General features: G+C 61.2%; 62 protein-coding genes and 2 pseudogenes (1 of these 64 only partly in view). 34 read left to right on the forward strand and 30 right to left on the reverse strand.

The annotated features are described in order from the left end of the window. Together V1293_RS19525 and V1293_RS19530 are read left to right on the forward strand one after the other, a co-directional pair. A protein-coding gene (locus V1293_RS19525; protein WP_334511474.1) for an MBL fold metallo-hydrolase crosses the window boundary here: on the forward strand, nt 1-312 show its 3' portion. Its footprint begins 519 nt before the window's first position; 312 of the gene's 831 nt are visible here — the last part of the coding sequence; its start codon lies off the left edge, out of view; its stop codon occupies nt 310-312. 137 nt (nt 313-449) lie between these two features. After that, nucleotides 450-1,502: an amidohydrolase family protein gene (locus V1293_RS19530; protein ID WP_334511475.1), complete on the forward strand. Its 1,053-nt coding sequence runs from the start codon at nt 450-452 to the stop codon at nt 1,500-1,502. On the opposite strand, the gene V1293_RS19535 is transcribed toward V1293_RS19530, so the two are convergent. The 7 genes from V1293_RS19535 to V1293_RS19565 form a co-directional block, all read right to left on the reverse strand. After that, on the reverse strand, nt 1,503-2,759 hold the full coding sequence (locus V1293_RS19535) for an aminopeptidase (RefSeq protein WP_334511476.1): 1,257 nt from the start codon (nt 2,757-2,759) through the stop codon (nt 1,503-1,505). A 62-nt stretch (nt 2,760-2,821) separates the two neighbouring features. Then, complete coding sequence (locus V1293_RS19540; RefSeq protein WP_334511477.1) at nt 2,822-3,040, reverse strand: hypothetical protein; 219 nt, start codon at nt 3,038-3,040, stop codon at nt 2,822-2,824. 135 nt (nt 3,041-3,175) lie between these two features. Next, nucleotides 3,176-3,379 (reverse strand): hypothetical protein, encoded by a 204-nt coding sequence (locus tag V1293_RS19545; protein ID WP_334511478.1) that lies wholly within the window; start codon nt 3,377-3,379, stop codon nt 3,176-3,178. Then, complete coding sequence (locus V1293_RS19550) at nt 3,357-3,578, reverse strand: hypothetical protein (protein ID WP_334511479.1); 222 nt, start codon at nt 3,576-3,578, stop codon at nt 3,357-3,359. Before V1293_RS19550 ends, V1293_RS19545 begins: the two co-directional genes overlap by 23 nt. A gap of 304 nt (nt 3,579-3,882) precedes the next feature. Then, nucleotides 3,883-4,086, reverse strand: a complete 204-nt coding sequence (locus V1293_RS19555) for a DUF1330 domain-containing protein (protein WP_334511480.1) — start codon at nt 4,084-4,086, stop codon at nt 3,883-3,885. Further along, nucleotides 4,029-4,193 (reverse strand): hypothetical protein, encoded by a 165-nt coding sequence (locus V1293_RS19560; protein ID WP_334511481.1) that lies wholly within the window; start codon nt 4,191-4,193, stop codon nt 4,029-4,031. The genes V1293_RS19555 and V1293_RS19560 overlap by 58 nt, the downstream gene beginning before the upstream one ends. A gap of 59 nt (nt 4,194-4,252) precedes the next feature. Beyond that, the gene (locus tag V1293_RS19565; RefSeq protein ID WP_334511482.1) at nt 4,253-6,121 is read right to left on the reverse strand and encodes a DEAD/DEAH box helicase; all 1,869 of its coding nucleotides are present in this window, start codon (nt 6,119-6,121) and stop codon (nt 4,253-4,255) included. A 228-nt stretch (nt 6,122-6,349) separates the two neighbouring features. Between V1293_RS19565 and V1293_RS19570 the strand changes: the two genes are divergently transcribed. Continuing rightward, the gene (locus V1293_RS19570) at nt 6,350-7,066 is read left to right on the forward strand and encodes a DNA-3-methyladenine glycosylase I (protein ID WP_334511483.1); all 717 of its coding nucleotides are present in this window, start codon (nt 6,350-6,352) and stop codon (nt 7,064-7,066) included. 73 nt (nt 7,067-7,139) lie between these two features. Here V1293_RS19570 and V1293_RS19575 read toward each other — a convergent pair whose 3' ends face one another. Further along, nucleotides 7,140-8,372 carry a rhodanese-like domain-containing protein gene (locus tag V1293_RS19575; protein WP_334511484.1) on the reverse strand — a complete coding sequence of 411 codons (1,233 nt, stop codon included), beginning with the start codon at nt 8,370-8,372 and terminating at the stop codon, nt 7,140-7,142. A 169-nt stretch (nt 8,373-8,541) separates the two neighbouring features. Between V1293_RS19575 and V1293_RS19580 the strand changes: the two genes are divergently transcribed. Beyond that, entirely contained in the window at nt 8,542-9,465 is a 924-nt protein-coding gene (locus V1293_RS19580; RefSeq protein ID WP_334511485.1) for a LysR family transcriptional regulator, read from the forward strand. Between the two features lie 119 nt (nt 9,466-9,584). Here the strand turns inward: V1293_RS19580 and V1293_RS19585 are convergent, their stop codons facing one another. Together V1293_RS19585 and V1293_RS19590 are read right to left on the reverse strand one after the other, a co-directional pair. After that, a complete protein-coding gene (locus V1293_RS19585) occupies nt 9,585-10,184 on the reverse strand; it encodes a thiamine pyrophosphate-dependent enzyme (RefSeq protein ID WP_334511486.1) in 600 nt (199 codons plus the stop codon). Next, nucleotides 10,181-10,747, reverse strand: coding sequence for a thiamine pyrophosphate-binding protein (locus V1293_RS19590; protein ID WP_334511487.1), 567 nt, complete (start codon nt 10,745-10,747; stop codon nt 10,181-10,183). Before V1293_RS19590 ends, V1293_RS19585 begins: the two co-directional genes overlap by 4 nt. 213 nt (nt 10,748-10,960) lie before the next feature. On the opposite strand from V1293_RS19590, the gene V1293_RS19595 reads away from it, so the two are divergent. Next, nucleotides 10,961-11,920, forward strand: a complete 960-nt coding sequence (locus V1293_RS19595; protein WP_334511488.1) for a VOC family protein — start codon at nt 10,961-10,963, stop codon at nt 11,918-11,920. Nucleotides 11,921-12,098: 178 nt separating this feature from the next. Here the strand turns inward: V1293_RS19595 and V1293_RS19600 are convergent, their stop codons facing one another. Then, nucleotides 12,099-12,233, reverse strand: coding sequence for a hypothetical protein (locus V1293_RS19600; RefSeq protein ID WP_334511489.1), 135 nt, complete (start codon nt 12,231-12,233; stop codon nt 12,099-12,101). Between the two features lie 412 nt (nt 12,234-12,645). Between V1293_RS19600 and V1293_RS19605 the strand changes: the two genes are divergently transcribed. Then, nucleotides 12,646-12,873 carry a hypothetical protein gene (locus V1293_RS19605; protein ID WP_334511490.1) on the forward strand — a complete coding sequence of 76 codons (228 nt, stop codon included), beginning with the start codon at nt 12,646-12,648 and terminating at the stop codon, nt 12,871-12,873. Between the two features lie 53 nt (nt 12,874-12,926). Here the strand turns inward: V1293_RS19605 and V1293_RS19610 are convergent, their stop codons facing one another. Then, a complete protein-coding gene (locus V1293_RS19610; RefSeq protein WP_334511491.1) occupies nt 12,927-13,733 on the reverse strand; it encodes a transglutaminase-like domain-containing protein in 807 nt (268 codons plus the stop codon). Nucleotides 13,734-13,926: 193 nt separating this feature from the next. On the opposite strand from V1293_RS19610, the gene V1293_RS19615 reads away from it, so the two are divergent. The 9 genes from V1293_RS19615 (at nt 13,927) to V1293_RS19655 (ending at nt 19,443) form a co-directional block, all read left to right on the forward strand. After that, complete coding sequence (locus V1293_RS19615; RefSeq protein ID WP_334511492.1) at nt 13,927-14,196, forward strand: hypothetical protein; 270 nt, start codon at nt 13,927-13,929, stop codon at nt 14,194-14,196. Then, nucleotides 14,189-14,488, forward strand: a complete 300-nt coding sequence (locus V1293_RS19620; protein ID WP_334511493.1) for a hypothetical protein — start codon at nt 14,189-14,191, stop codon at nt 14,486-14,488. The genes V1293_RS19615 and V1293_RS19620 overlap by 8 nt, the downstream gene beginning before the upstream one ends. An 85-nt stretch (nt 14,489-14,573) precedes the next feature. Further along, a complete protein-coding gene (locus V1293_RS19625) occupies nt 14,574-14,753 on the forward strand; it encodes a hypothetical protein (protein WP_334486279.1) in 180 nt (59 codons plus the stop codon). Nucleotides 14,754-14,781: 28 nt separating this feature from the next. Then, nucleotides 14,782-15,060 carry a DUF1488 domain-containing protein gene (locus V1293_RS19630; protein ID WP_334511494.1) on the forward strand — a complete coding sequence of 93 codons (279 nt, stop codon included), beginning with the start codon at nt 14,782-14,784 and terminating at the stop codon, nt 15,058-15,060. A 181-nt stretch (nt 15,061-15,241) separates the two neighbouring features. Further along, the gene (locus V1293_RS19635) at nt 15,242-15,478 is read left to right on the forward strand and encodes an antitoxin (protein ID WP_334511495.1); all 237 of its coding nucleotides are present in this window, start codon (nt 15,242-15,244) and stop codon (nt 15,476-15,478) included. 8 nt (nt 15,479-15,486) lie between these two features. Further along, the gene (locus V1293_RS19640) at nt 15,487-15,876 is read left to right on the forward strand and encodes a type II toxin-antitoxin system VapC family toxin (RefSeq protein ID WP_442894360.1); all 390 of its coding nucleotides are present in this window, start codon (nt 15,487-15,489) and stop codon (nt 15,874-15,876) included. An 80-nt stretch (nt 15,877-15,956) separates the two neighbouring features. Next, nucleotides 15,957-17,444 (forward strand): amidase, encoded by a 1,488-nt coding sequence (locus tag V1293_RS19645; RefSeq protein WP_334511497.1) that lies wholly within the window; start codon nt 15,957-15,959, stop codon nt 17,442-17,444. A gap of 41 nt (nt 17,445-17,485) precedes the next feature. After that, nucleotides 17,486-17,938: a hypothetical protein gene (locus V1293_RS19650; protein ID WP_334511498.1), complete on the forward strand. Its 453-nt coding sequence runs from the start codon at nt 17,486-17,488 to the stop codon at nt 17,936-17,938. A gap of 440 nt (nt 17,939-18,378) precedes the next feature. Next, nucleotides 18,379-19,443, forward strand: coding sequence for a hypothetical protein (locus V1293_RS19655; protein WP_334511499.1), 1,065 nt, complete (start codon nt 18,379-18,381; stop codon nt 19,441-19,443). Between the two features lie 85 nt (nt 19,444-19,528). On the opposite strand, the gene V1293_RS19660 is transcribed toward V1293_RS19655, so the two are convergent. Together V1293_RS19660 and V1293_RS19665 are read right to left on the reverse strand one after the other, a co-directional pair. Next, nucleotides 19,529-19,702: a hypothetical protein gene (locus V1293_RS19660; RefSeq protein WP_334511500.1), complete on the reverse strand. Its 174-nt coding sequence runs from the start codon at nt 19,700-19,702 to the stop codon at nt 19,529-19,531. Nucleotides 19,703-19,917: 215 nt separating this feature from the next. Further along, entirely contained in the window at nt 19,918-21,165 is a 1,248-nt protein-coding gene (locus V1293_RS19665) for an NAD(P)/FAD-dependent oxidoreductase (RefSeq protein ID WP_334511501.1), read from the reverse strand. Nucleotides 21,166-21,360: 195 nt separating this feature from the next. On the opposite strand from V1293_RS19665, the gene V1293_RS19670 reads away from it, so the two are divergent. From V1293_RS19670 to V1293_RS19710, 9 genes and pseudogenes are all read left to right on the forward strand, one after another. Then, on the forward strand, nt 21,361-21,663 hold the full coding sequence (locus V1293_RS19670; RefSeq protein ID WP_334511503.1) for a hypothetical protein: 303 nt from the start codon (nt 21,361-21,363) through the stop codon (nt 21,661-21,663). 129 nt (nt 21,664-21,792) lie between these two features. Next, nucleotides 21,793-23,526 carry a type I secretion system permease/ATPase gene (locus tag V1293_RS19675; protein WP_334511504.1) on the forward strand — a complete coding sequence of 578 codons (1,734 nt, stop codon included), beginning with the start codon at nt 21,793-21,795 and terminating at the stop codon, nt 23,524-23,526. Further along, a complete protein-coding gene (locus V1293_RS19680; protein ID WP_334511505.1) occupies nt 23,523-24,851 on the forward strand; it encodes an HlyD family type I secretion periplasmic adaptor subunit in 1,329 nt (442 codons plus the stop codon). The genes V1293_RS19675 and V1293_RS19680 overlap by 4 nt, the downstream gene beginning before the upstream one ends. A 13-nt stretch (nt 24,852-24,864) precedes the next feature. Continuing rightward, nucleotides 24,865-25,785 (forward strand): hypothetical protein, encoded by a 921-nt coding sequence (locus tag V1293_RS19685; protein WP_334511506.1) that lies wholly within the window; start codon nt 24,865-24,867, stop codon nt 25,783-25,785. A 279-nt stretch (nt 25,786-26,064) separates the two neighbouring features. Further along, nucleotides 26,065-26,358, forward strand: a pseudogene (locus V1293_RS19690) (ArsR/SmtB family transcription factor); the annotation flags it as partial. A gap of 84 nt (nt 26,359-26,442) precedes the next feature. After that, a pseudogene (locus V1293_RS19695) lies at nt 26,443-26,865 on the forward strand (SRPBCC family protein); the annotation flags it as partial. Between the two features lie 263 nt (nt 26,866-27,128). Next, complete coding sequence (locus V1293_RS19700; protein WP_334511507.1) at nt 27,129-27,599, forward strand: methyltransferase family protein; 471 nt, start codon at nt 27,129-27,131, stop codon at nt 27,597-27,599. Between the two features lie 142 nt (nt 27,600-27,741). Further along, the gene (locus V1293_RS19705; protein ID WP_334511509.1) at nt 27,742-28,026 is read left to right on the forward strand and encodes a GYD domain-containing protein; all 285 of its coding nucleotides are present in this window, start codon (nt 27,742-27,744) and stop codon (nt 28,024-28,026) included. 111 nt (nt 28,027-28,137) lie between these two features. Next, nucleotides 28,138-28,716, forward strand: a complete 579-nt coding sequence (locus tag V1293_RS19710; protein WP_334511510.1) for a hypothetical protein — start codon at nt 28,138-28,140, stop codon at nt 28,714-28,716. Between the two features lie 141 nt (nt 28,717-28,857). Here V1293_RS19710 and V1293_RS19715 read toward each other — a convergent pair whose 3' ends face one another. Continuing rightward, nucleotides 28,858-29,124, reverse strand: coding sequence for a type II toxin-antitoxin system TacA family antitoxin (locus tag V1293_RS19715; RefSeq protein ID WP_334511511.1), 267 nt, complete (start codon nt 29,122-29,124; stop codon nt 28,858-28,860). 606 nt (nt 29,125-29,730) lie between these two features. Between V1293_RS19715 and V1293_RS19720 the strand changes: the two genes are divergently transcribed. Both V1293_RS19720 and V1293_RS19725 read left to right on the forward strand, forming a co-directional pair. After that, the gene (locus V1293_RS19720) at nt 29,731-30,222 is read left to right on the forward strand and encodes a hypothetical protein (RefSeq protein WP_334511512.1); all 492 of its coding nucleotides are present in this window, start codon (nt 29,731-29,733) and stop codon (nt 30,220-30,222) included. Nucleotides 30,223-31,277: 1,055 nt separating this feature from the next. Continuing rightward, a complete protein-coding gene (locus tag V1293_RS19725; protein WP_334511513.1) occupies nt 31,278-32,642 on the forward strand; it encodes an integrase family protein in 1,365 nt (454 codons plus the stop codon). Nucleotides 32,643-34,091: 1,449 nt separating this feature from the next. Here V1293_RS19725 and V1293_RS19730 read toward each other — a convergent pair. The 3 genes from V1293_RS19730 to V1293_RS19740 all read right to left on the reverse strand — a co-directional run bounded on the left by V1293_RS19730 (nt 34,092) and on the right by V1293_RS19740 (nt 35,683). Next, nucleotides 34,092-34,244, reverse strand: a complete 153-nt coding sequence (locus tag V1293_RS19730; RefSeq protein ID WP_334511514.1) for a hypothetical protein — start codon at nt 34,242-34,244, stop codon at nt 34,092-34,094. A 641-nt stretch (nt 34,245-34,885) separates the two neighbouring features. Further along, nucleotides 34,886-35,050, reverse strand: coding sequence for a hypothetical protein (locus tag V1293_RS19735; protein WP_334511515.1), 165 nt, complete (start codon nt 35,048-35,050; stop codon nt 34,886-34,888). Between the two features lie 90 nt (nt 35,051-35,140). Continuing rightward, the gene (locus tag V1293_RS19740; protein WP_334511516.1) at nt 35,141-35,683 is read right to left on the reverse strand and encodes a hypothetical protein; all 543 of its coding nucleotides are present in this window, start codon (nt 35,681-35,683) and stop codon (nt 35,141-35,143) included. Nucleotides 35,684-35,803: 120 nt separating this feature from the next. Between V1293_RS19740 and V1293_RS19745 the strand changes: the two genes are divergently transcribed. From V1293_RS19745 to V1293_RS19770, 6 genes are all read left to right on the forward strand, one after another. Continuing rightward, nucleotides 35,804-36,340 (forward strand): acyl dehydratase, encoded by a 537-nt coding sequence (locus V1293_RS19745; protein ID WP_334511517.1) that lies wholly within the window; start codon nt 35,804-35,806, stop codon nt 36,338-36,340. Nucleotides 36,341-36,596: 256 nt separating this feature from the next. Next, the gene (locus V1293_RS19750) at nt 36,597-37,244 is read left to right on the forward strand and encodes a cyclic nucleotide-binding domain-containing protein (protein ID WP_334511518.1); all 648 of its coding nucleotides are present in this window, start codon (nt 36,597-36,599) and stop codon (nt 37,242-37,244) included. A 363-nt stretch (nt 37,245-37,607) separates the two neighbouring features. Continuing rightward, entirely contained in the window at nt 37,608-38,453 is an 846-nt protein-coding gene (locus tag V1293_RS19755) for an HD domain-containing protein (protein WP_334511519.1), read from the forward strand. A 365-nt stretch (nt 38,454-38,818) separates the two neighbouring features. Then, nucleotides 38,819-39,739 (forward strand): tyrosine-type recombinase/integrase, encoded by a 921-nt coding sequence (locus V1293_RS19760; protein ID WP_334508877.1) that lies wholly within the window; start codon nt 38,819-38,821, stop codon nt 39,737-39,739. A 12-nt stretch (nt 39,740-39,751) separates the two neighbouring features. Then, the gene (locus tag V1293_RS19765; protein ID WP_334508880.1) at nt 39,752-40,972 is read left to right on the forward strand and encodes an IS91 family transposase; all 1,221 of its coding nucleotides are present in this window, start codon (nt 39,752-39,754) and stop codon (nt 40,970-40,972) included. Between the two features lie 432 nt (nt 40,973-41,404). Further along, entirely contained in the window at nt 41,405-43,201 is a 1,797-nt protein-coding gene (locus V1293_RS19770; RefSeq protein ID WP_334511520.1) for an adenylate/guanylate cyclase domain-containing protein, read from the forward strand. A gap of 227 nt (nt 43,202-43,428) precedes the next feature. Here V1293_RS19770 and V1293_RS19775 read toward each other — a convergent pair whose 3' ends face one another. From V1293_RS19775 to V1293_RS19825, 11 genes are all read right to left on the reverse strand, one after another. Beyond that, nucleotides 43,429-43,779, reverse strand: coding sequence for a hypothetical protein (locus V1293_RS19775; protein WP_334511521.1), 351 nt, complete (start codon nt 43,777-43,779; stop codon nt 43,429-43,431). Then, nucleotides 43,776-44,297 (reverse strand): hypothetical protein, encoded by a 522-nt coding sequence (locus V1293_RS19780; RefSeq protein ID WP_334511522.1) that lies wholly within the window; start codon nt 44,295-44,297, stop codon nt 43,776-43,778. Before V1293_RS19780 ends, V1293_RS19775 begins: the two co-directional genes overlap by 4 nt. Beyond that, a complete protein-coding gene (locus V1293_RS19785) occupies nt 44,258-44,515 on the reverse strand; it encodes a molybdopterin-dependent oxidoreductase (RefSeq protein WP_334511524.1) in 258 nt (85 codons plus the stop codon). Before V1293_RS19785 ends, V1293_RS19780 begins: the two co-directional genes overlap by 40 nt. A gap of 119 nt (nt 44,516-44,634) precedes the next feature. Continuing rightward, nucleotides 44,635-44,904 (reverse strand): hypothetical protein, encoded by a 270-nt coding sequence (locus V1293_RS19790; protein WP_334511525.1) that lies wholly within the window; start codon nt 44,902-44,904, stop codon nt 44,635-44,637. Nucleotides 44,905-45,439: 535 nt separating this feature from the next. Further along, the gene (locus V1293_RS19795; RefSeq protein ID WP_334511526.1) at nt 45,440-46,765 is read right to left on the reverse strand and encodes a TAXI family TRAP transporter solute-binding subunit; all 1,326 of its coding nucleotides are present in this window, start codon (nt 46,763-46,765) and stop codon (nt 45,440-45,442) included. Between the two features lie 82 nt (nt 46,766-46,847). Then, nucleotides 46,848-47,795 (reverse strand): hypothetical protein, encoded by a 948-nt coding sequence (locus tag V1293_RS19800; protein ID WP_334511527.1) that lies wholly within the window; start codon nt 47,793-47,795, stop codon nt 46,848-46,850. A gap of 289 nt (nt 47,796-48,084) precedes the next feature. Further along, nucleotides 48,085-48,402 carry a hypothetical protein gene (locus V1293_RS19805; protein WP_334511528.1) on the reverse strand — a complete coding sequence of 106 codons (318 nt, stop codon included), beginning with the start codon at nt 48,400-48,402 and terminating at the stop codon, nt 48,085-48,087. 346 nt (nt 48,403-48,748) lie between these two features. Then, nucleotides 48,749-48,928, reverse strand: a complete 180-nt coding sequence (locus V1293_RS19810) for a hypothetical protein (RefSeq protein ID WP_334511529.1) — start codon at nt 48,926-48,928, stop codon at nt 48,749-48,751. Between the two features lie 295 nt (nt 48,929-49,223). Continuing rightward, nucleotides 49,224-49,688, reverse strand: coding sequence for a hypothetical protein (locus tag V1293_RS19815; RefSeq protein WP_334511530.1), 465 nt, complete (start codon nt 49,686-49,688; stop codon nt 49,224-49,226). A 287-nt stretch (nt 49,689-49,975) separates the two neighbouring features. Next, on the reverse strand, nt 49,976-50,365 hold the full coding sequence (locus tag V1293_RS19820) for a response regulator (protein WP_334511532.1): 390 nt from the start codon (nt 50,363-50,365) through the stop codon (nt 49,976-49,978). 797 nt (nt 50,366-51,162) lie between these two features. Then, nucleotides 51,163-52,131 carry a metallophosphoesterase gene (locus tag V1293_RS19825; RefSeq protein WP_334511533.1) on the reverse strand — a complete coding sequence of 323 codons (969 nt, stop codon included), beginning with the start codon at nt 52,129-52,131 and terminating at the stop codon, nt 51,163-51,165. A gap of 598 nt (nt 52,132-52,729) precedes the next feature. Here V1293_RS19825 and V1293_RS19830 point away from each other — a divergent pair. Then, entirely contained in the window at nt 52,730-53,185 is a 456-nt protein-coding gene (locus tag V1293_RS19830) for a hypothetical protein (RefSeq protein ID WP_334511534.1), read from the forward strand. Nucleotides 53,186-53,700: 515 nt separating this feature from the next. On the opposite strand, the gene V1293_RS19835 is transcribed toward V1293_RS19830, so the two are convergent. Beyond that, entirely contained in the window at nt 53,701-53,877 is a 177-nt protein-coding gene (locus V1293_RS19835) for a hypothetical protein (protein ID WP_334511536.1), read from the reverse strand. A gap of 746 nt (nt 53,878-54,623) precedes the next feature. Here V1293_RS19835 and V1293_RS19840 point away from each other — a divergent pair. Continuing rightward, the gene (locus V1293_RS19840) at nt 54,624-54,833 is read left to right on the forward strand and encodes a PRC-barrel domain-containing protein (protein WP_334511537.1); all 210 of its coding nucleotides are present in this window, start codon (nt 54,624-54,626) and stop codon (nt 54,831-54,833) included. The last annotated feature ends 1,083 nt before the right edge of the window (nt 54,834-55,916 follow it).

A 55,916-nucleotide genomic window follows, 5' to 3' on the forward strand; every position in this document is an offset into this window, starting at 1 on the left:
TGCATCGGCCATCTCGGACATCTGCACCACAAGCTCGACGATACGCATTTCGCGGCGATCGGCCGGCTCGACATTGTGATGGTGCCGATCGACGGCACCTATACGATGTCGCTCGACGGCGTGTCAGAGATTACGCGGCGCCTGCGCGCCTCGGTGGTGTTGCCGATGCATCGCTTCGCCACCCCGCTCGACGAATTCATGCGCCTGATCGGCCAGCAATTCGTCATCGACCAGCGGAGCGAGCGGACGTTGAAGATTTCACGCGAGACATTGCCGGGTACGCCGACGGTGATCATTCTGGATGGGGTTTGAAACCGAAGGCGCGAATGTCTACCGCCGTTATTGCGAGCGCAGCGAAGCAATCCACTCTTCCTTTGCGGCACTATGGATTGCTTCGCTGCGCTCGCAATGACGAAAAACAAAAACTAACGAATTCGGGGAGCGAAACCATGGCCGCCAGCACTGCACCCGCCTCCAAGAGCGGGCTGTACGCCGATCCGCGCGAGGACTGGCTGGCGCAGCACACCGAAGAGATCATCGATCCCGCCCGCCCGATCGTCGACCCGCATCACCATCTCTGGGACCGCGGCGGCTTGCGCTACATGATCGAGGAGATGGCGGCCGACATCGCCTCCGGCCACAATATCGTCGCTACCGTCTATGTCGATTGCCGCTCGATGTACCGTGCCCACGGCCCTGAAGCGTTTCGCCCTGTCGGCGAGGTCGAGTTCGCCAATGGTGTAGCCGCGATGGCCGCGAGCGGCGGCTACGGCAAGGCCGCGATCTGCGCCGGCATCGTCAGCCACGTCAATCTCTTGCTCGGCGACGGCGCAAAGGCGGTTCTGGAGGCGGAGATCGTTGCCGGCAACGGCCGCTTCCGCGGCATCCGGCACTCGTCAGCGTGGGATGCCGACCCCAACGTCGCCGGCATGTATGCGACGCGGCCGAAAGGGTTGCTGCTCGACAGCACCTTTCGCAGGGGCTTTGCCTGCCTTGCGCCACTGGACCTGGGCTTCGACGCCTGGCTGTTTCATCCGCAGATCGGCGAACTCACCGATCTCGCCCGCGCCTTTCCCGATACCAGAATCGTGCTCGACCATTGCGGCGGGCCGATTGGCATCGGCAGCTATGCCGGGCGACGCGAGGAAATCTTCCCGGTGTGGAAGGCCTCGATCCGGGAAATCGCCAAATGTGAAAACGTCGTCGTCAAGCTTGGCGGGCTCGCGATGTGCCTGCTCGGCTACGATTTTCATCTGCGGCCCAAGCCGCCTTCTTCCGAGGAAGCCGCAGCCGCGTGGCGTCCCTACATCGAAACCTGCATCGAGGCGTTTGGGCCGAACCGATGCATGTTCGAAAGCAATTTTCCCCCGGATAAAGGCCAGTGCAGCTATCAGGTGATCTTCAACGCCTTCAAGCGGCTGGCCGCGCAATACGGCGAGGCCGAGAAGACGCCGCTGTTCTCGAAAACGGCGATGGACTTCTACAAGCTGAAGCTGGACTGATTACGCCCACTCGCCCTTGCGAAACACCGGCACGCGGCGTCCGTCGGCATGAACGCCGTCGATATCGGTCTCGCTTGATCCGATCATCCAGTCGATGTGAATCAGGCTCTTGTTGCCGCCTTGCGCCGCAATCTGCTGCGGGGTCAGCTTGTCGCCGCCGACGAAGCATTTCGAGTAGCATTGTCCGAGCGCGATATGGGACGCGGCGTTCTCGTCGAACAGCGTGTTGAAGAACAACAGCCCGCTTTTGGAGATCGGCGAGGAATGCGGCACCAGCGCCACTTCGCCGAGACGCGCCGCACCCTCATCGGTGTCGAGCACCTTCTTCAGCACCTCCTCACCGCGCGAGGCTTTTGCCTCGACGATGCGGCCTTCTTCGAACCGCACCGCGATGTTGTCGATCAGCGTGCCCTGATAGGACAGCGGCTTGGACGAGACGACGTGGCCGCTGACGCGCCGGCAATGCGGCGTGGTGAAGACTTCCTCAGTCGGGATGTTGGCGTTGCAGGTGATGCCGTTCTTGGCGGTCGAGGCGCCGCCTTCCCACTCATGGCCGTCGGCGAGCCCGATGGTCAGGTCGGTGCCCGGGCCGGAATATTTCAGCGCATGGAAGCGTTGGCCGTTCAGCCACTCGGTGCGCTCGCGCAGCACGGCGTTGTGCCTTTCCCACGCCGCGACGGCGCCATCCTGATCGACGCGGGACGCTGCAAAGATCGCGTCCGCCAGTTTTGCTACCGCAACGTCCTCCGGGACATCGGGAAAGACCTGCCTGGCCCAGGACGGGCTCGGATAGGCGATGATGTTCCAGTTGGTGTCGAAATTGACGATCTTCTCCAGCGCCGGCTGATAGGCGATCGAATTGGCCTTGCTAGCGCGCGCTACCTTCACCGGATCCTCGCCCGACAGCAGCATCGGATTGTCGCCGACAATGGCGAGACGGGCAGTGTTGGCGGTGAACGCCTTCGCCATGCCCTCATAGAGCCAGCCGGCGGCGCGATCAAAGCTCTCGTTGTGGCCGTAGCGATAGCGCGCCAGCGTGATCTCCTCGTCCGACAGGAACGGGGTCATGATACCAGCGCCGGCCTTGTAGGCATGTTCGGCAATCCGGCGCACCAGCGGCAGCGCGACCGAGGGCGCGGTCAGCAGCAAATCCTGCCCCGGCTGCAGCCGCAGGCCGACCTTGATCGCGACTTCGGCGAGGCGATCGAGTTTCACGGGATCGATCGAAGTGGAAACGTTGCGTTGATGTGCAGTCATGATTCTTTCGGCCAATGCTCTCAGTTTTTAAGGCTTCGCAGCCATCAGCCGTGATCACACCATCAGGCCAAAGCGAGCGAGGCACCCGAGATCAGCAATAGCACAAGAATCGTTCTTCGAAACCAGACCTCATTGATGTTCCGGAATGCAACAATGCCAAGCACGGAACCCGCAAACAGCGCCGGCAGGCTGATGGCGAGGTCGATCACGAGCCTGGAGGACAGGCTTTGGCGCCCGAGCAGGAGCGCCAGCGCCTGCATGATGGCAATGAACGGCTGCACGCAGCAGGATCGCGCCTGCGACCGCGGAGAACGCAAAACCGGCGAGGCTCGAGACAAAGGCGCCGGCGAACACGGCAACGCTCAACAGGAGATTGGTTGCCAGATCCGGCATGTGTTTCGCCCCTCGCGAATAGGCTAGTCAAACGGCAGTGACGGCACCGGCGGCGTTGCATCCGCCGGGCACATCGCCTCATCGGCGGGCGCAGCAACCGACGCATGCGCCTGCGAACGACCGAGCAAGTCGCCGCCGGCGACATGCAGGACCACGACGAGGATGGCGATGATGGCGAGCACAGTGATGCTGAGCGGCGTTACGTCAGGCGAATTCGTTCCTGGCATTCCGGCGCGCCCGGCGGATGGCGGAGACGAGCGCGTTATTTTCGTGGGCATTTCGGCTGCTCTTTTCGGTTTGTCGGGGTTCCAGCACGTGCCTCGCGGGACGAACCTGGGCGTGGCCGGCAATCAAATGACGGTAACGGCGCAGCACCCATATCGCGTCGCGGCGCCGCGAGCGGTGAAGCGCTTCGAGCAGACGCACAAAGAATCCCTTGCGCTTCGTGCGCGGCCTGGGCTCGCCTTCGGAGGAAGTACGCATCGCTGATGCCCCGCGTGCTGGTGTGTCTCGCGCGGGCAAAATGTCAGCAAGCGCGAGGAAGGGCTGTGAGATGGTTCACAGGTCCTTCTTCGCGCGAAACAAATGGACGTGAGGTAGCTTGACGAACCCTTGACAGGCGCTTGAGGAGAGACGCGCTCAGGACATCCCGGCGTGGATCAACCCAACGCTTCGAGGCCGCGCGGTCCGCCATCTCGGGCGCAAAGTCCGAGATAATTCTTCGGCGAGGTCAAGCATTCGATGGTTGCGCGGTCGATACGCCGCTCACTGTGAGCACGATGGCGTCGGCGCCTGCCTTACGATCGACGGAAATCTCCTGATACTCCGGCGAATTCTGGAATTCCCTGGCCGCAGCCTCATCCGGGAATTCCATGATCACGACCTTGTCGCGGGGCCAGTCGCCTTCCAGCACCACGGGCTGCGCGTCCGCCACCAAGAGCTTGCCCTTAACTTCTTGAATACGCCCATGAAGCGCGACTGATAGCGGTCGTACAGTTCGCGGCGGGTGAACTTCAGTTGCGCGATGATGTAGACGCTCATGATGGCTCCTCATCTGCGTGGCAGGTGAGCGCCGGCGCTTTCAGCGATGGTCGCTCCGGTCAGCCACGAAACTTCTTCTTCTTCTTGCCGAATGCGGGCTTTGCAGACGCTCCATGTTCATGCCGCGGCTTTCCCGCGTGCGCCTGCTCGCCTCGATCCCGCCTTTTGGTACCGTAATGCGCCTTCTTGTCAAACGCCGGCTTGTCAGGGGACTTTGCGTTCTTGCCGTGCGGCTTTGGTGTCCATTCCTTCTCGCGAGCCTCCTCGCGCGGCGAGGCACTTGTAAGCGCCTCGATGCGGATGCTGTCTTCCTTGTCGGGACGGCGGATTCGCGCGGCGAAGCGGTCCGCGACGCGCGCAGAAATCTCGAACTCGGTCACGGTATCCAGAATGCGGATGGCGCCGATGTCCTCCTTCTTGATGCTGCCGCGGCGGCACAGCATCGGCAGCAGCCAGCGCGCTTCGGCATTCTTCCGGCGGCCGATCGCAGCACTGAACCAGACGGTGTCTTCCGCCATGCGGTGGCGCGGCGATGATTTTGCAGGCTTCGATCCCTGTCCGGCTTCGCGATCGGTCCTCTCCCGAGCGCGTTCCGCCCGGGATTTGACGCGATCCTCGCCGGGATCGACGATGTCCTCGGGCGATGGCAATCGCGCGCGATAGAGCCGCGCCAGCGCCGCGGCAATGTCCTCCGCCGACCGCTCGGCGAGCAGAGCCTGCGCCAGCACCAGATCGTCTGATGTCGTCTCCGCCGCGAACAGATCATCGCGCAGCATGCGCTCCTGATCGAGTTTGCGAATTTCATCCGGCTGCGGCGCCAAGCCCCAGACCGCATCGATACCGGCGAGTTTGAGCAGCATGTCCGCGCGCCGCCGCCGCGCCGGCGGCACCAGCAATATGCTGACGCCCTTGCGGCCCGCCCGCCCGGTGCGCCCGGAGCGGTGCTGCATGACTTCCGGATCGTTCGGCAGGTCGGCATGGATGACGAGATCGAGGTTCGGCAGGTCGATGCCGCGCGCGGCAACGTCGGTCGCAACGCAGACGCGGGCGCGGCCATCGCGCAGCGCCTGCAGCGCCAGTGTCCGCTCGTTCTGGGTCAATTCGCCCGACAGCGCCACCACCGAGAAGCCGCGCTCCAGCAGCGTGGCCTGCAGATGCCGGACGGCGTCGCGGGTGTTGCAGAACACCAGCGTACCCGGCGATTCGAAGTAGCGCAGGAGATTGACCACGGCGTGCTCGACATCGCCGGCTGCGATCCTGATCGCGCGATACTCGATGTCGGCGTGTCCGCCCTCGTCGCCGGCGACTTCGACGCGAAAGGCCGATTGCTGATACTCTTTCGCCAGCGCGACGATGCCGCGCGGCAGCGTCGCCGAGAACAACAGCGTGCGGCGATCGTCCGGCGTGGCCTGCAGGATGAATTCCATGTCCTCGCGGAAGCCGAGATCGAGCATCTCGTCGGCCTCGTCGAGCACGATCGCCTTCAGTTCCGAAACATCGAGCCGGCCGCGCCGCAGATGATCGCAGAGCCGCCCGGGTGTGCCAACCACGATGTGGGCGCCCGCGGCCAGCTCACGCTGCTCGCGGCGCGGATCCATGCCGCCGACGCAGGAAACCACGCGCGCGTCCGCATGCTGATAGAGCCAGGCGAGTTCGCGATGCACTTGAAGCGCCAGTTCGCGCGTCGGTGCGACGATCAGCGCCAGCGGAGCGGCGGCGCGCTCAAACCGTTCCGCGCCATCCAGCAGGTTGTTTGCAACCGCCAGGCCATAGGCGACGGTCTTGCCCGAACCGGTCTGCGCCGAAACCAGCAAGTCGCGGCCGGCGGCATCGTCGGCCAGCACCGCCGTCTGGACCTGTGTCAGCCGATCGAAGTTGCGTTCCGCCAAAGCTCGGGCGAGCGGCGGGCTTGCGGTCAAGAATGTCACGAGATGTCAGACCCTGGTTGGCTTGATCAGCCGGAAAATGTTGAATATCGCCCCGAACCGAAATGGCTCGAAACTGCGCAATTAACGACGCGCAGGGACACGGCCTGACGGATTTCAATGAGGTGGGGATGCTTTAGGCGAAAACCAGCGGGCGCGCCATCGTTTCTTTGCAGGTCAGCCGATCACTTCTAAACTATGGTTTCAGGGCATTTCAGGGAGCCGTAGGCTGTGACCGCGTTCAAGACCATTCGCGCCCGGGCCGAGAAGCGCAAGGGCGGCTCCAAGGCGCTCGCCAGGCTACTGCCGGCCAAACCCGACCCGAAGACGCTCGCCAGGCTCGGCGACGACCGGATTCTCGCGGAAATGACCAGGCGGGTGTTTTGCGCGGGCTTTGCCTGGAGCGTGATCGAGAACAAATGGGCAGGCTTCGAAAAGGCGTTTCTCGGCTTCAAGGCGGGGCCGCTGTCGCTGAAGCCGGACGAGTTCTGGGACGATCTGATGAAGGACACCCGCATCGTCCGCAATGGCGCCAAGATCATGTCGGTGCGCGCCAATGCAAGCTTCGTCCGGGACATCGCCAGGGAGCACGGCAGTTTTGGCAAGTTCCTCGCGAACTGGCCCTCGTCCGACGAGGCCGGACTGCTCGAACTGCTGGCCAAGCGCGGCAGCCGGCTCGGCGGCAATACCGGGCAGATGATGCTGCGCTTCCTCGGCTGGGACGGTTTTGTCACGTCGAAGGACGTCGTGCTGTGCCTGCGCGACGCCGGGCTCGACATCGCCGAGACCGTCACCTCCAAGCGCGACCTCGCCAAGGTGCAGGCGCAGTTCAACGCATGGGCCGAGGAAACGGGGCTTTCCTATGTGCAGCTCTCGCGAATTTGCGCGCTGTCGATCGGCGAGAATTATGCGGCGGAGAAGCTCGAGAGCATGATGGGCGACGATTGATGGGTATCGCCTTCGCTCTTTGAGCGACGGCGCGACAAGACGCTCCACCCATCCTACGGATCGTCCCGGCCAATCAGATCACGAAGAATCCGTGCGTGGCGTCGCGGCGGAGTTGTTCGACGAGGCCGTATTCCCAGTCGAGATAAGCCTGCATCGCGCTTTCCTTGATATCGGTGCCCTCGTAGGGACGGCGATAGCGGTGTGACGGATCTGGCTTTGGAATGACGCGCGGCGGCCCGACTTCCAGCTTGCCGTCATAGCCGCCTTCGAGCACATAGGTTTCCCATCCCATCTGCGCGAGCCAGGACGCGGTCATGTCGGCGCGGACACGCAAATCGTCGGTCAGCACGATGCGCGCGCCGCGTGCGGGTGCGGCCATGTCGATCTCCTGCACCAGTTGCCCGCCGGGGTAATGGCGAAAGCCCGCGAGATGGCCAGCCGTGTATTCCTCTTCCGAGCGCACGTCGAAGCGATACAGCGTACGATCGGCCTGCGCCTGCAGCGCCGCCATCTCCGCAAGGCCGATGTGCCGGACGCCGGCGCGATAGGCGACGTCACGCGCATTGGCTTCGCCGCCTTCGATGGCGCCGATCTCGCCGCGCCTGTCGGAGCCATGTTCGAGCTTCTGCTTGGCCAACGTCCAGCCGATCGTGCCGTTGCGCAGCGCCCGCACCTTGTTGGTGACGCCGGCGTTGATCAGCGATTGGGTGCCGATGATCGACCGGGTGCGGCCGGCACAATTGACGATAATCGTGGTTTTGGAATTCGGCGCAGCGCGGCCGGCACGCAGCACCAGTTCCGCGCCGGGCACGCTGATCGAGCCCGGGATATTCATGGTCGCGTATTCGTCGAACCGGCGGACGTCGAGGATTTGAATGTTGGCACCCTTTGCGATCAGGGCACTGACTTCCTCGGCGGCCAGCGAAGGCGTGTGGCGGCGCGCCTCCACCAGTTCGCCAAAGGCCTTGGCATAGGAATTGACGTCCTGGAACAGCTCAAAGCCCGCCTGTTTCCAACCCTGCAGCCCGCCATCGAGCTGGCGGATATTGCTGTAGCCCAGGGCTTTCAGGCGATCCGCCGCCACGTCGACGAGGCCTTCGCCGTCATCATAGATGACGATCGGCACGTCCTTGCGCGGCAGCCTCACTTCGGCCTCCAGCGTGATCCGGTCGGCCGCCATGTTGGCCGCAAACAGGGGATGGCCGGTAGCGAAGACGGCCTCGTGCCTGATATCGAGCAGCGCGATTTCATCGCGCAGCAGCAGTGCGGTGCGTATTTCGGACGGGGTGACGGACGGGAAGGTCATGAATCGGGAATTCCAAGTGTGGATCTGACTTCCATGACTAACAGCATCGCGCGCGGCCCGTCACGCCCGGCAACGCCATTAACACTCATGTCATGGGAGCATTGATCTAATTGCACAGACCTGCCCGAAACCACGTATGATGCCTGGAGAATGAGCGTTTAGGCATCCGATGGACCTCAAGCAATTGCGCACCTTCCGCGCCGTGGCCGAGCTGGGCAGCCTCAGCAAGGCGGCGGACCGGCTGCGCGCCGCCCAACCCGCGCTGAGCCGCCACATCAAGCTGCTCGAGCACGAGCTTCGCGTCGAGCTGTTCGTCCGCAACGGCCGCGGCATGCTGTTGACCAGCGCCGGCCGGATGCTGCTCGACCGGACCACGGGCCTGATCCGCCAGATCGAACAGGTCAGCGACGACCTCAAATCGGCCAACGGCAATCCGTCGGGCCGCGTCATCCTTGGGCTGGTGCCGACGGTGAGCGCGGTGCTGTCCGGACGGTTCGCCCGCCGCGTCATCAACGAATTTCCCGACGTCTCGCTGCGCATCGTGGAGAGTTATGGCGGCCATCTGGTCGAATGGCTGCACCGCGGCGAAATGGATCTCGCGATCATCTATGGACCGGCGGTCGATCTCCACCTTCAGGTCCAGTCGATCGGCCGCGAGGATATCGTCGCCGTCGGGCCGCCGGGTTCGGGCCTCGGCAAGCGGAAGCAGGTCGACCTGAAATGGCTGGTAAAGCAGAAGCTGATTCTGCCGAGCATCTCGCACGGCTTGCGGGCGCTGCTGGAAAAGGCGCTGGCGCGCGAGAAATTGAAGCTCGACACCATGATCGAGGTCGATTCCTATCGCGCGCAGATCAGCCTGATGGAGGAAGGGCTCGGCTACACGCTGCTGCCGCCGTCTGCGATCCGCACCGAGGTGGCGGCGAAGCGCCTGGAGATGGCCGCCGTCAGCCCGTCGGTGTCGCGCGAACTCATTCTGGCGTCGCCGATCGCCCATCCGCCGTCGATCGCAACGACGACGATTGCGACGCTGATCGTGTCGGAGATTCAACAGCTGTCGAAGGAAGGGCTGTGGAAGATCAACATGACGGCGTAGTGAGGCTGCATTCACCGTCATGGCCGGGCTTGACCCGGCCATCCACGTCTTTCTTGCACCGAGACAGCCAAAGACGTGGATGCCCGGGACAAGCCCGGGCATGACGGAGAGAGAACCCCTCAATTAAACAGCGCCTCGTCGCCCAGCACCGATTGCCGGAAGCGCGTCGTCAGGATGACGCCGTCCGCCGGCGGCATCACGAAGGCCAGCGCCTCGGGATTGATCTTGATCTGCGCGAAGGCCGTTCCCCTTCCCTCATGCGTGAGGTCGCGGAGCTCAGCGACTTCGGCCATCGTGCGAACGATGCGCGAGGTGCGGATACCGCAGGCGGTAGCGATGGCGGCGAGGTCGACGCCGGAAGCCGTGGGCGTTTTCTGCATGCCGGTCTCGCCAAAACGCTCGTTGTCGAGGACGGCGATCGTCAGATTCTTCGGCGCTTCCACCGCGATTGACGCGAGCGAGCCGATATTCATCAGCATCTCGCCGTCGCCGGTGATGACGAGTACTTTGCGCTTCGGCTGCGCCAGCGCCAGCCCGAGCCCGATCATGGAGGCGCCGCCCATCGCGCCCCAAAGCGGGAAATTGTTGGGATGATCGCCGGCGGCGGAGACGTCCCAGTTCGGCGCGCCGAGACCTGCGATGACGAGGAGATCGGCGCGATCGCGCAGCAATTTGTTGACGACGTCGCGGCGATGCAGAAGCGCGTTGGGATTGGTCATTTGCGGGCAAGCTCCTTGAAATTCTTGGCGCCGAGCACGCGCTGCCCGATCAGCACCGCCACCGGCTTCCAGGTGTTGAAGGCAAGGTGCGCCGCGCCCTGCACGGCTGATGCGACGAGATCAGGCTCGTCCACCTTGTTCACGATCACGCCCATGGCCTCCAGCGAGGGCCGCGTCCCCTGCCCCATCGGGATCTGCCACGGATTGAACTCGCCCCAATCGCCGCGCATGGTGACGATCATCAATAGCGGCATGTGGCAGATCACGGGCAGCGACAGCATGTTGATGCAGTTGCCGACGCCACTCGACTGCAACAACAGAACCCCGCGCTCGCCGCCGAGCCATGCGCCGGCCAGCATCGCCACGCCTTCCTCTTCCGTCGTCAGCGTCACGACGCGGGTTTCCGGATCGGCCTCGAAGGAACGGATCAGGCGGCTGTGGCCGGCGTCCGGCACCATCGCGACCTGGCGGATGCCGGCGTCCTTGAGCACGCGGTAGATCTCGTCCGGCCACGTCGGCAGCGCCGCAGGGGCCTCGCCACGTGATTTTGCTGCTTCCGCCATCGGGCTCGGTTTCCTCTGCGATTCAGGGGTTGATTTGCCTGCAGAATAGATCGCGGCAGAGGAACAAGGAATTTGAATGTGGACATGGCTTCTATCGCAAAATTGAAAGGCTGGGGTGGACGACGTTGCCTGAGAATGACGGGAGCGGCACTACTGCGGCTTGGAATCCGGCGCAGGATTTGCTTCGCTGTACCGATCTCTGGAGGAGCCTTCATGACCATCGACCTGACCCGCCGCACCCTGCTTCATCTCGCCGGCGCTTCCTCGCTGTCGGCTGCGGCCGTTGCCGCGGCGCAGGCGGAGGGGACCGGCGGTGGGCCGACCTTTGCCAACCGGACGCCGATGCGGATCGGCATGGTGACGTTGCGCGTGCGCGACCTCGACCTCGTCGCCAATTATTATCGCGACGCGATCGGCCTGACGGTGATGCAGCGCTCGGCCACAAGCGCGCGTCTCGGCTCGGGCGGCGTGGTGCTGCTCGACCTCGAACGCCGCGAAGGCGCCGCACGCGAGGCGCGGAACGCGGCGGGCCTCTATCACACCGCCTTCCTGATGCCGACGCGCAAGGACCTCGCGCGCTGGCTGGTGCACGCCGCGAAGAATAAGGTCCCGCTGTCCGGCTTTGCCGACCACCTCGTCAGCGAGTCCGTTTATCTCGACGACCCCGAAGGCAACGGCATCGAGGTCTATGCGGATCGCGCGCCCGAGCTCTGGAAATGGGAGGCCGGCTCGGTCGCGATGGCAACCGATCAACTCGACATTGACGGCCTGCTGGCGCTGACGGATACGCGCACGACCAACTATGCCAGGGCCCCCGATGATCTGCGCATCGGCCACATCCATCTGCGCGTCGGCGATCTCGAACAGGCTGACCGCTTCTATGCCGGCACCATCGGCTTCGCTCCAACCCGTAAGCGAAGCGGCGCCGCGTTCCTGTCCTCGGGGCGCTATCACCATCACCTCGGCCTCAACGTCTGGCAGAGCGCCGGCGCCGGCCCGCGCGACGACACAGCCACCGGGCTTGCGTGGTTTTCGCTGGAGGTCGCTGCGCAGGAAATCCTCCAGGCCCAAACGCTGCGTCTGCGGCAGGCGGGCGCGCCGGCTGCGGCGATCGCTAATGGCATCGAGACCGCCGATCCCTGGGGCACGAAGCTGCGGCTGATCAAAGTCTGATGCCGGCAGGCATAGTCGTTTCGCCCGCGCCGCACGCCAAGGTCTGAATCCACGCCGAGAGGATGGGTTCCATGGCCGATGAGCTGGGACGGCAGCCGGCCAGCACGCTGCCCCATCGGCTGAGTATGCTGCCGAAGGGTTCGGAAATGGGTCCGCCCCGATCAAGGGGCATCCGTCATTACTTCTTTTTGCCAGTACCCAAGGTCGGCTGCCAGCCCGCGCCCTTCTGGCTTGGCGCCGCGGCAATCACCTTGATCTTCTCTTTCTTGGGTTTCTTGGCTTCCCGATTGCTTCTTTGCTCGCCCTTTGCCATGTCGATCTCCCTGGGTTTTGATGGTTACGTCGGAATTGCATGCCCTCAGTCACCGATAGACGCCGCAGGAAACGCGGTGATGATCAAACTAGGCTTGCGTCCCGGGGATAGCGAGCGCAAAAACGGCGCAGGATGATCGCGAACCTGTCCTGGACGGCGATGCCTCACACCAGGCCGGCTTGGGATTTCCCTCGACATCGCGACACAAAGAGCGTCTGCTGCACTCATTACCGCTCATCCTTGGCTCCCATGGGCCGCAAGGTGATGGACGTCTGGATTTGACGATGTCCAGTGAGCCGGTCTCCGGCAAGATCGGAAGCAGCATCTTCCATCTTCCTCATCTCACGCGGTCAATTCAGACCGGCTTCTAAACCAGATCAAAGATAATCGCGGTGACGCGGAAGGAATAACGATGAAAAAGCCTCTTCTCTCAATTGACGAACCGGAACCGAAGAAAGCAACACGAGCCGACAGGCCACCTACCGAAGGGTTCGCGACGATTGTCGACGGCCATTTCAAGTCGGAGTTTGACACCGCCGACGCCGCTGAAGCCGCCGGCCGAAAGCTGAAGTCGGCTTATCCATATCTTCAGATCGAGATCTATGACTCCGCCATGAAGGTCCGTACCTTGCTGAGCTAGCCAGCCTGACTATTGCCGTCATCATCAATGCAGGGACGAAGGGTCATCCCTGATCAAGCGAGTTCATCGGTCCAGACCTTGAAGCTGACCAGCGTGTTCGGTCCGAACGTCTGGGTAATCGGAACATCGGAGGCATCGCGCCCCTGCGCGATCAGGATGCGGCCGATCCTTGGCACGTTGTTGCGCGGATCGAAGGTGCGCCAGTGCCCGCCGATATAGGCTTCGAACCAGCCGGCGAAATCGCCGGCGGCCCAGGGTTTTGGCGTGCCGATGTCGCTTAGATATCCCGTGCAATAGCGCGCGGGAATGTTCATGCAGCGGCAGAACGCGACCGCGAGATGGGCATAGTCGCGGCACACGCCCTTGCCTTCCTCATAGGCCTCCCACGCCGTCTTGCTGGCGCGCGCGTGCTCGTATCCGAACGCGATGTGATGATGCACGAAATCGCAGATCGCCTGGACCCGCGCCCAGCCCGGCGGCGTTTTCTCGAACAATTGCCAGGCGATTTCCGAAAGCCGGTCGGTCTCGCAATAGCGGCTGCCGAGCAGATAGACCAGGGTATCCGCGGGCAGATCCTCGACCGCATGCTGAGCCGCCGAAGCAAACACCGGATCGGGCAGGCCGCTGTCGCGGACGACACCATCGCCTGCAAGACGCACGCGACCGGCGGGCGCCACCATGCGACTGCACCAATTGCCGAACATATCGCGATAGGGCGTGATTTCGACGACCGGGTCGGTGGTGAGGAAGTCCGGCACGATGACATCGGACGCACGGGTGAAGTGTGTGCCCAGCACCATGATCATCGGCGTCGGCTGCGGAAAATCGTAGAGCATTTCGAATCCGATGCGAATCTTCATTCGAAATGCCTTTCAGGCTGCTGACTGCTCGAAATGGCTACGAAACCACCCAATACAAGGCGTTGGCCGGGTTATTCGGTCGAATGCAGCCGGCGGCAGAGAAAACGATGGCTAATTGCCGCGAAAGCGCGCACGCTGCGACGATGTCCGAACAACATCATGTCTTCGCGCGCAGATTCGCCGGGCTGTGGACATGACCACGCGCACGCGACGGGAAACGGTTCATTTCAGGCATCCGTTCCGCGTCAGGGGTGTCGACCGCCAGCTCGCGCCGGGAGCTTACGAAATCATCACCGACGAGGAGTTGATCGAGGGCCTTTCGTTTCCATGCTTTCGGCGGGTCGCCACCATGATCATGGTGCCCGGCGCGCCGCCGCAACGTTCCGCGATGGAAATGATCTCGATCAGTCCGATCGATCTGTCCGACGCGCAACGCATCGATGCGAGCGCGCCGCGTGACTGAGACCCCGATCGAGCTCGACAAACATCGCGGCATGGCGGCGCAGAAGGCCACCGATATCCGTCGTGTGATCGCCGAAGTCGAGGCCAACGCAAAGCTGTTGCGTGACAAGCAGGGCGTTGTCGAAATCGAGATCCTCGCCGTGCCGGCCACCTCGTGGCCGGAGGCGGTGGCCAAGGTGCGTTACGTGCTCAACCTGTATGCGGCCAGTCTCGCGCCAACCGACACGCATCACCGCGACCTCGTGGCCGCGGTGCTTGCGGACCTCACCCGGCTTTCCGGGGAGGAGACCTGAACGGGACGATGTTCGGCCTAAAAGAACTGTACGCTTCATCCAGCCGTCCCGACCAGGATCGAACGGCGCAAACCGAAAGCACCTGATGCAAAATCTCTCGCCACGTCACGTCATGACGGAAGAATCGCTTCGCCTCGGGGTGGAGTCCGGCTGGTACTCAACCAAGGTCAGCGGAACCTTCGTCTCGGGCCCGCATTCTTCCGAAGCGGACTGCCTGCGCAGGATCGCAGAAATCAATCCGCCGGTAACGAAAAAGAAGAGTTAAGTCCGTTCCGTTTCGGAAGGAAAGCCTGATGACGTTCGCGCGCGGCAACATCCAAGGCTATGACGACGACCGGATGGTCCTGCTGTTTTCCATGATGGACGGCGCCAGGGAAGTGCCCTGCGCCGTCAGCGCTTCGGCGATGGATGAGCTGGAACACGTGCCGCGGACGCCGGCAAACCAGCGCGAGGAACAGTTCGCGCGGTTGCGGGACCGGATCGAGGCGTGCGCGTCCCGCAAATTCCAGGCCGGGGAGTTCGAGGGCACGCCCCCCGGCATCATCGTGCGCAGCATCGATTTTCGTTCCTGAAGCGCTGCCGCGCGGGCGGCCGTCATGTCACGACAAACCCGATCTGTAGACCGGTGAAAAACAGTTCCGCCCCTTTCCCCGATCATGTTCTCGCCGATGAGCTCGGACGAACGGGCCGTTACCGCTTGCATCCCGTCCCGGATTGGCATATGTCTTTGGCATATGCCAATGGAGCCAGTTCATGTCCGAGCAGCGGCACGTCAGACTATTTCGCAACGGCCGTAATCAGGCGGTCCGTATCCCCGTAGAGTTCGAACTGCCCGGCAACGAGGCCATCATGCATCGCGACGGCGAGCGTTTGGTGATTGAGCCGGTGCGCAAGCGTGGGTTGGTCGCCTTGCTCAAGGCGATGAAGCCGATCGAAGAAAGCTTTCCCGAAATCGATGATCCCGTGCCGGCGCCGGAGCGCGTACTTTGACCCGCTACATGCTGGACACGAACATCATCTCCGATCTGGTCAGAAATCCGCAGGGCAAGACCGCGAAGCGAATAGCCAAGGCGGGAGAGGACAACATATGCACCAGTATCATCGTAGCGGCTGAGCTGCGCTATGGATGCGCGAAGAGCGGATCTGACCGGCTGCGCAAAGCGGTCGAAGAATTGCTTGCCGAGATCGATGTGCTCCCATTTGACGTTCAGGCCGATACCGAATACGGCGGAGTTCGCGCAGAACTGGAAGCGGCCGGAAAGCCCATCGGCGCGAACGATCTGCTGATCGCCGCCCACGCCTGCACGATCGGCGCCACGATCGTGACCGCCAATACGGATGAGTTCAAACGCATTCGCGGTTTGAAGGTTGAGAATTGGCTTGCGTGAGAACTGGCAGAATTGCCGCAAATAGCACGGCCGGCTTTCCCAGCACGTCAAGGCCCGAAGCCGTAAGAGGATGGATTTAAATGAACTTGCCGATGAGTTGGAACGAATGGGCCGCGCACGACGGCGTTGCGCTCGCCGCGCGCGTCGCGAAGGGTGAACTGACGGCCGCGGAACTGGCCGCGCAGGCGGTCGCCGGCATCGCCAGGGTCGATCCCGCGCTGTCGGGCGTCGTCGAAATATTTGAGGACGCCGTCGCCGATCCGGCCACTGACGGCACCGCGCTCGACGGGCCGTTTGCCGGACTTCCGTTCCTGATGAAGGACCTCGGCCCGACGATGCGGGGCCGCCTGCAGGAAATGGGCTCGCTCATCATGCGCGGCAATCGCGCGACCGCCGACACCTTTCTGACGTCGAAGATGCGCGCGGCCGGGCTCAATCTGATCGGCCGCACCACGACACCGGAGTTCGGCGTCTGCAGTTCAGCCGAAAATCCCGCCGTCTATGTCACGCGCAATCCCTGGAATACCGACTACACCACCTGCGGCTCATCCGCCGGCAGCGCCGCTATGGTTGCCGCCGGCGCAGTGCCGATCGCGCATGCAACCGATGGCGGCGGCTCGATCCGGATTCCGGCCGGCGTCAACGGCAACATCGGGCTGAAGGTGTCGCGCGGCGTGTTCTCGCTGTCGCCGCATCTCTCCGACCTCAGCGGGTTGGTGTCGATTCAGGGCTGCCAGTCGCGCACGGTGCGCGACACCGCGGCCTTCGTCGATGCCTGCCGCGGGCCGGCGCCGGGCGAATTCATGCCGTTCTGGAGTTCGCCGGAGCCCTACACCAGAATGATCGCGCGCGATCCGGGGCGGCTGAAAATCGCGCTCTCGCACCAATGGGGCGATTACCGCGCGACGCCGCATATCGCAGCCGAGCTGGAAAAGGTCGGGCGTTTCCTGGAAGGGCTCGGTCATCACGTCGATTACGCCTTGCCCGACATGAATTATCGCGAAGCCTTCGCGGCGCAGACCACCTGCTACATCAGCAATTTTGCGGTCGTGATCGGCAACATGCTCGCCGCACGCGGGCTGACGCAGCCGCCGGCCGATCTCATCGAACCGGTCAACGTGCGGATCTGGGAGGCGGGCCGGCACATGAGCTTTGCCGACCGGGCGCGCATGCAGGCGGTGTTCAACTCGACCTCGCGCGGCTTCGGCGCCTTCTTCGAGGAGTGGGATATCATCCTGACGCCGATCACGGCATTGCCGACGCCGAAGGTCGGCACGACGGAATATCTCACGATCAGCGACAATCCTTCCGTGCTGGACTGGTTCGGCAATCTCTGGCGAAATTTTGCCTTTACGCCGCTCGCCAATCTCTGCGGCATCCCCGCGATCTCGCTGCCGCTCGCCACCCACGAGCACGGGCTGCCGCTCGGCATCCAGGCGATCGGAAAGCAGGCCAGTGACGGGCTGCTGTTGCAACTGGCGGCACAGATCGAGCGGTCGATCGGCGGCAAGTGGAATGCCGGGCGGAAGCCCGGCGTGCATGTGACGGCGAACTTGAACGGCGGCTGATCTCAGCTGTCATCGCGAGCGCAGCAAACAGGAGAACGATCATGTCCGTCGATTGGAATGATCTGCTAGATACGTTCGAATTCGTCAGCCTCGGGCAGCCGGGCGAGCATGAGGCCGTCCTCTGCCGGAAAACCGGTAAATTTCTATGGCATTCCGAATTGGCTGATGACGTCGACGAGTGGCCGGACGATACCGAGGACGAGGAAAAATATCTCTCGATCCCTCACAAGAAGGAGCTCGATCTCGGCCAGCCGCTGGTGTTCGAGTTCGCCAGACAATTTCTTCCGGACGAATTCGATGAAATCCAGGGGATATTCGCCAAGAGGGGCGCCTATGCGCGGTTCAAGGATCTCCTGCAACGGCGGAAGGCCCTCGATCGATGGTACGATTTCGAGAACAAGGCAACTGAAGCGGCCCTGCGGGAATGGTGCGAGATCAACGGCATAACGATCGAGCCTGCAGCCGGCCCGGCGCCGGAACCGGACCGGCGTTGACAAGACCCTGTTGATTTCGCTGCGAGCGATTGCACACCATCATCGGAACGATAAAATATCGCCACGGACCGCGATCGCCGGTACCGTGGTGGAGCTGGAATATGGCGCGCAAGCATCTGCTCGAAGGACTGATGAAATGGACGACGCGCGAGCCATGGCGCGACCGATTTGAAGCGGTCCTCGAAGATCACGTGCTTCCGACCTGCGACGAGACCGGCCTCGGATTCGATGACATCGTCGAGACCCTCGGCGAAGGCCTGTTCATGAGCACGGTCTGGGCCTGCGCCTTCGAGGACCTGCTGACGCGGGAGTTCGACGACGGCAGCAATATCGTCGACGACTATCTGAAGCGCCGCGGATGGAAGGAAACCGCATCCGTTCGCGCCTATATAGCCGCTTTGCGAAATTCGGTGGTCAGTCTCTATGAAGTGAGCGACGTCGTGCTCGACAAATCGTTCCGCGCGCGCGATCTCGTGCGCGGAGGCGAGCCGGTCCTGATCAGCGAGCGGTCGGCAACCCGCACCCTGAAGCAATGGGACCGCTTCGCCGGGCGCGTCGTTCAGGTGGAGCAACGGACGCAGATCAGCGGCGCCGTGTTGCCGTACGAGTACGAGACATCGGAAAATCTCATCGAAGGCCTTCGCAGCATCGGCAATCTCAGCCGAAAGGAAAAGAAGGAGTTGGCCAAAACGTTGGGCGAAGACTTCGACGCGGCCCTCATCGCCAACCTTTCGGAAACCGAAAGGCTGCGCGCGGCAAGCTCGACATTCACAACCTGTTGGCTCATCGACGCGATCGATCGGGCCGAACAGCCGGAAACGCCCGATTTGCGCAACACCGACGGCGATGAGGTCCTTCAATGCACGATCAGCTATCCGCTCGCCGACGGCACGGCGGATGGCGACGTCCGTGCGGCGCTGGATTCATGCGCCGATCTCCGGCCGGCAACCGCGACGCGTTGGAACTGGGTCCGCCGGGAGAAACGCGCCGCGGCATCGGCTGCCCGGGCCCGACCATCGAAATCCCTGACCATCGAAACGACGCGCGATGACGGCACGCTCGTGCTGGGCGGCGTGAAACTTGACGGCAGAACCCTGGTGCTGTCGGTCAATTCGCTGGAGCGTTCGGAACGTGGGATTGAACTGCTGTCCACGATACTCGGAGAGCGCGTCGGGCAGCCCTTGGTTGTTACGGAAACCGTCGAGCAAATATTGGCGTCACGCGATACGGATGCGCCTCGACCGGTCGATCTTTCGGAGGAAGAGCAGCGCGCCATCGTCCACGATTACCTGGACCGGCATTATCGCGACACGCTCGATCAGCCCGTCCCGTCGCTCGGAAACAAATCGCCGCGCGCCGCGGTCAAAACCAAAAGCGGACGCGCCAAGGTCGCCGACTGGCTCAAAATGATGGAAAACCGGACGGCCAAGTCCGACGGTGCGATGGCGAGTTACAGCTTCGACTGGATGTGGACGGAATTGGGCATCGCCGAGCTGAGACGATAGATCGCCCACTTGCGCCGTCGTTACGGACCAACGGATCGGCGCAAAGCGCCGCACGATGACTGGCTCCGCGAAACAATCGGCAGCTCTAGGATCTGCGTGAGGTTGATATCTCCGCGACTTCACTTCCCTTGCCGAGGAGCTCATCACGGGCTTCCTTCAGGCGCTTCAAACTCGCCACATTGGTCTCGCGCCTCTCCTCCAGACGAGCGAGATAGGACAGCTCGGCCTTGACCTGGGCGAGGTTCAGGACGTCGTCCATGCTATTCGCATCCTTGCTCTGCGGGCTGATCTTCGAAGGGGCCGGGGCGGACCGATCCCTAGCATGAAAGTTCCCGTCCATTTGTGAAGTTCATCACATATGGCGCACGACGCCCCGGCGCGGACCTGCAGCCGTTCTTCGTCACCGCCAGGGGTGAGCGGAATACTCGGCTTCGTCATGGTCTCGGCCGGAGCAGCGGCGTTGCGCCAGCGGCGTCATGAAATGTAGCGATCCGGCGCGAACGGCGCGACGTCGAAGGGCGGCGGCGCGCCGCCGATCATGGCGGCAATGGCGGCGCCGGTCGCGGGACCGGTCGTGAAGCCGATATGCTGGTTGCCGAAAGCAAGCCACAGGCCGGCATGCCGGGGCGCCGCACCGATCATCGGCAGGCTGTCCGGCAACGTCGGCCGCGAGCCGCGCCATGTTTCGCCGACGGCATCGCCGAATTCGGCCACGCCGCGCGCCAACGGGACCACCTGATCGAGCTGGGCGAACGAGGAAGGCGCATCGCGGCCGGTCAGCTCGACGCCTGAGGTGACACGGATGCCCTGCTCCATCGGGGTAATGATGAAACCGCCGTCGATGTCATGGATCGGGCGCCGCAACGGACGCGCCGGATTCGGCTTGAATTCGCGATGGTAGCCACGCTCGAAGGCGAGCGGAACGCGATAGCCGAGCGGCCGCAGAATTTCCGCGGACCACGGTCCCAGCGCGACCACCACATGTCGCGCCGAAATCTCGCCTCCGGCCAGCACAACGCGCCAACGATCGCCATCGGGCACGATCGCCCTAACGTCCGCCTGCCTGATATTGCCGCCGGCACGAGCGAACATCCGCGCATAGGCCTTGACCACGGCGCCCGGTGAATCGACGGAGGCGGTCTGCGTGTGCAGCAGGCCCACCTTGTAGACGGGCACGATGCCGGGCTCGAGCGCGGAGATGGCCTGGCGGTCGAGCAATTCGCTGGCGATGCCGTATTCGGCCAGCAGGGCCTGCTCCCGCTTCGCCGCTTCAGCCGCATCGCCGCGCCACGCCTTGAGCCAGCCGGTTTCGCGGATGCGATGCCCCGCTTCCGCTTTCACGATCCATTCCCGGTGCAATTTCGCGGAAGCGCCGATCAACCCACGCAGCGCGGTCGCCCGCGGCCTGAAACGCGACGCTGCCGAATCGGCCAGAAAGCGTGCGACCCATCCCGCATTTTGAATCGCCCACAGCGGATTCCAGCGCAAGGCGGCGTGGCGGTTGGTCAGATATTTCGGCAGCACCTTCCACAGCGACGGATTGTTGAGCGGCGCGATCGAGCCGCTGCTGATGATGCCGGCATTGCCGTATGACGTCTCGCTGCCCGGCTCGCGCCTGTCGACGAGAATGGCCGACATCCCGCGCTCTCGCGCGGCATAGGCTGTTGATACGCCGACAATGCCCGCGCCGAGCACCACGACATCCGCTTGGTCTTCCGGCATCAAGTTTTCCAAACATCTTCCTACGAGATTTCACATCATGGTCGGCCGGCCTTCGAACGGCAACACCGCAAAGTTCCGCCCCCAACAAAAGATCACCAAAACGCCGCATGTGAGTCCGCAACCTTTCTGACTCCCGCGGCTTTGTGCACCGCGACGTTCGTCGCATTTCAGCCAACTATCATAGGAGTTGACTACATGGCTGCTCTACTCGGAAACCTGCTTGGTACCGTCGATGGCCTGCTCGGAACCGCCACCGGCGTCCTTGGCGGCGCAAGCGCTAGCGGCAGCGCTTCTGCCAGTGCCGGCGGCACGGCGGATCTGTCGCACACGCTCGATCTCGGCGCGGTGCTGGAAACCAGTCCGAGCATCGATCTGTCGATCCCCGACCTTGCTGGACTTGGCGGCGTCGACGCCTCGGTTTCCGCACCGACCCTGATCGGTGCCAGCGCCGATGTCGGCCACCTCGATGTGGGCGGCCTGCTTCACGGTCTCGCCTAACGACAGTTGAGTCCCAACATTTCGAAAACGCGCGGCGTGGGGAGCGCATCCCACGCCGCGTCTCGACCTCCTGCGCTGCACGACCGGGTCGCGCAGCGTCATGTCAACCACGCCCAAGGTGACCGCCTGATGCCAACGGGCACGCTGACCGCTCTCGACGAACCCGTCGCCCCCCGGCGCCGGATCGATGACGTTCGCCAGGCGCTGATCGCGCTGTGGCCACACTTCCTCTGGGCCGGGCTGTTCTCCAGCGCCATCAACCTGCTCTATCTGAGTTCGCCGCTCTATCTGATGCAGGTCTATAACCGCGTCCTGCTCAACGAGAACGTTTCCACCCTCGTCCTGCTGACGCTGATTCTCGCGATCGCGCTGCTCACCATGGCGGCGCTGGACGCAGTACGCTCCTGCGTCCTGATCCGCTGCGGCATCCGCCTCGACATGGAATTGTCGGCGCGCGTGTTCGAGGCGCTGGTGGTGCGCTCGGCGCAGCGCGGCGCCTCGCGCGGCGCGCAGCAATTGCGCAATCTCGATCAGTTCCGCACCTTCGTGACCGGTCCAGGCATCTATTTCGCGTTCGACCTGCCGTGGATACCGATCTATCTGATGCTGCTGTTCTTCATCCATCCGCTCCTCGGCATCGTCGCGACCATCGGTGCCGTGCTGCTGCTCGGGCTCGCCGGCCTCAACGAGGTGATGACCCGCGAGCCGATGAAGCAGGCGGAGGCCGCCGGCAACCAGTCCTACGTGTTCACCGAAAACATCCTGCGTCACGCCGACGTCATCCGCGCGATGGGCATGCAGCCGGCGGTCGAGCGCAACTGGCAGAGCCAGCGCTCGTCGATGCTGGTGCAGCAGGCGGAGGCCAGCGACAAGAACGCGGTGATGACCTCCTCGATCCGGTTCTTCCGCCTGCTGCTGCAATCGCTGATGCTCGGCGCCGGCGCCTGGCTCGCCATCGATCATGCCATCACACCCGCCACAATCTTCGCCGCCAGCATCGTGATGGGGCGGGCGCTGGTGCCGGTGGAACAGGCGGTCGGCACCTGGAAGCAGTTCATCGGTGCCCGCGAGGCCTATGCGGAAGTGCGCGAGTTGCTCGCCGAGATCGACCTGACGCCGCCGCACACCATCGTGCCGCGGGCGCGCAACACAATCGAGGTGCGCGAACTGCGCTGTCTGCTGCCGGCGCGCAAGGAGCCCGTCATCAGAGACCTGACGTTCGAGCTCGGCGGCGGCCAGGCGCTCGGTATCGTCGGACCGAGCGGTTCGGGCAAGAGCACGCTGGCCCGCCTTCTCGTCGGCGCCATCGCCCCGGCCGACGGGCGGTTGCGGTTCGGCGGGCTCGACTACAGCCACTGGGATCCGCTCGAGTTCGGCCGCCATGTCGGCTATCTGCCGCAGGACGTCGGCCTGTTCGCCGGCACCGTGCGCGAAAACATCGCGCGTTTCGGCGACGCCTCGACGGAAGAGATCATCGACGCCGCCAAGCGCGCCGGCATTCACGAGATGGTGCTCGACCTGCCGAAGCAATACGACACGCGGCTTGGCCCCGGCGGCGTCGGCCTGTCCGGCGGGCAGCGCCAGCGTCTGGCGCTGGCGCGCGCGCTGCTCGGCCGGCCGCCGCTGCTCGTGCTCGACGAGCCCAACGCCAATCTCGATGCGCCCGGCGAAGAGGCGCTCAAGATCGCGCTGCTGCAGGCCAAAAACGAGGGCGCCACCGTCATCGTGATCACGCACCGGACCACCATTCTCGACATCGTCGACGTCATGATGGTGCTGCGGGGCGGCATGCTCGACATGCTCGGGCCTCCGGGCGAGGTCTATCACGCCTTGCAGCAAGCCGCCGCGGGGCGCGCATCATGACCGCGATCGACGACGGCTACGCCCCGATGCGCGACCGCGCGCGCTACGCGCGGCCCGCCCGACCGGCGCTCGTCGGCGGCGGCGTGGTCGCGGCGTTCGCGGCCGCGATGACGATGTGGGGAACGCTCGCGCCAATTTCGGGCGCCGCCATCGCCAGCGGCAACCTTCAGGTCGAGGGACGGCGGCAGAGCGTGCAGCACCCCTATGGCGGCGTCGTGCGCCAGCTCACGGTGCGCGACGGCGCGCGCGTCGAAAAAGGCCAGCTCCTGATCCGGCTCGACGACAGCGACCCGCGCGCCAAGCTCGACGTCCTTACAGCCGATCGCGACGCCGCGCTGGCCGCGCGCGCACGGCTGATGGCGGAACGCGACAAAAGCGATGCGCCTGACTTCGACGAACATCTTCGCGCGCGCGGCGAGCTGTCCGCCGTACGCCAGGCCATGGCCAACGAGACGGCGATGATGGCGGCGCGCAAACACCAGTTCGCGGCCGAGACGGCGGTGCTGCGCGGCAAGATCAAGGAGCTGGAGTCGCAGATCACGGGCACGCAGGCGCAGCTTGCCGGCACCGAGAAGCAGCGGGAGTTGCTGACGGACGAGATGAACGGCGCGCAGCATCTGTTCGCGCAGGGTTATACGCCGAAGACCCGCATCCTCGCCTTGCAACGCGAGGACGCCAGACTACAGGCCGATATCGGCGCGCAACAGGCCAGCATCGCCGGTATGCAGCAGCAGATCGCGCAGAACGATCTCGAAATCGCCCGGGTGGAGCGCGCGCGCATGAGCGAGATCACCGATCAATTGCGCGCGACCGAGAACAAGCTCGCCGAACTGGCGCCCAAGATCGACGCCGCCACCGACGTGATGGCCCGCACGCGGATCACCGCGCCGGCGACCGGCTCGGTGGTCGGCCTCGACGTCTTCACCGAGGGCGGCGTGATCCAGCCCGGCGCGCGGCTGATGGACATCGTGCCGACGGACAATCCGCTGATCGCCGCCGCGAAATTGAAGCTGTCCGACATCAACGACGTCGCCGTCGGCCACCGCGCCGAAGTGCAGCTCACCGGCATCAACTATATCGAACGCCCGCGGCTCTATGGCACCGTGCACACGGTGTCCGCCGACCGCCTGACCGACGAAAAGTCCGGACAGGGCTATTACGCCGTCGAGGTCGCGCTTGATCCGAACGACGTCAAGAAGTCGCGCATCGACCTTCAGGCCGGGATGCCGGCCGAGGTGATCGTGCCGACGCGTCCGCGCACTTTGTTCGAATACCTGCTCGGTCCGCTGCGCGACGAGATCACCCGCGCCTTCCGCGAACGCTGACGAGGAGATGGCCATGGCCGAGTCCGACAAGAACGCCCGCCGCTCCGACGAAGCCGAACGCAGCCGTCATATCTCGGCAACCGAGTCGGTTGCTTTCGCCACCGTGCTGCTCGGCCTTCTCAACGACGCCGATACGGTGCTGCACCGCCTGGAGCACGAGGGGGAGGCACGCGCGGCGGAGTCAACCACCCCGCCCGCGCATCCGGCAGAGATCGCCCCGGCAGCGCTGGTACCGGCCGATCCCGAGCCGAACCATCAGGACCAACATGCCGGCACGATCGAATCTCCGGCAGCCGATCTCTCGCCTGCAACCCATGCCGACGCCACGGCAACGACCTCGCCACAGGATGCGAGCGCGACGCTCGACCATACGTCATCGGGCGAAGTGCTCGTCACGGACACGTTTGCATCGTCCGCGCTATCGGGCCTTGGCGGATCGATGGATCATGCGCCATCGGCGGGCGCGAGCAGCGCGACCGGCGGCAGCATCGCACCACCCACGCTCGATCCCGGCGCATTCGTTCACACGCTTGCAGACACCGTCACCGGTATCGTCGACACCGCGCTTGCAACGGTATCGAGCACGATCACAAGCCTGAGCGCCACGGTCGGGCAACTGACGTCGACAGTGACAAACACCGTCGGTCACCTCGTCGATGGTGTTACCGACGCGGTAGGCGGCCTGCTCCATGACGCACCCGCCACAGGCCTGCTTGCACCGCTGGCGACGGACCTTTCCGGACTGACGTCCAGCGCCACGGATATTTCCGGCGCCACGCAGCATGACGTACCGCTGCTCGACACCGCGGGCGCGATACCGACGTCGCTCTTGCATCCGATGCCGCTGCAGCTCGGCTTCCTCGGCCAGCCGACCATGGACGGCCATGAGCCGCATGACGGCGCGTTCTCGGCGCTGGGCGTGCATCATTTCTGAAGAAGCCGGCGTGCTCCTCGCGCTTGTCGAGATTTACGAAGCAAAGCCATGGCCGATCGACTTCGCCGCGGCGCTGTGAGGAAGCACTCTTCATTTTGACGGAGCCGCCGGCATCACGCCGCTCTATCCGCCAGCACTCAACGGATCCCCCTCGGAATCACGTTCAACCGCCGCGAGAGGGCTCGCACCGGCGCGTGGCGCTGCCCACCAGAGTTCGAAACAACCATTTAGACTGGGTTGACTCCGCTAAACGCGTAAGTATAGACTTACGCGTAAGTGATGACTTACGCAACAAACGGCTGGGCAGCGCTGGGCGATCCGACCCGGCGGGCGATCTTTGAGCGGCTGATCGAGCACCCGAGCGCGGTCGGCGAGCTGGCCCGTGCGCTGCCCGTCAGCCGGCCGGCGGTCTCGCAGCATCTGAAGGTGCTCAAGGACGCCGGTCTCGTCGTCGACAAACGAGCCGGCAAGCAGCGCATCTACCAGGTCGACCCCGATGGGCTGGCAGCGCTTCGAGCCGAACTCGACCGCTTCTGGACCAAGACGCTCGCGGCCTACAAGACGGTCGTCGAGCAACCGAAAGAGGGAGATCCGATGAGTATCCAGGCAGCAGACACATCCGTGCGCACGTCGATCGTGGTCGAGGCTCCGGTCGCGCGCGCATTCAAGGTCTTCACGGAGGACTTCGGCAGCTTCAAGCCCGCCGAGCACAACCTGCTCAAGGTCGCGATCGCCGAGACCGTGTTCGAGCCGAAGGTCGGCGGCTTTCTCTACGACCGCGGGGTTGATGGCAGCGTATGCCGTTGGGCGCGGGTGCTGGCCTACGAGCCGCCCAGCCGGGTGTTGCTGAGCTGGGACATCAGCCCGCGATGGCAGGTCGAGGACGACCCGCTGAAAACCAGCGAGTGGGAAGTACGGTTCATCGCCGAAACCCCGCAACGCACGCGGGTCGAGATCGAGCACCGCAATCTCGACCGCCACGGCGAGGGCTGGCAAGGCGTCCGCGAGGGCGTGGCCAGAGATCAGGGTTGGCCGCTCTATCTGGAGCGCTACGGCAAGCTGTTTGCCAGGGAGAGCTGACGACTGCATCAGCCCGGCCGGTCGAGGCGACGACGCATCGCCTCGACCACACTCCGTCCTGGATCGGGCGCAAAGAACCTTGGACATTCACGGGTGGCGCGCCACGGCCGATGAAGGCCGGCACTATTGCTTCGCCGTGACGCTGTGATGCCGCGGCCCGCCACACGCTCAAACCAGGTCTGCGATGGTCCTGCGATTTTCGCGACCTTGCAAACGGCCTTTGGCTGGCCACATCAAGGGAGCGCAGCTTCACCGGTGCCGCCATGGCTGACACGGCAGATACCGCGAATGTGATTGTCCGGCCGCCGATCGCGTGGGCGCTCGCGGTGCTTGCCGGGCTCGCGTTCAATTGGATCATGCCCTTGCCGTTCTTGCCGGCCGCGGTATCTGCTGGCTGGCTCGGCGCGATAGTATTTGCCCTTGCGCTTACGCTGGTCGCGTGGGCGATCATTACCATGACTCGGGCCGGCTCGAACGTGCCCACCAATTTGCCGACCACGACCATCGTGGAGACTGGCCCCTACCGCTTCACGCGCAACCCCATCTATCTCGGCATGGTGCTGGGGCTCATCGGCCTGGCTATTGCCTTCAACGGCCTCTGGCTGCTGATGACGTTGGTGCCCTTTGCGCTTGTCATCCGCTACGGTGTGATCACCCGCGAGGAAGCCTATCTCGAGCGCAAGTTCGGGGACGTCTATCGCCGCTACCGCGCGCGGGTACGGCGCTGGCTGTAGGGGCTTGCCGGCCAGGATACGGGGCCGGGGAGCCCCGTGCCTCGCGGCTCTCGCCACGCAGAACGGCATGGGCACGGGTCCATGGAAGGCGTATAATGGTGTGGTCCTTCGCGCATTATGACAACATCACGTGGAGGTAGCCATGAAATATGTGCTGCTCGGTAATCTGAGCCCTGAGTGGGCAAGCAAGCAATCGGATCGTGTCGGCAAGGCCAAGGCAAAACTCGACAAGCTGGGCATCAAGGTCGAGTCGATCCACTACACGCAGGGCTACTACGATTTCGTCGACATCGTCGATGCCCCGAATGAAGCGGCGATGCTCGCGTTCTCCGTCTGGTACGCGACCCAGGGTCTGGGGCGGATCCAGAGTATGCCGGCCTTCGACGCAAAGACCTTCGAAACCGCGATCAAGGACGCAGCGAGCTAAGCACCGGGTGGTGGCTCACACTTCCCGCCAACCACCGTGCCACTTCGCTTGCGCGAGCTTGATACGGCATGTGCGGGTCACATGGCGTGGAGAACTGGCGCGCCGCGGCCGATGAAGATGGGCACTACTGTTTCGCTGTGGTGCTATGACGCTGGACGCCTGCACGCGAAGGCGCTCGCAAACCTGCGATTGGGCCGTCATGTGCGCCAGCTGACCACAGCGGCTCCGCAGGTCGCCGGTTCCGCGAACGTCAGAACTGCGCCGATCGACAGAACTTTTGGATTCTTCTCATGCGATCCGCGGGAGAATGCAGGTCTCTTCGCGGTCGCCACAGGTTCATTGTTCGATGCCGCTTCGCTCGAGGTCAACCATACGCGCGATCATTGCCCGATGAGGGTCGAAGGGCAGGTCCTGGAATCCCCATCGCCCATAGAATGTGCGCACCTGATCGTCGATTGGGTGCGTGATAACGCCGAAGCTGCCGATCTCGCGGGAGGCTCTGAGCGCCGTCCGGAGCGCGAACAGGAGGAGCGAGCGGGCATGGCCCTTTCCTTGATGATGCTTGTGGATCGCAAGTTGTCCGAGCAGGGTCACTGGAACAGGGTCGGGTTTGTTGCGCTGTTGCGACTTGGGCAGGAAAGCTCGCTCGATCTGTCCGGCGCTCAACATAGCCAACGATATCGGATGTGACTTGGTCGCAAATGACGTTGGTGCGCGAGATGCCGGTGGCATGGTTGGCCCAGGCGTGACGCCGAAACCAATGGTTCATTGACTCTCGACCGCAATCAAAGCGGCTTCGATCGTCGGTTTCGGCGAGCGAACGCGGCGACCTTATTTCTTCTGCCACGTAGGGGCCGTGCGCGCGAGATCCTTGAGGCCGGCGATCTCCTGCGGCGGACGGTTCGCCCAAGCTTCGAACGCCTCCCAGCTCTTGGCCGGAATGGTGACGATCCGCCGTTCGAGGATGTCCGCCTCGGCGGCATCGAGCGCCTTACGTCGAACAAAATCGCTGAGGCTGGTGCGTGATAACTCGGACGCAGCCTCAAGCAGGGCGCGCTCTTTCTCGTTGACGCGTACGCTCAGCACCAAAGTGGTCATGGGAGCTGCTCCTATTGGCGTATGACAATAGCATACATCGGCGTCGCCGACAATGCTTGCGATCGCGAACGTTTGGTGTGCGCCGTCGGCGACCTGATGCGGCATTCGCGCTGCTCCCGACGATCATTTCATTCAAAATCGTACAATGGCGCACCACGGCCGATGAAGATGGACACTATTCGTTCGCTGTGCCGCTATGATGTGGTGGCCCACCACGCGTTCCAATCGGAAAATCTGCGATGGCCTAGACCTTCCGCTACCACTCACTGGCGGCTGTTAACCTCTTTCGTCGGCGCTGCGGTTAGCCTTTGATAACCACTGTCCGCAATTTCAACCGAGGGTCGAAGTGATGAACTACTACCCGGTGTCGCTTCTTTGTCATAACGACATGCACCGGAGCGGAGTCCGCTGCGCATAGGAGCGCCGATAATGCGTTTTGGAGCGATTGGAGTGCGGCAACCAGAATCGCCAGATCTCGCCGGGGTGCGTTCTCTTCCTCGAATCTCGTCGCAATAGGTAATCGCGGCAAGTCGGATCGTTCTTGCACTCGCTGCAACGATTTGCATCGCACCTATTAGCCATGCGCAGTCCGGACAGCCGAAGCCTGTGGCCGTCATCTTGCCAGACGTTGCGCTGCTCATTCGTGGACCTTTCGGTGAATATTCATACAAGTTGACGCGCACATCGGATGATTCCGTCACGCTCGAGGAGTTTGGTGGTCGACGCATGCGTCTTGAGATACGTCAGATTCCAGACAAGCGATGCGTCTTTGTCTCCACGAGGGAGGAAAAGGATGGGGTCGACGTAGCGCAGCTGGATCTTTCCAAATTCGATGGGACTTATCAGCTTTGGGAAGCTTGCATCGGGCCGGCCTCCGCTCCTCCCGAAAATCGGTGCACCTACTCTCTTCATTTCAGTTCGCAAAAGCAGGCGTTTTGTTCTTCGCGGTTTCCAAAACTGGACTTTGACTTGAGCAAGATTCCGTTTGTTGATGATGCCTGCCACTCCTACGCGCTCGGTGCGCGAGAAAAGAAGTTCTATACCAAGTACATCGATGCTTATGAGCGGATTAAAGAGCAATGTGGGGGTAGCCAATGACAGCGCCAGCCGGCGTACCCTGCCCTATCAATCGACGGGGTTTCGGTCAGTCCAAGCCATCGCTTGGGCGAGCGCTGCCGGCCCGGCGTCAGCCGGTCAAGGCTCGCGCTCCGCGCGACCGGCTCCGCCGGCCTATAGGCCTTGACCGGCTGTCGACGAGCCGGCTCCTTGCCGCCAAGCGATCATGGCTTGCTGTGCGCGAGAGCCACGGTCGAAAGGAAGCGGACTTGATCGGTGCGGAAATTGCCGCCGCGGCTACGGTGCCGCCGCAACGTGTCGAAGATTGAGCAACAACAGCGCATTGCAAAAATCGGCAATGTGCACCCGATGTTCATAATGTTTGCAGCGTGATTGAAATTGCGGGTGTTTCGACCGGCCGCACCTTGCGGCTTTTATCCTGCCCTACACGGTTGGTCACTCTCGCAGCGCTGTAGCGTGATGTGGCGCGGACTTCGGCCGTTCAGTGGATCGGCCGGGCTTGCCACAGTGCCAAGATCGCAGCGACGCGGTGGCTCGGCAACGCGCAGACGATCACTCGCTGCGGCGGGCTAAGGCAAGTTCGATGCGGGTAGGGCTCGTCGTCCAAAAACACACCGGACAGCGCGCTATTGCGGGCCCTCGGGGCTTTTACGGATCGTGCGATGATGGAGGAGTGCCGCTGATTTGCCCGACGTGTCAAGTATTTGCCCAAAGCGCATCCGTGCCGGCGACTGCCTGGCTACTTTGCATGGGGTTGTTTTCGATATTTTTGGTTGGGAGCCACGGCGACGCGGCGTGGCCGCGATGTATCCTGCCTGAGGCCACGCGCTGGCGAGGCCTTCGCTGTAGCTGAGTGGCGCGCCCGAAGAGATTCGAACTCCTGACCCCCAGATTCGTAGTTCGAAAATATCCCTTCGCTGCATTTCTAAACTGTACGCTACAGTGCGACGAGAGTGCAAGTAACCCTTTATTTTAGGGCCTTTCTCGCATATCTTCGCACTCCGTCGCGCCCAAACCTCCGAACTTCCCGCTTCGCCAAAACCGTTTGAAAACCGTTTTAGCCCCTGGATCACCCCATGGCTGATGTCCGGATTCTGCTCACTGACAAGGCAATCGCTCGACTGCCCGCTCCGAAAGAGGGCTGGTACCTGGCCAGAGATACCGAGCTGAAGGGCTTCTTCGTTGTCGTCGGAAAGCGGAAGAGGACGTTTACGGTCCAGGGCGACCTGCGGCAGGGAGGCAAGCGCGCTTCGTCGATCCGGGTGGCGATAGGCGACGCTAGCGAAATATCGACGCGCACGGCACGCGCTACCGCCAAGGACTATTTGGCTCAAATCAGCCGAGGACAGCACCCGAAAGCCAACCAGCTCGACTCGGTAACGGGTGAGCCAACAACCACTGAGGGAAATGCTACGGCTCCGTCGGGAGGGATCACCCTCCGGCAGGCCTGGTGGCGATACCGGGACGCCCACATGATCCGGAAGGGCCGCAGCGAACGCACCATCGAAAGCTATAGGGATCACGTTGAACGCATATTCGTGGAATGGCTCGATTCACCGCTGCAAGAACTTGGTCTTGACCCAGCCAAAGTGGTGACGAAGCACGACGACATTACGAAGGAGAACGGCCCCTATATCGCCAACGGCAGCATGCGAACGCTGCGTGCCATCTACAACCACGCTCGCAAATCCAACAAGTCATTGCCCGCCGACAATCCCGTCAATGCGATTGATTGGAACGGGGAGGAGCGCCGCGACACGGGGATGGGGACAGGCGACCTGAAAGAATGGTTCGCCGAATTAGCGGCTCTCGACAATCCGATCCGCCGTGAGTTCCATCTATTCACGTTGCTCTCCGGGTGTCGGCCTACCGCGCTGCAGGAGATTCAACCCAACCACATCAATTTTGGACGGCGCATGGTGCATATCCCCAAGCCCAAAGGCGGCGCCAAGCGGGCTTTCGATATCCCGCTCTCACGCGAAATGATCCTATGCTTGGTTCGGGCCATGCGTTTCGGGCGGCAGATGTACCCGTCGCAGGCTGCAGAATGGATATTCCCCGCCGACAGCGCATCAGGGCACCTCGTCGAGCAAAAGGAGGATCGAGGCACGCTCTCGAAGTGGGGCAACGATCTTCGCCAGAGCTTCCGAACTATTGCGACCGCGGCCGGCGTGTCGGAGTTCGATGCAAAGCTGCTGATGAACCATGCTATTCCCGGCGTGAATGCTGGCTACATCACCCGGCACAAACTCCTCGAAGATCATCTGCGCGGCCAACAGCAAGCAATCAGTGGGGCTGTATTTGCGGCTCTGGGAGAAACGCTTGTCCGACAGACCGCAGTTCGTAATTGGCTTGGTCGCAGAGCCTCACGCCGAGCTCTTAAGATCGAAGCCAACACACGCGTGATGACTGATAGGGCATTCGGCCGCAAGGCCGCCTGAAGTTAGCGGTCGGAGCGAGCTCCAAGCCAGGCAATCGGAAATAGGTTCAAAGCAAGGGAGTTTCAGAAATCGACGCCAAACTCCTGATGAACTATGCCATCGCCGGCGTGAACGCGGGCTAAATCAAGCGACACAAGCTTCTCGAGGACCATCTACCGAACCAGCAGCAAGCAATAAGCCGTGCAAGTATTTGCACGCTGGGCGCATCAACTACCAAGATCATGCGTTGCAGGATTGGCTGCGAACTGCCGACTTCCGGTCTGGCCCCGTCAACGGACATCGCCAGAGCCATCTGGCATGTCTCAAAAGTGCCAAAAGGCGAAGTCGCAACCCGGACGGGCCATGTCCGCTATGCCCCTAAAAGCAGCCCTTCGCACCCTGCATCGTACCCGTTCGCACTACCTAGCCAAACCCCCAATACCCCCGGCCGCTGCGAAGCCCGGCCCCGGTGCGAAGGCAAGGGCCGGGTTCGAGCGGTCTCTAGACCTTGATGATTGGCGCGCTGCGAAAGGCAGCCTATATTCAGATGTGACCTACAGGGTTCTGATAACCGCATCGCGCGAGGCATCGTACCGCTCCGGCAGTCTGGCTAGGATGGAAACCAAAGGAGGCCGCGATGGCTATCCTGGGTGCCCTCTTGATGGTCGCAGGAGGCGCGATAGTACTCGCGAGCGCTATCCTTTGGCTTTGGTTTACTTCCCGGCAGAAGCTATTGAGCGGCCCAGACGAGGGTTCGGATCATCCACCTGAGGTCCCAACATCGTAATGCATCCTGCGCCAACGTGAAGCACTATCGGGGCAGGATGCTGGAGAGGAAAATAATTTCTGAGATTGGGCAAGTTCTTAGTCGCGCATCGATAGGGTTATCCCAAGCTTCGCAGCCATAACAGTGATGGCACCGGGAGTCCGCTTTACGCTCTTGGGATCTTGGCGACGCCTGACTTTAATTTTGCCATCGTCTTCATTGTTCGAACATCGTCTTTTCTCCACGCGCGACGAACTACTTTCTTAGCTTTTGCCATCCTTTCTCCGAAACGCACTGAGGCAGAGCCGAGCTTCTATCATGACTGTCTCGTTATCGATCAAAGAAGAAACTTCAATTGCGAGAATGTGAATATGAGCTTCGCTGCGCAAAAATTAGAGATGTGGCCTAGCTTACTATCATCGGTCGAAGAAAACGGGCATCTATCTCTCATTTCGAGGGGACCCCCGCATGGACGACAAATTTTATAGGCATAGAGCGCGCGTCCTTCGCGAACTTGCGACCGAAGCAGACCCGTTCATTAAAAAAAGCTGTTGCGTCTTGCGAACAATTACGACGATATGACCACATTGCGTGATCAAGCGGAAAAGCCAGAGCTAGATTCCATGAGCGATAGTCGCGACGGCAATTAGCCTGGCAGACTCGCTCGCCTTAACTGGCTCTCGCCTACTGAACAATCTCACCGTCTAGGTACGGAAGAACACGAACCAGACTGCCGCCATAGCGATCACTGCAACACTTACGCTGATGATGAGCAGCAATAGAATCGAGGGGCCGCGTTCGGCTTGACGCGCTTCCATGGGTGTTTCGATAAAGACGCCGTGCTTTTTCCTCACCATGATTGCACCTAAGTTTTCGGTGCGAGGTCGGCGCGGTCAAATACCGGGACGATCTCAACATCCTCTGGCAAGGCACCCGATGGAGTGTCTTCCGCAGCATGGCGCAATCCCGAGCCTGGTCATCACGTCCTCCGTCCACGCCAGAGCCTCAGCCGCATGTCCGCGACTGAGAATGACGAAGTCGTCGGCGTAAGAGACGACATGTGCGCAGAATGCCTCGCCGCGTCCGGTCATCCGCCAATGCCTGCTTGCATCCAATCCATCGGTAGTTTCGTTCGCGCCGCTACCGGAGTCGTGACGACGTGGCGGGACTTGCTGGCCCGCATCGGCTTTTTTGTGTTCGGTATCTTTGTGGGCATAAGATATCCTTTTCGTTTGGACACCAAGCTGCCCGGACAGGGATAGTTCCTACCCGAGGGACGCTTCGGCCCGCCTTACAGCGTCGTCAAATTGCTGTTCCAGCCACGAAGAGGTCCCACGTAGTCCCGCCTGTTCCAAGACGCGGGGCAATGGCATCTGAGAGGGGCCACTGGTTAGTTGCCGAAGGTCAGCAACGGGTCAAAAGCGCCGTTTTGAGACTCAGGTCGGTCACTTCCGTTGATCCCCGATGAACAGACGTTCTTATCGCCAGCCGGCATGTCTCAAACGTGCACAACAACGGAAGTCGTGTCCTGTTCGATCACCTCGTCGGCGAGGGCGAGCAGCGACGTCGGCACCGTGAAGCCGAGCGTCCGGGCGGTATGGTGGTTGATGACAAGCCCGCGCGACTTCTTCTTCACGCGCCGGCTCTTGTCATCGCGGTCCATCCGTCGGTGCCGGCTCATACCTCAATGTTGCGGCGCCCTTGGAGGCCGGGAGCAATCCCGGCCCCGTAGGTTCGTGCAGACTGCCGTCTATTACAGCAACAAGTCCAAGTATTGATGCTCGAACACATGGAATGCGCCGTGCAAGCTCTTGGTTTCGGCCGGCGCTTCGGCGAGCCCTGCCTCAAGATTTACCACGGCCTCTTGAGTAGCCTGGCCTATTAAGAGTTGATCGGAAAGGGGGAGATGTTGCAATACGCCGCCGGCCGCAAGCCCAGCGACGGTGCCAAGGGTGGCAAAGCCCTCATACAGACCGGCCTCGGGGTCGTAATTAGTGTCACCAGGATCTGTGTACGTTAGTGCGTGCATGGCCTCCACAAGCTGAACGTCTGCTGCAGCTCGCACCAAGGGGTCTGTAGAAGTTTGGTACGCGAGATCATGCTGATAAAACAACGCATCGAGCGGGTCTACTGGAGGTGGGTCGGCCGAGGTCCCCGTAATCGTTCCACCCACCTCGCCAGCAGAATAATTCGGACCACCATAGTTCCCATAAGTGGGAAGTGGGATGCCGTGCGTCGCAAAGGGGTCTAGCGAGTTGAAGTCAAAGTAGGAGCGTGTTTCCCAGTTGATGTACATGTTCTCCTCCTTTTCATTAATGACGCCGTAGGATCGCGCGCCGCGGTGACTGCCCCATACCCAACCTACCACAGACCGTCCAAAGAGTGTTTGGGCAGTTGTGAGCCGAGGACAAACCCGATGCCCAGCTTGTACTTTGAAGACGCGGAAGTCGGCACCAGCTTGTTGGCCGGACCCTATCTCGTCACCAAGAGCGAAATCACTGAGTTCGCTAAGCAGTATGATCCGGTGCCCCGCCACATTGATGAGGAGGCTGCGGCGCGTTCAATTTTTGGGGCTGACCGCATGCACGCCCATACCTTCTCGAGCTACGTTTTGTTGACGCCCCGGATCCAGCCACGACTCCATGACCTTGCGGGAATGGGCTGGGATGAGCTGAGGCAGCTGAGGCTGCCGAACGCGGTACGCCCGGACGACGCGCTCGATCTGGAAGGCACGGTTCCGGAGAAACACGAGTCGAAGTCGAAACCCAATAGGGGAATCCTTCGCAATCTAGTCCACTTGCGCAACCAAACACGCGAGACGGTGTTGCAGTGCATCAGCAGTGTTGTGGTTGCGAGGCGACCGGATGCGAAAAGCATCGACGTAAGCCGTTCAATAGGTGCCGTCGGTTGGTTTTCGCTCCGATGTCTCTTGTGGGGTCAAACTCGGAAGTGAGGAAGCGCAACCGGCAGGTCGGCTTTGGCCGAAAGACCGGACATCGTCAGCCAGACTCGTATCGTCAAACGTCCGAAAATGCCAGGTCAAGAGGTTCAGCACCGATATGACAGTAAACCAATTAGAGCGGGTAAATGCCGAAACCACTCTCAAGGTAGAAGATTGCCGCTATTGATCTTGCCCAAATGGTAATTATTCGACTTCGATTATCGGTATCCGACGAATAGATGACAGCTTTGCGCGGGGGGAATATCCGATGAACTCGAGCAGTGCAGATTTTTCGACGATACTAAACCGCATTCTTGATACGGCGGCGGACAATCTCAGGATCGCAAAGATTCTGGTTCAGATGGGTCTCGATCCCAACAGCATCACCTACGACGCACTATTCAATCGGCTGCTGGAAATTGTGCTGGCCAACATCACGCTTGCCAACATGTTCGCTCTGGTTGGCGCCATCTTTCTTGTCGCTACCTTGCTGATGCATACAATGGTGCCGCTGCGCATCGCGAACATGGCCGGCTGTACATTCTTCGTCGCCTTTGGCGCGCTCTCCGGAAACGTCGCGACTTTTATCCTGTATCTGCTGTTGCTGCCGATCAATGCAATTCGCCTCCGCCAAATGCTCAATCTGATCAAGAGGGCACGTATCGCGACGGAGGGCGATACCTCATTGGAATGGCTCAAACCTTTCATGACCGAGCGCAAATATCGCCAGGGCGATAAATTGTGCAAGAAGGATGATGCGGCCACCGAGATGTTCTTGACGGTCACAGGAAAGTTTTTGGTCAGGGAAATCGACGTCGAACTTCCGCCGGGACGTCTGATGGGCGAGAGCTTGGTTTCCTTACTCCCAATAAACGGCGAACCGCGACCGTCGAATGCATTGAAGACGGGCAAGTGATGACTATAACTTATGATAGGCTGCTCGAAATCTACTTTCAAAATCCGCAATTCGGGTATTACTTTCTCGTGCTGACCAGCCAGCGCTTGCTGGAGAACATCTCGCGGCTAGAGGGAATTGTTGCACAGGAAAAAGCCGCGCGGCAGACTCCAGCCACGGATGACATAGCCTAACCCTTTGCGCTTGATGTCCCGGTAACAGGACATCCCGACGCAGTGCGGGTCTCGCGAGGCGACGATGTCCCGTGGGTCATTCGCGACGTTTCGACCAGAGGCCGATCACCTTGGGAGCCTACAGACCGACGCTTTTCGCCTTCCAGATTCTTCGCAAAATGATAACATCTTGCCGTCCTGGAGATGGTCGGTGAAGACGATCACGGCATTAGCAGCCAAGAAGTTGGGCAAATTTCTCGCCAAAGATTTCCGTCGCGTTTTTGGTCCAGCACAGGACGATATGGCTGAGCGTTTAGGCTCCTTTGCGCGCAGTACCATTGAATGTCTGGCCAGAAGCGATGCTCTTTACCACAATTACGAGCACACTCTACAGGTCACGATGGTCGGACGTGAAATTCTAGCGGGAATGACACTTTCACAAAGAATAGAACCCACTGATTACAGCCATCTGATCGTCGCTTGCCTATTGCACGATATCGGCTATGTGCGTGGCGTTCTGAGCGGTGACACGGAAACCGAGTTCGTGGTGGACGGGAGCGGAAAGACAATAACGCTTTCTCGCGGCGCATCAGATGCAGCCCTCTCGCCTTATCACGTCGATCGATCGAAGCTATTTGCCTTTGAACGTCTCGGAAATTCACCGATCCTCGACGCACCCCGTATAGCAGCCGCAATTGAAATGACGCGTTTTCCAGCACGTCTAGATCGCTCGAACGCTGATGAGGGCATAGAACCAAAACTAGTCCAAGCTGCCGACCTCATTGGACAGCTTGGGGATCCAATGTATTCGCGAAAGGCCAATGCGCTCTATAGCGAGTTTGAAGAGATCGGAAAAAACCGTCAGCTTGGATATGCGTCGCCAGCTGATATTATTGATAAATATCCCACCTTTTTCTGGAACAGCGTTTCAACGCACATCGAGGACGGTCTAAGATATCTGAATATGACGGTTTCCGGCCGACAATGGATAGCTAACCTGCATCATCACCTCCTATGTGCGGAGCATGCCCATCGCTTCATGGGACCTCAGCGTTGACAAATCAAAATTGACGCTTTGCGACCCTTCGATCAACTTACTATGGTACGGTCTGCTTTAGAGGTGGAGGTCTTATTCCCGCAGCCCAATTCGCCATTTTAGCGGGCCAGGGGATCCCCTTTGGGTCAATCATGCCATCCTGACGGTAGGCCGATTACTTCCGACCTACCCCGATAAGCGGACCAGTTCAGCGTTCGTCGGCATGTCCCAAATGTGCCAATGCACTAAATCGCTGCGCGATAGCCCGCTGCGCGGGGAGCCCGACCGCGAGCACGGTAGCCGGGGTCAAGATCGTCGATAGCGCGCGGGTCGCCCTGTCTTGAAGATCGAGGTGTCGTCAACCTCATTCAAGACAGGAGTTTCCTATGAGTACGGATGCTGTCAGCCCGCTGCGCCAGCGCATGATCGAGGACATGAATGCGCGCAAGCTCTGTGCGGGCACGCAGAGAGGCCATATCAGCAGTTGCAAGCGGTTCGCGGCGTTTGTGAAGCAGTCCCCCGACACGGCCACACTTGAGGACATCCGCCGCTTCCAGCTGCACCTGGCCGAGACGGGCGCGAGCATCTGCAACCGCAACCGCATCATGACCGGGTTGCGGTTCTTGTTCCGCGTGACGCTGCGCCGATTGGACCTTGCGGCCGAGATCTATCATCTCCGCGAGCCTCAGAAGATCCCGCTGGTGATGAGCCAGGATGAGACGCGGCGCCTGCTGGCCGTCGCCGGCAGCCTCAAGGCCCGCCTCCTGCTCAGCCTCGGCTATGGCTGCGGGTTGCGCGCCGGCGAGGTGGTGCGGCTCAAGGTCAAGCATATCGACAGCGCGCAGAAGATCATTCGCATCGAGCAGTCCAAGGGGCGCAAGGACCGTAATGTCATGCTGTCGTCAAAGACGCTCGATCTGTTGCGGCAATGGTGGAAGGCGCGCCCATCGCGTCACGATGCGCAAACGCCCGTGCCGGAACGCTGGCTGTTTCCCGGCACCAGGGCCGGCAAGCCCATGACCACCCGCCAGCTCAACCGCCTGTTTCATGAGGCGGCCGATGCGGCCGGGATCAGGAAGGGCGTGACGCTGCACGCGCTGCGCCACAGCTTCGCGACCCACCTGCTGGAGGACGGCACCGATATCAGATTCATCCAGGCGCTGCTGGGTCACGACAAACTGGACACGACGGCGCGCTATACCCGTGTCGCCACCGGCATGATCGCGGCGATCGAAAGCCCGCTCGACCGGCTGTCGCAGCCTCGCAAGAGACCCAGGAAGAGCAGGAAGAACCCGCCGCCGGCGTAACGGCCGGGAGCTGTGTCGCGTCCAGCGCTGGAGGTCGCGGATATCTTGCGCGACCACGGGGCGGCGTGGCGGCGCGCCAATGCGGGCCACGTCAGTCTCGGCCAGCTGAAAGTCATGAGTGCGATCGAGCGCTGCCGCACGGCGGCGCTCGGCGGCCATGTGGCGCGCTGCGAGAACGAGACCTGCGCCCACACCGTCATCGCCTACAACAGCTGCCGCAACCGGCACTGCCCCAAGTGCCAGGGCGCTGCGGCCCGCGAGTGGCTGGCCGAGCGCGAGGCCGATCTCCTGCCGGTGCCGTACTTTCATGTGGTGTACACGCTGCCGGCGCAGATCGCCGACATCGCCTATCAGAACAAGGCGGTGATCTACGACCTGCTGTTCAAAGCCTCGGCGGAGACCACGCTCACGATCGCGGCCGATCCCAAGCATCTCGGCGCTCGCATCGGCTTCATGTCGGTGCTGCACACATGGGGTTCCGCGCTGACGCATCACCCGCATGTCCACATGGTCGTGCCGGGTGGTGGCCTGTCGCCGGACGGATCGAAGTGGATCGCGTGCCGACCACGCTATTTTTTGACCGTGCAGGTTCTCTCGGCGTTGTTCCGCAGGCTGTTTCTGGAGATGCTGGTCGCGGCTCACCACGCCGGCCGCCTGCAGTTCTTCGGCGAGCATGCGCGGCTCGCCGATAAGGCTGCATTCGCTGCCTATCTGACGCCACTGCGCGAGATCAATTGGGTGGTCTACGCCAAAGAGCCGTTCGCCGGGCCCAGGCAGGTGTTGCGCTATCTGTCGCGCTACACCCACCGCATCGCGATCTCCAATCGCCGGCTGCTGTCCGCCGACGAGAACGGTGTCACCTTCAAGTACAAGGACTATCGGATCGAGGGGCCCGCCCGCTACAAGGCGATGACGCTGGCGACCGACGAGTTCATCCGGCGCTTCCTGATCCACGTGCTGCCGAAGGGCTTCCATCGCATCCGACACTATGGCCTGCTCGCCAACGGCGCCCGAGCCGCAAACATTGCGCACGCGCGCCAGCTGCTCGCTCAGCCGGCGCGCCCTAAAGAACCCGAGACGCCCGAAGCCGCGATCAACGAACCCCGCGTGCTGCCGCGTCCATGCCCGTGCTGCGGCGCCCGCATGATCGTCATCGAGACTTTTGAGCGCGGCTGCGAGCCGAAGCACCGCCCCACACCGGCGCCGGCGCCGATCAGGATCGACACATCATGAGACCATCGCCGCCGATCAACGACCGCAGTGACAAGCGCCATTCTGGCCGGCTCTCAGCCGGCAGCGCCCACGCTCGCATCGCTGTGCTGGATTCACCAGCAGTCGCGCGACCAATCTTGTCGCGCGACGCGCAGATCGCTCGTTCATACCGACGCACACCCCTACGCGTGGCAGAAGCCCGATCATCGCAACCGCTCCGGTCCAGTCTTCTCAGGCCCGAGCCCGCCGCAAAATCCCCATAGCGCCCGCTGCACCGTCAGCGCCCCACCTCCCGCGATTTCGTGCCTTGGCGCTTTTCGGACGCCGGCTGTCCGAGCGTGGAGATGGTCTCGGCATGCCGGCATCCGAAAACCTGCACAATATGCGACATCAGCCTTAGTGGGCATCCGATCTGATCTGTCGTACAATCGCATCTAGGTTGGATCGTGGGCCATGGTGCAGGAGCGGCCAGTCCGGGTCGAGCGGAGGTTGTCGGCGATATTGGCCGCCGACGTAGCTGGCTACTCGCGGTTGATGCACAATGACGAAGAGGCGACCCATGCCAAACTGGCCGCGCTCCTAACCGACGCCGTCGCCCCGGCAATTGCCGAACACGGCGGCCGTGTCGTGAAGAACACCGGCGATGGGTTCTTGGCGGAGTTTCCGAGCGCGGTCCAAGCGGTTCGAGCCGCTGCGCAGTTTCAAACCCGCATCAAGGAACTTACAGTTGGTGACGCGGAAGACAGACGCATCGCTTTGCGCGTGGGCGTCAATATCGGCGACGTGATTGTCGAGCCCCACGACATCTTTGGAGATGGCGTCAACATCGCGGCCCGGCTTGAGGGGATCGCTGAGCCGGGCGGCATCTGCATCTCGTCTTCGACCTACGATCAAGTCCGAGGCAAGGTCGGGATCGAGTTCGCCGATCTTGGCGAGCAGAACCTCAAGAACATCGACCGCCCGGTGCGGGCCTATGCCCTGGTCCGGGATGAATTCAGCCTGCCGACAAAGGGCAGCAGCACGACACCCAGCCCACCTTCAGTGCCACACTTGTCCATCGTGGTTCTACCATTCGCGAACATCAGCGGCGATCCCGAGCAAGAGTACTTCGTGGATGGCGTCACAGAGAGCCTGACCACAGACTTATCGCGCATCAGCGGCGCGCTTGTGATTGCGTGTAACACAGCGTTCACGTTCAAGGGCAAAGCAATCGATGTCAAGAAGCTGGGACGTGAGCTGAACGTCCGCTATGTACTGGAGGGTTCGATGCAGCGTGGCGGCAACCGCCTCCGCGTGAACGTTCAGTTGATCGACGCCGAAACCGGCAACCACCTCTGGGCCGAGCGTTTCGACAAGCCTGTCGCCGACCTCTTCGACATGCAGGACGAAATCGTATCGAGGCTGGCCAACACGCTCGATGCGCAACTCATTGCTGCCGAAGCAAGACGCGCGGAGAGTTCGTTACATCCAGACGCCTTGGATTTGGTGTTCCAGGGCCGAGGCTGGTTCAACAAGGGCCTGATCCCCGATTACATGGCGCGGGCGCGCGGTTTTTTCGAGAAGGCGGTGGCGCTTGATCCCGAAAATGTCGAGGCCATGGTTGGTTTGGCGCGGGTCGATACGATGACTGGAGCTGCCCTTATGACCGACGACTGGTCAGCGCGGCTTGCCTCGGCCGAGGCGACTTTAACCAAAGCATTATCGCTCGCGCCGAACCACGCTGTGGCTCACATGTTGCTGGGCATCGTGCAAGTGGTCACGAAGCGCGCGGCCCAAGCCCTGGTTCAATGCGAGCACGCAACGGCTCTGGATCGCAATTTGGCCCCCGCTCATGCTGTCATCGGGGGCGCAAAGTTTTTTCTTGGTCGCGGCGAAGAAACTGAACCCCACATCAATGAGGCACTCCGCCTTTCTCCTCGCGACATTTTTGCCCATCGATGGATGGCAATCGTCGGCTTCGCCAAGGCGCAGCTCGGTGCCGATGCCGAAGCAATCGTCTGGCTGCGCCGGGCCCTCGACGCAAACCGAAACCATTCCACCGCGCATTTCGTTCTCGCGGCTGCGCTGGCGCGGCTCGGGGAGCTGGACGAAGCGCGGGCCACAGTGCAAGCGGGACTTGCGCTCGATCCGAGTTTCACCATTTGCCGCTTTCGTGATGCCACCAACGCACGGAGCGACGTTCCGACTTTCCGTGCCTGGCGCGACCGCGTGATTGAGGGCATGCGATTGGCCGGGGTACCTGAGGGCTGATGTCCGAGTTGGGTCATTTGCGTCAGTTTGGCAATGTCAGTCTCACTTCCGGTTTACCCCTAACTTCAGACATGTCGCTGCACGGCACTAACTGACGCGATGCGCGCAAAGCGGCATTGAGTTCTATTCAAAGGTGGATCAGTTTGGCTTTCGTTTGCCGAAGCTGGGCGCGAAGTAAACAATGCCGTCGGCGATTTTGAGCGGGCGCTCTGTGACATGGCAGACACTCACTTGGCAAACGGGTTTTGCCAAACTCCGCGACCCGTTGGCGCGCGCGGCGGATAGGCCGCTTCGAGATAGTTCAGCACCACGTCGCGGTCCTTGTCATCGAGCGGCGGCATGTTGTGGCGGCGGATCATCAGGTTGATCGAATCGTCCCACTGCGCGCGCGTCATGCCTTGCTGCGCTACCAGCTTGAAACCGTGGCAGGCGGTGCAGGCATAGAACGTTTCATCGCGGCCCAGACCCGCGGGGAAATCCTGCGGGCTTTCGTCGCGCGGCGTGAAGCTCGTTTGCGCCATGGCCGGCGCGATCCAAAGCGCGCCCGCCAGGGCGAACCACGCAAGACGCTGCATCATCCGACCAGCACGGCGATGCGGTGCATGGCGTTGCCGCCATAGCCTTGCGGATTCCAGAAGCCGGCCTGATGCGGCTGCATCGCGCCCTTGGAATCGATCGCGCGCGCCCAGATTTCGAAATAGCCGTCCGTCGGCAGTTTTAAGGTCGCGGTCCAGCGCTGCCAGTCATACTTGTTCTTCGGTTTTTCCAGCGTGGTCCGCTGCCAACTCGCGCCGAAATCGGTCGAGACATCCACCTGTTTGACGGTGAGATCGCCGGCCCAGGAGGCGCCGCGCAGTTTCAGCTTCTTGGTGCCGGCGCCGAACTTGGCGCCGTTCGCCGGATTGGTGATGATGGAGCGCACCGGCATCGATTCCAGAATGCGGAAATTCGCCGGATCGGCCTTGCCGCCGGGCACCATCGGCTTGATGGCGAGGCGATAGAAAAATTCCGTCATCCCGGGGCCGTCATGCTCCTTGTCGCGGATGGTGATGCGCGTCAGCCATTTCTGCGATGCCGAGCCCGCCCAGCCCGGCACGATCGGCGCACCGGCCCGCCGTGGATGTTCGGCAGCGGCTGGCCGTTCATGCTCCACACGATCATCGTGTTCGGGTCCATCGCCTTCTCGATACGCACGCCGCGCGAGAGGCTCGGCTTGCTGGCATCGCCCGACAGATGCAGGTCGGCCGCATAATGCGCGGTGTATTTCGCGCCGGGCTTCAGCCCCGCCTTCCTGAGCAGATCGGCGAGCGGCACGCCGGTCCATTCGGCGCACCCCGCCCCCCATTGGTCCACTGGTTGCCGCGCGCCGGCGGCGAAAACGCCGCGCGGCCGTTGCCGCCGCACTCCAGCACCATGCGCCGCGTCACGGCCTTTTATTTCGATTTCAGCTCCCCGAGCGTGATCTCAATCTTGTCGTTGACTTCGCCGTCGATGGCGATCTTCCAGGCGTCGGGATCCTTCGTTTCCTCGGGGATCTGCCCGTTGTTGCGAATGTAGAATCTCTCGATCGGCGTGGTGTCGTCATCGAGCAGGCTTTCCGGCGTCTCGGCCACCAGCGGCTTTTCGCCGAGCACGACGAGCCCTTCGTGCTTGCCGGGATATTTCAGGTATTGCGGTCCCCTTCTCCGGGGCGGGCGCGGCAATTGGACCCGCCTGTGCGTGTGCGCTCGGAATTCCGGCGCTGTTACCGGATAGCGGCATGGTGCTCCCAACGATCGCTCCCATCGCAGCCAAACCCGTGCTGCCCAGAAAGCCGCGACGGTTGGAGTCGAAGCTGCTCCCGCCGTTCGCGGCGTTCCGCCCGGTTTCGCGCCATGATATTCCTCCCTTTATTGCCCGGTGTTGTGGTTTTTTTGGCCGGGCTTCCGCAAGGACTCCCAAATTGGTCTGAATCGCACTTTGCGGCCTTGCTGCAAGCCCGAGGCAAGATGCCATTCGTGATCAGGACACTGCGCCAACGTCCCCGCGCTCCGGCGGATGCACCAAACATGACGGGAATCGACGCGCGAACGGGCGAGCACCGTCCCTGGGGCTCGCCGTCGACTTCGCATGAGCTCCAGCCGCCGGCTCCCCGTTCGTCTCTACCTAAGGAGTCCCGACAAACCGGCAGCGACACGTGCGTCGAGGCGGAAGATCGGGCCACAGCGGATATCTTTTCTGGTGACATTCTTGCGAAGTCTAACGTGCCGCCGCCTGTTCCGCCTTAGACTCGGCGAGAATTTTCATGAATCTGGCGAAAAGCATTTCCCGTTCTTTGGTGGAGAGCGTGTTCCGACCGGACGAAGAGGCGTTGTTCTGCATAAATTTTTCGAATGCCACCCTCAGCTCGGGAGAGGATTGGCCGAGCATGTCTGATTTGGCGGATACGGCTTGATTTCGGTGGGCGGCAAGCCATTCGGCCGCGGGCTTAAATCGCACCCAACCAGGCATTTCGGCCGAAAGATTGACTTCGCGCCACTTGGGATGCCTCGACGGGGTGTTGAATTGATCGATCTTGCCGAAAAACGCGTCGATGAATTTGGCGACCCTCTTGTACCGCGGGGAATTCTCCGGCCAATTATAGGCGACAAGCAACGCCCGGTTCGCAATGGTCGGGACAGAGGTCCCCTCGGCAATCAGGTTCGGATAGTTTTGATGGGTGATCTCTGCGGGAAGATAATTTGCGAACAAATCGCGCAGGTCATGATTTTGCAAGCTTTCCTGATCGAGCGGGAGGAAATGCACGCCGTCTTCCTTCTTCACCTTCGCCAGGGTGGCCTGCGGCGCTCCAGTGAGGATGATCATTGCCGAGATTTCTCCCGACATCAGCCTCTTAAGTGCTTCATCGTTGTCGTAGTAAGAGCGCTGCACGGGGATATTGAGGGCATTGAAAACGGTATCGGCGGTCACTTCGGTCTGGCTGTCCTTCAGGTTGAAGTTGACCTTCTTGCCCTTCAGATCGTCATAGGACGTGATTTCGTTTCGCGCGAGAACATGAAACTCGGAATTGTAGAGCTTCGTGATATATTGAACGCGCTGCTCGACATTGGCATACAGCACCGGATCCTTCTTCTTTAGGAGTCGAAGATTGTCCTCGTCGACGACAGCCATGTCCATGTTCTTGAGAAACAACACATCATTCAGGTTTTGAAGTCCGCCGACCCCAAGAACCGGCAGAACGCGCACCCCGTCCGGCCCCAAATCGTTCACGACGTTCCGGATATCCTCAGTGAACCTGGCGCACGTACATGAGATGCCGGACACCACGACCGTGACGGCGATATCGTTGGCCTGACGCTTTTTTTCATCGTAACTGACCGCCGGCTTTTGGCTTTGAGCCACCGGCTTTTGGCTTTGAGCCAAAACAGGCCCCAAGGGGACAGCTAAGGACATAAGAAACAAGAAGAACGACAGGCACACGAAGAGATTTCTAGCAGTCGCGCTGAAGATGCCCATAACTTTGCCTTTTGCTGTGATCTGCGGCCCATTAAGTGCGTGCCGCGAAGTGCGTGCCGCGTCCGACATTCGGTTAGACTCGGTGTATTCGGTTTGCGGCGAACATCCATCGGCAGTAAACCGCTTTGAAAACTGTCATACGGTGCGCCGATTATTGCCGCTTGCTTGCGAGCAGTTCGAGCCGCTGAGGCGCCTCCGCCGATCCGAACTTTTTGGCTTTCTCGTACCAGACTCGTGCCATGGCTACGTCCGGCACGAAGCCATGGACGCCCAGCTTCTCCAGAATCACTGGATCGTAAGTTCCGGCGAGCGTCATGGCGGCGCGCGCATCTCCGGCGTTAGCCGCGCGCCGCAGCACGAGGCGAGCCGCGGCGAGATCGCCGCTCGCAATCAAATCATCCGCTCGCCTGAGCGACGAGGCGATTTCATTAGGATCGAGGCGGTGGATCGCATCTCCCGGGATCATGGGCTCTCGGACAGGTGCCGGCGGCAGAGCGGCAACTGGTGCCGCGGCCGGCGGCGCTGCGGCAACCGGCGCTGGAGCGCCCGGCGGTGTGGCGGCGGGGGCGCGGCCGTCCTGTATCGCACTCTGGTAGGCCGTCGTGATCTCCTCACGCGTCGGCGCCACCGCGACCGTTGTGACGGCTCGAACGCCAGGGGTCTGATTTGCCGGCGCCGATAGCCGCGCGGTATCATTGGGATTCCTCAACTGTGTGTCATGTGCCGTCAATTGCGCGGGATCAGGCTGCACCGCTGCGTAGGACGCCGGAAGGGAAGCCGCAATTGAAGCCTTCGCGTTGACGATGATGTCGCGTGTGGCATCCGAAGAAAACATCGCGAATAGAATTGCCGCGGCCGCAGTCGCCAAAACGCCCGCCAGAATTCGTGCCGAGACGGAACGCAGGGGCGTCACGTATTCGCTCGGATCCGGCTCACCGTCGTAACCGGAAAGAAACACGGGGACGGGATCTTCCGTGTGCGAATCGGTTCGGACTGATTGTTCGAACTTGTAAAGCGCCACTCGGCGCTCGGTTAGGGTTTTGTCGTGTATATTGACGTCGGGATCGTATGGTCGATAACGCGGTGTCTGGTCCACCATGTTGACGCTCCCCAGTACTCTAACGCAACGATTGGGGCGTTGCCGGAAATTTTTCTTATTATTCTAGTTCCAGAGGCGCCCTGTTTCCGAGCACCGACTCAAGCACGTTGAATGGGTCCAAAAAGCGACCAACGGTTGAAAAAATTTGTTGTTCCCGGTATCGAGCTTACCGCAAGGTATTCGGGAATTGATTCCAGTTGACGCCCATGTGGACGCCATCGCAAGCGAGACGGCGATCTTCCTCGCGCGGGTCGCGATGGCATCGTCTGGACTGGGCAGTACAGCAGCTTCAGCCGCGCTTGGCGGCCGCGACGTAGCCGGCCGTGACCTCGTCCTTGTGGGCGGCAAAGGCCGCCAGGACTTCGGCCTTCTCGCGTTTCGGGACCTTGGCGAAGTCCAGCGTCCGTCGAAGTTCGGCTACGACCTCATCGAATTCGGCCGGGGAAATCAAGAGATGCCGATGGGCCTCCTCCAGGCCAACAGGCGTCTTGCCGGGCCTGGTGGCGGTGAACTGGAAAGGCCCACCCGAAACGTTGCAGACCCACAGCGTGCGCATGAACTTGAGACCGGGCAACCTTTTCAGGTTCTTGGTGTGCCATTCCCGCATCCTTGTTCCGTTGCCCTGCTGCACTTGCTCTGGCTCTGGCGAGTTCCCATGCAACCGCCGGGTTCACCGCGCCTCTAGCCGAGGAGGAAAAAAGTTCATCACCGTTGCCCTCTAGGGCGTGAGCCCATAAAGCTCGAGCAGCCGGCGGACGTCCGCTTTGGTGCGCATTCCGGACCCAAGTCGGACATTGCGGCACTTCCGAAAAGTGCACAATAGCCGCCGTTCATACCGATTAAGAAACGGTCCGCGCGCCTCGCCCACCGGGCAGCACAATTTACGCTTGAAAAGCCGCCGATCCAGACGGTTCTCTTTTTGCGAACAGCATTTTTCCGCTGGCATTTTGCCGTTACCGCTGGCTCCATGCTGGGGTCGGGAACCGGGGCTTGGCAGACGCGAGTTCATCGGGCCAGACCACAACCTTCTGACCGTCCTGCCATTGGACGAAGAGGCCCTTGTTGGCAATCTGATATCCCCGCTCATCCACGGCATAGTCGCTGAAGATGGTCTTGATCTTGAGCTTCAGCAATTCCTCGCGGAGCTTGTCGGAATCCAGGCTGCTTGCCGTCGGGCCGCTTCCATGAAAATCTGGCAGCCGCCATAGGCGCCCGCAGCGTGATAGCTCGGTGCTTTGTTAAACTCCTTCTGGTACGTTTCCATGAACTCCTTTGATGCCCGGGTTGGGGAGGCTCTGGAGGTAATCGGTCGGCAATCTTGACAGGCAACCACGCAGGAACTTTGTCCTCTGGGTGCCAGCACGGAAGTGATAGCCGAGAGCTGCTTACCTACCTAGCTAACACGATCAAAAGCTTAATTTTCGCGTTTCAGCAATCGTACAGACGCACGCCGACAACGGAATGACCCTGAATTTTGTCCAGTATCTGTACCGTAGCGCGTTCGAATGCAGCTTCACGCAACTTCGAAGGAAGGTTTCCAGTATTTTGTTCTTGAATGCGACGCCCCGCGATCAGCGAACTGATGCCAACTATGCCCGCCTTGCTTGCTTTCATGTCGGCGCTATCAGCTTGCAACGCCAGTTTCGCGGGAGTTAGGTCGAGCGGGGCGAGTGTGCCATTAGGCAGCACCTCTTGAACCGAGAACGCTGAGTTTTTTATCCAGCCAACAATTGTGTCCCCTTCAACAACTGCGGAGAGGTATGCGGAAATCACCGCACCGCCTGGTGAACAACGATCTTTGTCTCCAAGCGCTTTGTTCACGCTTATGGGCATCCAGCGGTTACCTCGCAGCAACAAGTGGCAACCGGCAATGCGCCGGCCCTGACTGGTCATGAGACTCCTCGCACTGAGTTTCGACGTAGGCTTGTTCGAGCCAGCGGGTCACACTGTTCGCGCAGCGTGATTGGAAAGCTAGCACGAAAGTTATTTCCCGTTGACACTCGGACGGTTGCGGCGCTGGTGGCGTTGGGGCAACTCTCAAGGGCTGCGTGATGCTGACTTGCGTACTGGGTCAAAGCCCCGGTTTGACGCTCCGCCGACCGCTTCCGGTCTACCCCAATCAACGGATATTACCAGACCGGCCCAGTTGGTCCGTTTGGTGCCAATGACAGAAATGGCGGTTACCGGGAGGTCGGCGAGCCCGCGTTGAGCAGTTGGGACACTGCCGTAACCAATTGCGCTGGAGCAAACGGCTTATTCAGCAAAATGCTGTTGGGCACGCCTTCAGACGCCCAATCGTCGGCGGCACCGCCCGTCATGTAGACGATAGGAAACGCAGGATCGATTTGCCTGACAAGGCGCGCAATCTCCCAACCCTTCATCGGCCCCCTGAGGTTAACGTCCGTTACGAGCGCCGCAAACTTGACCACGCCACTTTCGATCATCGCCACGGCTTCCTCGCCGGAAGCGACCGTCGTCAAGTCGAAGCCGCCCTCCTTCAAGGCGTCATGAACGATTTCCTGCAATGGTTCTTTGTCCTCGACCACGAGAACTACGGGCACGTCTTTCAATTCCCCTACGCATAGCCTCAACCATGGCGGTTCTGCAGCTAACGCAAAGGAGGTCGAAGGTTCAAAAGTGAACACAGGGAATCGCGTCAACTTCCCAGCTCTTTAAGAGCCAACTTGGAAATCTCCGCGGGGTCTTCAATGCCCACCCGGCCAACCGCAATGATCTTCTCGGCGACAAGCTGCGTGATGGGGTCGCTGCGACCTTTTAAACCCAGCGCCCGTAAAGTCTATTCGTAAGCCGTCGCCAGACGTTCAATATCCTCCGGCCCGAACGTAGTGTTTTCTAGCAGCCTGTGTATGGTCATAGCTTACTACAACGCGCGCGGCGGGGGCAGGGCGCGATGACTTTTCTGCTGCGCGTTGAAACAATTTCTGAAATTTTGCAGGAACTTAAACCGGTGCGGCGCAACGGTAAGACGTCGCTCATCGCACTCCCATCTGTCCGCAAAACCTGTCATTTTCGGACCTGGGCGCGCGCAACCAGGATGTCCGCTTTGCGCCTCCGTAAGCGGACATCGCCACCTCGGCTTGCCAATTTTGAAAAACCCAACCCCGGTGGTTCGCTTGTTACAGCATTTCGATGGCGCCTTCGCTCACCGCCTAATCGATCGGTGCGGGCTACGCCTTATGGTAACTATATGTGCGTCCTAGATTGATACCGCGACCAGCCTTCACGGTAGCAATCGAAGGCACCGTGAAACTCGTTACGCCTGATTTTATGCCGCGCGCTGGCTCTGATTTGATACCGCGGCGGATATTTATACCGCATTTTTTTCGGCCACGGACTTGCTCGTGAGCTAGAGCTGCTGCCCGTCGCGCAAGGTATGCAGAGTTATTTCCGGCGGGCAGTTTAAGCGCACGGGCAGAAGGCTCGTGCCAGCCCCCACCGATGTATATCCGACCATGGCACCATGGCGCCATGGTCCAGCGCCCATGAATCTAGGTAATGCTGCCTCCAGCTTGATCGGAATTCCACCGGGTAAGCAAAGCTGACCTCCGTGGGTGTGTCCGCATAACAAGAGATCGAATCTGGCGCTCATCGCTCGATCGTAAACTTCCGGTGTGTGCGCTAACAAAATCGAAAAGGCATCTGAAGGAATTTGCGACGCGGCTTTCTCAATGTCGTCTGCCCGATAGAAATGCGGATCGTCAACGCCGGCCAGGAAAATACGTTGTCCGTCACGAACAATCGGTTCGCACTCGTTGAACAGCATGCAGATTCCCATGGCCTCCATTGAAGGGGCCATACGGATGCTGTCGTGGTTACCAAGCACCCCATAAACTGGCCCCTTTAATTGGGCCTGCAGTTCATCGATGATTTCTAGACTTTTTTCGAACGGACCATATGTCTTGCCGCGATAGTCGCCGGTTAAGACGCAAATGTCGTACTGAAGGCCGCCGACCACGCTAACCAGATCCCGCATCGCGCCTACACTTATGTCGGCATGTAGATCGCTGATGTGAAGGATAGTGAAATTGTCAAATTCCGGGGGAAGATTGGCGAAAGCCACGCTATGTTTTTTGACAACGACGTGGTCAGCGTTTCGACGCGCACGGCCATAAAATCCAGTCAGCTTCAGCGCGGTTCTGACAATCCACGGCGCTGCGTACCAGTTTTCAAGATTGAAAAAGATCAGTCCCTGTCCAAACAGCTGGGCCTCATGCTCGACTTCGATTTTCAGTCGCCGCTCAACATGTTCTGAGCCAATTCGCTCGATCAGGTCTTGCAGAGATGTTCCGGTCGCAACGTTCGAAGTAGGATCCAAATTCTAGTCTCTCCAGTTGGAGGCCGTTCCAAGCAAAAGCATGAACGGCATGATAGGTCCATTGTAGTCGGCCCCAGCGAAAACTGCTTTCGGAACAGCTTAGTGCGCTTTCTGCGCGTTTTGAAAGCTTCCAAGAAACATATGCGCAGGCGCCTGCACCACCTCCCCAATCTGTGAAGAAGCGCGGGCGATGAGCGCCAACTCTAAGGCCGCCGTTCGCCCTTCAGCCTTAGAAGATCGGTGGCCCAAAAAGCCACAAGCACCAGGGCGCACGCCGCGGGCGCCGGGACTCCCAACGCAAGTATATCACAACCCCACATCCACGATGAGTTGAGATGATACCTCATGGTTTCCTCCCAGATCGGTGGAACAGCCGCCATGGCCCATCATCGCATTTCAACTAGCTTGTTGCGAGCCTTCCTGTAGCCACCACACTACGCGAACGATCCGGTTGCCTGAGAGGGAGACTTCACTCAGCAACCAAAGGTATTTGCATTCATTAGAGTCAGTCGGCCATTAACCAAATCAGCAACGCGGCCTTATTCTAGACCGATTCAATCGTGACGCTTTGCGCTCTCTCCGCGTAGGAGCGTGCCAAGTGATTCGGACCGTCGCGCTTGGAGTAGTTTGTCTGGCCGGGCTGGGTGCGATTGCCGCAGCCGCCAAGAAACCACCGCTGCCGCTACCGGCCGAGATCGTTTTCCCGAAAGTCGCCGGCAGCAAAACCGATCGCCTGCCACTTATAACCCGTCTGGACACGCCAACTGACCCAGAGAGGGTGGATGTTGCATATGTTCCACCTGTCGAAGCCCCTTCCGAACCAGCAGCACCACAGAAGGCAGCGAGTAAACCGCTTCCTCGTATCGTTTCCCGTCATTGGCACGACCCGCATGACCGGAAGCTTTACGAGGCGAGCAAGCAGAAAGCCGGTAAGTCAAAGCCGAAAAGCTCCGCTGAGCGAGCGCCCAAACGGGTCGCTGACGTGAAGGAGTGTCGTTCAGATGGCTTTGATCCACTCTTGAGAAAGCTGAACCTATCGCCACAGTGCGAATAGTGTCGTCACTCCGTGGGGCCTGTAGCTTCAACGACGCTGGCACGAGCCGCGGCAACCTAAGGACTCAAAAATCCGTAGGCGTTGTCGGACTTCCGCTTTTGTGTGTGCAATGCCGCCTCAAGTAGACATCGAGCGCGGTCTGAAAGGTGCCGATCTTGTTGCAAAAATAGAAAATCGAACGACGCCGAAAATCTCGCGAAAGGTGATTTTCAGAGAGCTGTAACGTTGCGAAGCGCCATCACGTCGCTACGCAGGACGCGACGTTGCGGCGTAGGCAGAAGCAGCGGAACTATTCTGGCGTTCAATCCGACAGAACGAGGAACGCGACATATGGATGCGAGCGCACGTGATATGAGGCAAAGGCGTTGCAGCGTTCCTTGCCGGACGAGGCGCTAGGTATCGTCGCGCGCGGGCTTTGGCCGAGAATTCGGCGAGCCGATCGCTCTGCCGAACGGACGCGATGCCCGGATGACTTAGGCAAGCGCCGCCAATGCGTTTTTGAGTTGCGCCGGCCGTTAGCCACCGGATCGATGCAAAAGCGGATCCACAGACTCAGCTAACAGGGTCGCCAACTGGGCGGCGGCAGGCGTGGACTGTTTTTCGGGCGGCAGCGAGCCGACAGAATGGAGCGCCAGTCCAGTACCAGCGACAACGGCAGCTACTGCAATTGCAGCAAGATATTCGATCCTCATGGCGATGGTCCCTCCATCGGTCCCACGGACTAACTGGACACTCTCTGAAATAGTTCCAAAGCGCTGTTTGCCCCTAGCCCTGGAACGCCTGCTTGCGCGCCGCCCGGAAGGCATCCTCGTCAATCCGGTCGAGTGCGGCGAAATAGGCCCCGATCTACTCCGCGCGGCAAGTTCCTCAATGCGTCGGCTCGGCGCTCCAATTGTTTCCGCCTCCGTCCGAACGGCGTCACGATTAGAAGTCAGGGAACGAAAGCTCCGGTCAAGGCTTTAGTAGCACGAGAGCGTCGCTCGCCGTTAACTACACGGCGCATGTCGCGGATAGCCAAAGGTTCCTACTGCAGGGCCCGCTGTTCTCAAGAACAAGCGCTCGCGCAGATAGCCAAAAGCGGCGGTCTCCGGTTCCGTTCAGAATTGCCAGCCGTGCTCGCAAAGCGGGAGAGCTGCGGGAGGGGTGGGCGCCAATGCTGGCGCTTTCTTACCCGAACGAGGCTTCGTTATGCGCAACCGCATTGACATAGACTCCAAACACAGCCGAGCAATCGTTCAAGAGATCGGGGAGAGGCTACGCGCGTTCCTGCAAGAAGAGCCGGAACCCCCGGAGAGCCTTAGAACGCAAATCGACCGGCTCCGCGAATTGGAAGAGCAGTCACCATCAATCATTCCGGCGCCTGAGCCTTGGGACAAGCGTCGCCGTTGAGCCGCTTTGGACAGCACAGACGGCTCGGCCGAACATGGATGGACGAGCAATGCCATCGGTGGAGCGCCGTGCGTCAAAAATTTTGGATGAGTACGGTGCGGCGCAATCCGAATTGATCGGCAAAGCCGTCGTGCTTACCGACGGAAAGGCAGGCACGGTCGAGAACGTTTGGCTGGATGAATTGCACGGGCTTCGGATTTCCATCGAAGGTCATGAGGGAAGATGGCCGGTCTCAACGATCAAGCTTGCGGAGTCCTAGACCTCGCGTCAGCTGGGCTGCCCAGATCGAGCGCTCCTTTCAAAGCATTCCAATCAAAATGAAAAGCCCGACCTCGGTCAGGAAAGTGACGCTCATGATCGCGACCGTAAGGAACACGTCGCTCGCCGAGAGAGGGTTCATGAATGCCTCGCATCTTGCGAAGCCCCGGGAGTAAATCATTCAGGCTAGAAAATGTTTCGGTTCCAAACGCAGATGGCGCGAGATGCGAGCGGCGCCGGCATCCGAGGCGGCCTAAGGCGAAGTCCGTTCTGGGTCAAAAGCGTCGGTTCTGGATGTCTGCAAATAGGTCCGCTTTGCCTCCGAAAACCGACGTTACCCTAGCTTTCTCCGACCTCCGTCAGCGCTGCGCGAACCTCGCGGTCAATCTCCGCAAGGTCGTGCGCCGTCGGATGCGGCAGCCGTACCGCGACCCGCGCGGGCGGCCGCCCATGCGTTTTACGCGAGGGCCCCGCCCATTCCCGTGCGGCCGTTAAACGCATCAGCGGCCAAATGGCGAGTTTCAGCGCGTTCCAAAAGAAAAGCCCGACCCCAGAGATGGGGTCGGGCTGAAAGATCAGGCGACGAGACGCAGTTCGGTTTCGGCGGGCTTGCCGATGATGCGCCGCAACTCGGCTGCGATGCCGTCGAGCACCGCGCGCTTCTCCTTCATCCGCTTCAGTAGTTGCCCCATGATTTGGTGGCACAGTTCTAGATGAATTGCGAACCATCGACCTCGATCATCCTGATACGCAAAAGGCCATCGAGGAGATCAAAGTCATCTTTAGATCCACGGGGCGGCCGACCGGTTGATGGCGAAGGAAGTATCGATGCTGAGGGAGATCAGGCACTCGTTTCGCGTTTGACGGCCACTCTCGCGCGATAGCATCTGTCAACACTGAGGCGGTGCTGCCTATCGCCACCACCACGCGCGGGGCGGCTTTGGCCTTGACGCGACCGATGTTCGAGATCAGCCGGTAACCGGACGTTTAGCGGAGATGACAAAATCGACGCGAATGACCCGAAGGCGACATCGCCGTCCGCAAATCGGTCCGTCAGCGTCGAGAGAGGCCGACGGTGCCCTTG

The organism is Bradyrhizobium sp. AZCC 1693, from assembly GCF_036924745.1.
Lineage (GTDB): Bacteria > Pseudomonadota > Alphaproteobacteria > Rhizobiales > Xanthobacteraceae > Bradyrhizobium.

Bases quoted from the DNA above. Each gene is read 5' to 3' on its own strand.
- V1293_RS19800 (WP_334511527.1), bottom strand. From the start codon at position 47,795: ATGGTGGACCAGACACCGCGTTATCGACCATACGATCCCGACGTCAAT.
- V1293_RS19600 (WP_334511489.1), bottom strand. From the start codon at position 12,233: ATGGCAAAGGGCGAGCAAAGAAGCAATCGGGAAGCCAAGAAACCCAAG.
- V1293_RS19770 (WP_334511520.1), top strand. From the start codon at position 41,405: ATGGTGCAGGAGCGGCCAGTCCGGGTCGAGCGGAGGTTGTCGGCGATA.
- V1293_RS19585 (WP_334511486.1), bottom strand. From the start codon at position 10,184: ATGACCAATCCCAACGCGCTTCTGCATCGCCGCGACGTCGTCAACAAA.
- V1293_RS19740 (WP_334511516.1), bottom strand. From the start codon at position 35,683: ATGTACATCAACTGGGAAACACGCTCCTACTTTGACTTCAACTCGCTA.
- V1293_RS19725 (WP_334511513.1), top strand. From the start codon at position 31,278: ATGGCTGATGTCCGGATTCTGCTCACTGACAAGGCAATCGCTCGACTG.
- V1293_RS19675 (WP_334511504.1), top strand. From the start codon at position 21,793: ATGCCAACGGGCACGCTGACCGCTCTCGACGAACCCGTCGCCCCCCGG.
- V1293_RS19580 (WP_334511485.1), top strand. From the start codon at position 8,542: ATGGACCTCAAGCAATTGCGCACCTTCCGCGCCGTGGCCGAGCTGGGC.
- V1293_RS19795 (WP_334511526.1), bottom strand. From the start codon at position 46,765: ATGTCGGACGCGGCACGCACTTCGCGGCACGCACTTAATGGGCCGCAG.
- V1293_RS19750 (WP_334511518.1), top strand. From the start codon at position 36,597: ATGAACTCGAGCAGTGCAGATTTTTCGACGATACTAAACCGCATTCTT.
- V1293_RS19615 (WP_334511492.1), top strand. From the start codon at position 13,927: ATGACCACGCGCACGCGACGGGAAACGGTTCATTTCAGGCATCCGTTC.
- V1293_RS19670 (WP_334511503.1), top strand. From the start codon at position 21,361: ATGGCTGCTCTACTCGGAAACCTGCTTGGTACCGTCGATGGCCTGCTC.
- V1293_RS19730 (WP_334511514.1), bottom strand. From the start codon at position 34,244: ATGGTGAGGAAAAAGCACGGCGTCTTTATCGAAACACCCATGGAAGCG.
- V1293_RS19590 (WP_334511487.1), bottom strand. From the start codon at position 10,747: ATGGCGGAAGCAGCAAAATCACGTGGCGAGGCCCCTGCGGCGCTGCCG.
- V1293_RS19665 (WP_334511501.1), bottom strand. From the start codon at position 21,165: ATGCCGGAAGACCAAGCGGATGTCGTGGTGCTCGGCGCGGGCATTGTC.
- V1293_RS19560 (WP_334511481.1), bottom strand. From the start codon at position 4,193: ATGAGCGTCTACATCATCGCGCAACTGAAGTTCACCCGCCGCGAACTG.
- V1293_RS19840 (WP_334511537.1), top strand. From the start codon at position 54,624: ATGCCATCGGTGGAGCGCCGTGCGTCAAAAATTTTGGATGAGTACGGT.
- V1293_RS19605 (WP_334511490.1), top strand. From the start codon at position 12,646: ATGAAAAAGCCTCTTCTCTCAATTGACGAACCGGAACCGAAGAAAGCA.
- V1293_RS19660 (WP_334511500.1), bottom strand. From the start codon at position 19,702: ATGGACGACGTCCTGAACCTCGCCCAGGTCAAGGCCGAGCTGTCCTAT.
- V1293_RS19635 (WP_334511495.1), top strand. From the start codon at position 15,242: ATGTCCGAGCAGCGGCACGTCAGACTATTTCGCAACGGCCGTAATCAG.
- V1293_RS19595 (WP_334511488.1), top strand. From the start codon at position 10,961: ATGACCATCGACCTGACCCGCCGCACCCTGCTTCATCTCGCCGGCGCT.
- V1293_RS19640 (WP_442894360.1), top strand. From the start codon at position 15,487: ATGCTGGACACGAACATCATCTCCGATCTGGTCAGAAATCCGCAGGGC.
- V1293_RS19545 (WP_334511478.1), bottom strand. From the start codon at position 3,379: ATGCCAGGAACGAATTCGCCTGACGTAACGCCGCTCAGCATCACTGTG.
- V1293_RS19630 (WP_334511494.1), top strand. From the start codon at position 14,782: ATGACGTTCGCGCGCGGCAACATCCAAGGCTATGACGACGACCGGATG.
- V1293_RS19715 (WP_334511511.1), bottom strand. From the start codon at position 29,124: ATGACCACTTTGGTGCTGAGCGTACGCGTCAACGAGAAAGAGCGCGCC.
- V1293_RS19710 (WP_334511510.1), top strand. From the start codon at position 28,138: ATGAAGATGGGCACTACTGTTTCGCTGTGGTGCTATGACGCTGGACGC.
- V1293_RS19835 (WP_334511536.1), bottom strand. From the start codon at position 53,877: ATGAGGATCGAATATCTTGCTGCAATTGCAGTAGCTGCCGTTGTCGCT.
- V1293_RS19815 (WP_334511530.1), bottom strand. From the start codon at position 49,688: ATGACCAGTCAGGGCCGGCGCATTGCCGGTTGCCACTTGTTGCTGCGA.
- V1293_RS19530 (WP_334511475.1), top strand. From the start codon at position 450: ATGGCCGCCAGCACTGCACCCGCCTCCAAGAGCGGGCTGTACGCCGAT.
- V1293_RS19735 (WP_334511515.1), bottom strand. From the start codon at position 35,050: ATGGACCGCGATGACAAGAGCCGGCGCGTGAAGAAGAAGTCGCGCGGG.
- V1293_RS19575 (WP_334511484.1), bottom strand. From the start codon at position 8,372: ATGACCTTCCCGTCCGTCACCCCGTCCGAAATACGCACCGCACTGCTG.
- V1293_RS19700 (WP_334511507.1), top strand. From the start codon at position 27,129: ATGGCTGACACGGCAGATACCGCGAATGTGATTGTCCGGCCGCCGATC.
- V1293_RS19685 (WP_334511506.1), top strand. From the start codon at position 24,865: ATGGCCGAGTCCGACAAGAACGCCCGCCGCTCCGACGAAGCCGAACGC.
- V1293_RS19645 (WP_334511497.1), top strand. From the start codon at position 15,957: ATGAACTTGCCGATGAGTTGGAACGAATGGGCCGCGCACGACGGCGTT.
- V1293_RS19745 (WP_334511517.1), top strand. From the start codon at position 35,804: ATGCCCAGCTTGTACTTTGAAGACGCGGAAGTCGGCACCAGCTTGTTG.
- V1293_RS19535 (WP_334511476.1), bottom strand. From the start codon at position 2,759: ATGACTGCACATCAACGCAACGTTTCCACTTCGATCGATCCCGTGAAA.
- V1293_RS19805 (WP_334511528.1), bottom strand. From the start codon at position 48,402: ATGCGGGAATGGCACACCAAGAACCTGAAAAGGTTGCCCGGTCTCAAG.
- V1293_RS19705 (WP_334511509.1), top strand. From the start codon at position 27,742: ATGAAATATGTGCTGCTCGGTAATCTGAGCCCTGAGTGGGCAAGCAAG.
- V1293_RS19775 (WP_334511521.1), bottom strand. From the start codon at position 43,779: ATGATGCAGCGTCTTGCGTGGTTCGCCCTGGCGGGCGCGCTTTGGATC.
- V1293_RS19625 (WP_334486279.1), top strand. From the start codon at position 14,574: ATGCAAAATCTCTCGCCACGTCACGTCATGACGGAAGAATCGCTTCGC.
- V1293_RS19650 (WP_334511498.1), top strand. From the start codon at position 17,486: ATGTCCGTCGATTGGAATGATCTGCTAGATACGTTCGAATTCGTCAGC.
- V1293_RS19760 (WP_334508877.1), top strand. From the start codon at position 38,819: ATGAGTACGGATGCTGTCAGCCCGCTGCGCCAGCGCATGATCGAGGAC.
- V1293_RS19680 (WP_334511505.1), top strand. From the start codon at position 23,523: ATGACCGCGATCGACGACGGCTACGCCCCGATGCGCGACCGCGCGCGC.
- V1293_RS19610 (WP_334511491.1), bottom strand. From the start codon at position 13,733: ATGAAGATTCGCATCGGATTCGAAATGCTCTACGATTTTCCGCAGCCG.